Source organism: Marinobacter sp. L-46, from assembly GCF_056859535.1.
On sequence record NZ_JBSXOP010000027.1, the window covers coordinates 1 to 55,348 of the forward strand.

The following is a 55,348-nucleotide window of genomic DNA, read 5'->3' on the forward strand; positions in this document are numbered from 1 at the left end:
AAACGCTGGAAGCGAATCAAGGGGTTTGACCAACTGAAGCTGGTCGTGGACAACGTGCAGTTTCAGGATGGAATACAGGTGGAAGATCAATCTGGCAGGAACGCTGCCTGATGGTCATACACCAGATTTGACAATAACTCGCCCGTGAGTAGCCTGGACGAAAAGCGAACATTAAGGTTCGCCAATAATGCAATTTTTAAGGCCAGAGAAAGGGAAAATTGCTCCAGCTGGCAGGTAACTTCACGAGAAATCCAATAAACAATCTAAATGAACCGTCTGGCGAATCAGAGCAAGCCATTAAGCTGCCAGGTTCACCTTTAAGGGCGGTTTACAGCCTCCATCCAAGGGTCACTTGCAAAAACAACGTTCAGCAGTAGCACTCTAAACTTTACCCTGATTCGATACTCACAGATCTACGGGTGCTACATTGTCCGCCAGCATGAAACCTTTGAAGATGTAGAGCTAGGCCCGATAGAAAGTCCAAACAATAACGAACGCTACCTTGGGATCAACTGAGACGGCCCGCTCGCAGAAACATCAACGGATCAAGAGGTAATAAACCTGCTTCGGTTGCAACTCAACAGCGATAGTTCGTGCCCCGATTCACTTTCTCATAACTGACTTCTACTGAAGACTTTTGAACGATGTGAACCATCGGAGAAAATTTCAGCAACAGCTATGCGATTACCTTGAATAGCGAACTCAACTTTAGGATCCCCGTTTCTAGTTCTCCATGGCCCAGTTTCGGTTGCCCAAACAATGCGGTCACTTTTGAGTTTGCACCGAAAGTCCCAACGTGTATCGTCTGACTTCCGATGATAATAAAGGTGCTCAACTTCGCCAAAACTTCCATCTGAAACGATGATTCCAGGATCCTTCCCCATGAAAGTAGCGATGCCAGCCTTACAAACCTCTGCTACGCTGAATTCACCAAGATCAACCGGCTGACATGCAACCGTCAAAGTAGCTAAGAAAACCAAAAATACTTGCTTGCTTAAAAACCTGAAACCCATAGCCTACTGTCCTTGATTAAACGTTCACTTCACCAAAAGCTATAGCGCTCAATAAGTGATCCACTCATAGCAATGGTCATATCGCAGTCTGGGTACGAATAGCCATATTTTTTGAGATGACTATCCTGCACATTTTCATACATCCCAACTACTACCTCTTCATGCTCATGTTTTTCAAATTTTGCAAAAATTTGCTCTAAGTCATGCTCAAGGGCTTCGTCCAGCCTTTGCCTAAAATCATCATTCCTATGATCCGCACCAATCGACCTCAATTTCTTCGCCAACTGGTCGTGCTTATCACCATCCAACGCCAAAAGAGAAACCTGTCCAACCCGATACTTTACTAGAATCGAGCACATCACATTTGTGTCATACAGAACGGTCGCTTTCTTAAGATCCTCACCTTCGAGGCTCTTTGAACACCCAGTAAGTATGATCAATAAAAAACATGAAACTAGCGATTTCCTTGCAAAGCTCATCATGAGCCTCCTACAGCGATATGAATTGAGCCACTTCCATCAAAAACGAACAGCCACAACAACCGAAGCCCCTTCTACATCAAACAATTACATTTTGTGACAAACGGCAAAGCCAAGACATAGAAAATAAGACACTTGTCTTGATGACTGCAGTTGCCCCCGCTAAACCGGACACCACCTAATCAATTTGATGCCAGTTCTGCCCGGTACTCCCAGGGCGATTTCATTTTCAGCCTCTTGTGCGAGGGGCTGCGGTTATAGTCCTCGATCCATTCCGGCAACCAGGCCATCACCGTGGCGTCATGGGGCATCAGGAATATCGTACAGGTACACATAGTCCCACTTAAACGTCTTCACGAAGGCCTCCTCCATGCCGTTACTCTGAGGGCTTCTACGGGTGTGGTACACACCCAAAAGCCCAGAGGGGACGCGATTCTGCGCGCTGATCCCACGTACGCTTTGTGCAGCATATTTTTGCCCTCTTATTGCCTCCTTACGACCTCCCCGGTTCTAACCATCCTACACTTTCCCACTAGGGGGACGCTTGAACGGATTTGAGATAGGGTCTCAAAGACGATTGAGAGGCCTTCGATGTCACAAACCGGCTTTGCTTCTTCAAGGGCCTCTAGGCGCGCTATCAAGCTCTACACCCTTTGCATTTCGTCGAGCTTGGTCTGAAGCTGAAAAGCCTCTTTTTCGTGTTGCTCAGCATCACGACGGACAAAATCCAGTTTTTCCTCCGTTATCGCGAGGCTGTATCGGGGGCTTGCAAATTTGCTCCGTTAATCATACTGGATGAAATGGCTGTAATTGGCTCGGAGTCTCCGGAGGAGAGCCCTGACTCGAATGTTCGCTTTTGTTTAGATGGGTGCAAGGAAAAGAGTACCGGCCAGAATATGTCCAGCACTACTCACTTGGTTTTCCCCTAAAAACTGTCACGTTTTTACTTTCCAAAATTGCAGAGAGACGACGATTTTCGAGCTCCAAGGTCGCGTTTTTGGAAGCGAGTTCATTGCGCTGCTCGGTCAGTCCCACGATCTTTTCTCGTAGCTGACGATTCTTCAAACGCTCTTCTTTGAGTTTCTCATGCTTCTCATCACGTTGTCTCTGGATCGCCTTGTTGGCATTGCCCCGGATGCGCTCCATCAAGTCTGGGTAGTCTTTGTGGATCAAGGCTCGACTGACTCCGGCCTCTTCGGCAACAGCGGCCACCGAGACTTTCCTGCCCTTCTCAACGACCTTGGGCTGGCCTTTTTCCAATCGAACAATGGCCAGCCGAATACGCTTGTGAGTGTCTGATTCAGATGGCTTCGACATCGATCACTTGCTCCTTGAGGCGATTGATGTCTACACCGAGATCGGTCAACACCCTCTCGCAGCGTTCCATGGTGCGCTCGACCGTCTTTGATCCCGAGTCGTCCAGGTCATCGATCTGCCGAAGCTCAATCTGTTGTAAGTACAGCCCTTCCCAGAACGGCTTGTGGGTATCGTCAATACAGCCGTGCTCACAGCCTTCGCATTGGCCACCCGCACAGTCCACGCCGGTATCATTGGTACACCAGGCAATGCCGGTGGACCGCAGGTAAACCAGTTCGCTGATGGCCTCAATCATCTCTTTCCGATCTTTGTAGGTACGCACTTCTTCCGAGCGGTTTCGCATTTGGCGAATATGACCGGCCATGCCACCTGAAAGCGGCGTATCAGGCTCCAACCAGTGACCGACAATGGCCTGGCGCTTGCCGTCAAAGGCAGCGTAGATTTCGTCGTAGAGCTCCAGATCCTGCGTCTCGTTCATTGCATACAGGATGGTCATATCGAGGCTCCAGTGCTTGAAGTGATCCCTTAAATACCGCAGATCGCCCAGTTTGTGGTGGACAACGTAGTTGGCGAAGGTGCGCCGGAATTGGTGTGATGTGAGGTTCCAGTCCACACCGAGGTTCTTTGCGAACTTTCTGATCCTTTTATAAAGGGCATTACCACTGAGGAGGAAAACACCACTTCCCTTGCTCTTTTGTTTCGTCAGTCCGATACAGTTAGAACACTGTTCAAGACGAGTAACGTTCTTAAAATCTCTGACTGCTTTAGCCTTTTTCAACTCCCGCTCAAGGGCAAGCTGCAAGGGCGCGGACAGCTGCTCCAGTATCTTTACCGCCTGAATGGCGATTTCAGGACACACCCAAGAGGCCTTGCCCTCGTGGGTTTTATCGGAGCGTGAGCCAAGGAAATAGAAGCGTTCACCATCCCTAACTTCGCTGTACCATTCGCCTCGACGGATATTGCCGAGTTCATGGGCTCGTATGCCGGTCGTGGCCAGAATAATGACAAAGCATCCGTCTCTTAGGTCGCGCAGCTTCGTGTTCAGTGCATGTGGCCCCTGATCCCAACCTCGGATCTTCAGAAAGCTAGTCTTTTCCGTCACTTGATCCGTTCGGTTTTCGGAGCAAGGTTGGAACTGAGCCAACGCATCCCGGTGCTGCAATAAGTCGTCAGCTCGGTTGAGTAGATATTCGGCGTGCTGGAACAAGCACCGAAGAATGTCATCAGGAATGATGTCAGTCTTGGCCTTGTTTGATTTGTCATATCCGGACAGCGCGTAGGCCGAGCTTTCGGGCCAGGGGTGATCAAAACCGCAGGGCGTATCTCGCAGGAATTGCCAGCATCGTTCAACAGCCGATAACTTATTCCACTTCGTCTGGCTGGCTAGTAGCTTCCCTGGCTTATTTGGCGTGGTCAGGAGGTGGACGTATTGCACGTAGCGGGCAGCCACCAAAGGCGTGACCCGCGCCTGACTGCTAATGCCCTGATCGTGTAACCAGTTCAGCCAGCACACCAAGCCGTCGAAAGTTTGTCTGGTCGAGCCATTACCCAACGAATCCTCAACCCACATCTTGCGTGCCAGCACGATTTTCGCTTCGGATCGCAGTTGCTCGCACGCGATACGAGTAAAATCCAGTTTCCGTAGAGTGTCCGGTGCGTGGTCTGGGCTCTTAGATTTGGGCAACCACCACACCGAGTCATCGTAGCGAGAGAGCACGTACAGCACCTTGTCGGCTCGATCCGTAGTGATGATGCCGTTGATTCCCTCACCATGGGGCAGAGCCCGTAGCAAACGTTCACGGTCGGCCAGTACCTCTGCGCCGGTAGTCTCGATCATATCGCCATCCTCGCCATGCTCAGGTCCCGCCAGAACGGGTGCGGCTGCTGTTTGGCCCTCTGCCGCTGCTTGTTCACGAGCCCTGCATCAAAGCGGGGCGCAATCTCTTCGTCGATCAGTCGAACGACTTGCTTTAGGTATTTCGTCCAGCGCTTGCCTCCGAATGTGTCGTAATTGCGCAGAGCCGCCCAGTAAAAGCTGAACAGCCGATAGAGGTCATCGCCAGTCACCACGAAGCTCTTGCATCGGAAGCAGCCCAGGTAGTCCTGACAGGGCTCTCCGTTTTTCGGGGCGCGGTGCCCTCGGCGAACATTCTGACAGGACGCGACGGGGGTTCGATCGCTGGCAATGATCGTCGGCGTGCTGAGCAATTCTTCCACTCGGACCTCGCCCAAGAAACGCATGTTGGTTTCCGCTTCCGGTGGTGCTTCCCAATAGTGGGCGTTGCCCGTCTGAACCGTGTGCCGCCCCGTTCTGGCTGTGATTAACGGGTCTTGGCCAGACATCTCCCAAACGCGGTTCAGTAGGGTCTGGCGGAGCCGGCTGACATTCAACGTGAGCGGCTTGCCATCGTCCGTTTGAAGCTGGTGCTGGTCAACGAATGCGTTGATCGTGTAATTCAATACGGAGCTCGTCAGTCGGCATGGTTTGCCCACGTACTTGCCACGAGCTCCCTTGTAGACCAGCAGCCGATTTAGGTTATCGAACTGGGCGCGTGTCGTGGCGTTCCTCGTAACGATCAGATCAATGGCATTAGCCCCATAGAGATGGATACTAGCCATCTCAGACACTTCCTCAGACTTTCTGAGGGCAACCACATGCGTGGCGTTACCTCGGCGCTTAAAGCTCACTAGCAGCCTTAGGTTGGATTTGAGCGGGTGAGGCTGCACGCAGTCTGTGGTCAGCTCCAGAATGGGCGTCAGATTCATTCCGGTAGACAGCGCGATGGACAAGACGCAGACGGTCAAATCATAGCCAGTCAGCGGCTCTGAGTGGGCCACAATCCGCTCCATCTCAATGCGCAGCGCTTTGATCAGAAACCGCTTCTCATTCTTGCTCAGCGCCTTCTGACTTTTCACTCGCTTGTTGGAATTCGGAAACGGATTGGCAGGCCAGACGGTCTTCATATCCGCCTCTGGCCAGAACCCGAATCGATGACAGGCTACGAGCAGAGCTTTGGTACTAGCGAAATGGGCTTTTTGCGCACCGTATTTGAGGGGCTCGTTTCTCAGGTACTGGAGAAATTGGGTGATGCTGTCGGCGCTAAGATCCGCCATAGTAAGGCGTTCGCTACTGGCTGTGTGAAGCAACGACAGGAAGGGCGCAAAGGAGCGAAAACCAGTTCTCCAGTAACCCACAATCGTACTTACACTAAGGATTTTCCCCCTAGTTTTGACGCTCTCAGCGACCAGCTTTTCGATGGTGCATTGGCAGGCCGCCGCAATGTCGTCATATCCCTGACCGTAAAATGGCCCGAAATCAGCGGTTCTTCTGCTAGTGGTATTCTCGGGAAAAGCGACGACGGTGTTTGCCGGTTTTGAGGGTCGCGCTTGATCGATGGTGGTGGTTGTCGCCTCAGTCGCAGTTTCGCCAGCCTCCTGAACACCACTCTCATGTCCCTCTAACGTGAAATCCTTTTTCATGCGCAGGCCGCCTCCTTCGCCGTTTCTTCAATTTCTTCCTGATAACTGGTGCGCAGGTCGTCTTCGATATCGTCGAGAAAATGCAGGTATTTTTCCGTCGTCGTGATGCTGCTGTGGCCGAGGCGATCTCGGACATAGATCAAGGGATTGAAAGTCGTGCTCTTTCGGGACATCAACGATTTCAGGGTGTGCGTCGCGTAGGTATGGCGCAGGATGTGGGGATGACAGGCGAACGACAACGCCAATCGGTTCAGTGAATTGTTGAGCGAGGTTCGAATGCTCCAGGACTTGCCCTTGGCGGTCACAAAGAGGGTTTTCGGGTCTGTACCGTGCTGTCTAATCGCCTCATGACGTTCGTGGATCACGTAATCCCAGAGATCCGCCAGCAAGGAAATCGGCACATGAATCGTCCGTGGCTTGTCCCCCTTGGTGCTCATCTCTTGGGGATCAAGCTCAACCACCACATGACTTCGAGCCGAGATCGATTGGGGTGCGGATATGCAGTGAACTGGAATTGTCAGCAGCTCTTCTTTACGCAACCCCGTCAGCAAGGCCAACCGAACGATCAACCGAAGCGTTTTGTTGTTGATGCGTTTGAGCAGCTCATCCACTTGTTCTTTGTTGAGGACTTTGATCTTGGTTGGCGTGGTTTTCAGCAGCACATCCGGCTTTACGGCATACCCCCCGGACGTGTCTGTGTGTGCCAGGAAACCCTTTGTCTGTCTGACTCTCACCGTTTCAAGGTCATACGGCAACGTTCTTACCCAACCTTGTTTGAGGGCAAACTGATAAAACTTGATCACCAGGTGAAGTCGTCGGTTTACCGTGGAGGCGCTGAGGTTAAATCGATCAAAAGAAACGTCCCGATAAAGGGCTAACAAAGTTTCGTGATTCCGGTGATCAAGCTCTTTCCAATCAAATCCATTGGCTTCAATGAACTCGAAATAATCACACAGATCTCTCCCAAACGTTTCCCAACTGCGTCGGCTTTGCACACTTCCACGTTTTAAGCAGTGATGAACGAGAAATTCCATTCCTTCGACAAACACATCATGATTGGCTTTGAGAAGAATCGGGAACCCTTCATAGGAATGACCCCTGATTTCAAACTCTGGCGTAGCAAGAAGGAATTCCACCCTCGGACCTCCAATACTGTATTTTTATTCAGTATAAAGGAGTGGTTTAAGACTGCAACAGGAGGGTTACATTTTCTGTGGGACAAAACATGGTCTATCTTTCCTGCTGACAGCCCGGCATCATCGTGCCGGCAGTGAATCGGTAAAAAGTTGCCGCAGTATAGCATTCTGACCCCGGTTAAGGAGACACCCCTGAAACCAGACCATGGCATAGGCAAGCAACAGCCTGGCAGCTTTTACGTTCCCGATCTGTGCCGGGTGCGGGCGGTGTTCCTGATGCTGGTCACCAGCGAACTGTTCGTGCTGGTGTTATCCATTGTCCAGGCGGAACAGGGCTGGATTGACTGGAACTACTTCGGGCTGCTGTCGCTGTTTGTGCAATGGACCACCCTCACCAGCGCAGCGCTGATCTGCCTGCTGCGGCCCCGGCTGGCGCTCATGGGCATAGCCGGCGCCACCCTGGCCATCGTCACCATCGTCTTGCTGGATGTACTGGCCTTCAGCCTGTTTGCCGACAAGGTTCTGAACCCGCAGCCCGGCGGCATCCTGTGGCAAAGCATCGCCAAGAAACTGCTACTGGCACTGCTGATCACCCTGATGGTGCTGCGCTACTTCTATCTGCAACACCAGTGGCAACAACAGCAGGAGGCCGAAATGCAGGCCCGGCTCACCTCCCTGCAGGCCCGTATCCAGCCCCACTTCCTGTTCAACAGCATGAACACCATCGCCAGCCTGATCGACAGCCACCCCGAACTGGCCGAGGAAGCCGTACTGGACTTGTCCGAACTGTTCCGGGCCAGCCTGAGAACCACCGAACAGCTGGTCCCCCTGAGCCGCGAACTGGAACTGTGCCAGCGTTACCTTGCCATTGAAGGGCTCAGACTGGGCGAACGGCTGGCACTGGACTGGGCCATCGAGCCCGGGCTGGAGCAACAGGCAATCCCGCCGCTGACCCTGCAACCCCTGGTGGAAAACGCCATTTACCACGGCATACAACCCAGGGCGGAGGGCGGCACCGTGCGGATTGAAGTTTCCGCCAAGGATCGGTTTGTCTATCTGCTGGTACAGAACCCGGCCCCGGAGGCTGGCGAAAGCCGGCACAGCGGCAACCACATCGCCCTGGACAACACCCTGGCCCGGCTCCGGGCCCTGTTCGGGGAGTCCGCCGTGCTCAAGCGCAGCCGCCAAAATGACATTTATACCGTTACACTGAGGCTGCCCAGGCAGACGGTAAGCCAGTACAAACGCCTTGTTTCACGGTGAGACGATGGATTCACAACCGCAGCAAACCATATTGATTGCCGACGACGAGCCCCTGGCCAGGCAACGGATCCGCAGGCTGCTGGAAGACCTCCCCGGTTACCGGGTGTGCGGCGAAGCCACCGACGGCCACGACACCCTGCACAAAATTGCCGCACTGGAACCGGATATCCTGCTGCTGGATATCCGCATGCCCGGCATGGACGGCATGCAGGCGGCCGGCCAGATCAGCCAGCTGGATAGTCCGCCCGCAGTGATTTTCTGCACCGCCTACGACCACTTTGCCATCCAGGCCTTTGACGTACAGGCCTGCGGCTACCTGCTCAAACCCGTACGCAAGGAAGCCCTGGCCCAGACCCTCGCCCGGGCCGGGCGCACCAACCGGGTGCAGCGCCGCAGCCTGGCCGGACAGACCGGCCAGGGCGCCGGGCAACTGGCGGTTCGCACCCACCGGGGTACCGAGCTGGTCGACCTGGACACCATCCTGTACTGCGAAGCCGACCAGAAGTACGCCACCCTGCACCATACCCGGGGTGAAACCCTGTGCGATTACACCCTGAAGGAACTGGAGCAGGCCTATCCGCAGCAATTGCTGCGCATTCACCGCAATACCCTGGTGGGCGTGCGCTTTATCCGTGGGCTGCAGCGCAGCAGCGACGGCCACCACAGCCTTGCGCTGAAAGGGCTGCCTGCGGAACTGCCGGTGAGCCGGCGCCATGCCGGCCATGTGCGCCAGTGGTTACAGGAACACCAGCCCTCCCCCTGACGGGGTATGCCGGGGCAACCACGGGACTTTTTTGCAGCCACAAGGTAACCTTGGGGCACATTTTCCCGAACGACAGTGAGTGCCATGTCCAAACGAACCCTTCGCATTGCAACCCGCAGCAGCGCACTGGCGCTGTGGCAGGCAGAATTCATCAAATCCGAGCTGGAGCGGCTGCACGACAACGTCACCGTGGAGCTGGTCAAGATCAAGACCCAGGGCGACAAGATCCTTGACGTTCCCCTGGCCAAGATCGGCGGCAAGGGCCTGTTTGTGAAGGAACTGGAAGAAGCCATGCTGGACGGCCGCGCCGACCTTGCTGTGCACTCCATGAAAGACGTACCCATGGAGTTCCCGGAAGGCCTGGGGCTGGTCGCCATCTGTGAGCGCGAAGACCCCACCGACGCCTTCGTCAGCAACCACTACGACAACCTGGACCAGCTGCCCCAGGGCGCCGTGGTTGGCACCTCGAGCCTGCGCCGTGAAACCCAGCTCAGGGCCAACCGCCCGGACCTGGAAATCAAGATGCTGCGAGGCAACGTGAACACCCGGCTGGCCAAGCTGGATGCCGGAGAATACGACGCCATCGTGCTGGCCAGCTCCGGCCTGAAGCGGCTGGGTTTCCACGATCGCATCCGCTACTGTATGCCGGATACCGTCTCGCTGCCGGCCGTCGGCCAGGGCGCACTGGGCATCGAGTGCCGCCTGAGCGATGACGAACTGCTGGGCCTGCTGGAGCCACTGAACCATACCGACACCGCAGACCGGGTAAAGGCCGAGCGCGCCCTGAACCGCCGGCTGGAAGGTGGCTGCCAGGTACCCATTGCGGCCTATGCCCTGCTGGAAGACGACAACACCCTTTGGCTGCGAGGCCTGGTGGGTGCAGTAGACGGCACCCGGATTTTCCGGGTGGAAGGCCGTGCGCCCCGCGCTGAAGGTGAACGCCTGGGCCGGGAACTGGCAGAACAGCTGCTGGCCATGGGTGCCGACAAGGTTCTGGCTGAAGTCTATGGTCACACCCCGAGCTGAAGCCCACCAGGCTCAACCGGAACTTGCTGGCCGGCGGATACTGATCTGCCGGCCGGAGCCGGAAGCCGACAGGCTGGCCGAAGCTTTCCGGGCGGCCGGCGCGCGGGTTCGGGTATTGCCCACCGTGGTTCGCGAATCCTTGCCGGAAACCCCGGAACGCCGCAGCCTGCTGCAGGAACTCGATAACTTCCACCATATCATTGCCGTCAGCCCCTATGCCGCACGGCTGCTGCTGGATGAGGTAGATCAGTGGTGGCCGCAGCCACCGGTTGGCGTGCACTGGTATGGCGTAGGCGCCGGCACTGCGGCGGCGTTTGCCGATGCAGGGCTGCCGGCCGAAAAGCCGGATGACGGCTGGACCAGCGAAGCCTTGCTGGCGCACCCGTCGCTGCAGCACCTGGAACACGAAAAGGTTTTGCTGGCCCGGGGCGAGCAGGGTCGGGAGCTGATTCGCCAGACCCTGGAGCAACGGGGAGCCCGGGTAACGGTTCTGCCACTGTACCGACGCCTCCAGCCGTACTATCCTGCAGATAAGCTAAGCGAGATTTTTACCGGGTTCCGGCCCGAAGCGGTGATCGCCCTGTCCGGCGAAACCCTGAACAATCTCAAAGACATGGCCCGGGAATACCCGCATGCCTTCGACACTGCCCTGGTGGTTGTCCCGGCCGACCGGGTGGCCGAGCAGGCCAGGGCGGCCGGATTCGGCAACCCGGTGGTTCCGGATGGCCTGTCCGACCGGGAACTGGTGAATTGCGTGGCTGTGCGGCTCGGGCCGCAGGCCGGTAACAACGGATAACCAAGTAAGGATGCCCGTGACTGAAACAACAGAACAACTACCCGCCACCATCGAGCCCGACAACAACGCCGAAAAACCGCGCCTTTGGCCCATCTGGGTGGTCGCCGGTATTGCCCTGCTCATTAGTGTGATTCTGGCCCTGTGGAGCTGGCAGCAGTGGAACAACCACCAGGCCACCCTGCAGGTGATTACCGACCTGCGCCAGGATACCGCCCAGCTGGAAGACCTCTACGGCAGCCGGGGCAGCGAGCAGAGCCAGCGCATGCAGGCCATGGAGCAGAAGCTGGCCGAACAGCGTGAGCTGATTGCCACCCAGCAGCGCCAGATTGACCACAACGCCCGGGAACTGCTGGAAGCCGGGAACCGCACCCGCACCGACTGGCTGCTGGCCGAGGCCGAATACCTGCTGCGCATTGCCAACCAGCGCCTGCTGATTGAAAAAGACATCAAGGGTGCCCTGGCGGCCCTGGAGTCTGCCGACGAAGTGCTGGCAGAGTCTGACGACATCGGCGTGTTCCCGGTACGCCAGCAGCTGGCCAAGGAAGTGCTGTCCCTGAAGGGTATCGAAGGGGTCGACCGCACCGGCCTGTACCTGAAACTGGAAGCCGCCATTGCCAGCCTCCATGACCTGACCGACCAGGCCCTGATCCACGACCGTGCGCCCGGGTTCAGCATGGTCGGAGACGACCAGGCCCCGGAAGACGGCAGCAATATGCTCACCCGCGGCTGGAACCGGTTCGCCGATACCATGAAACAGGTAGTTGTGGTGCGCCGGCTGGACGAGCCGGTCAAGCCTCTGTTGTCTCCTGACCAGAGCGCCTGGGCCCGGCTGAATCTGCAACTGATGCTGGAAGAAGCCGAAATGGCGGTATTGCGGGGCAACCAGCCGCTGTACGAACGGGCGCTGAACAAAGCTATCAGCACCGTCAACGACTGGTATGACAACACCAACCCGGCTATCCAGGGCATCAGCGGCACGCTGACCGAACTGGCTGACCGGAATGTGGATCCCCGGTTGCCCGATATCAGCAAGTCCCTGGATCTGCTGAAAGAGCGCCTGGCCGGACGCACCGCTGCCGGCAGCAACGGAGGCGATGAATCATGATCCGCCTGCTGCTGATCGTGCTGATTGCCCTGCTGGTGGGCACCGGGCTGTCGCTTGGGCTGGCCTATGATCTCGGCTATATCCGTGTCAGCCTCGGCAACTATCTGATCGAAACCAATTTCTGGGTTGGCCTCGGGCTGATCGTTGTCCTGGTGATGCTGAGCCTGTTCCTGATCGGCCTGCTGAAGCGGTTCCGCCAGGGCACCGGCCTGATGGCCACCTGGGTCAGCCGCGGCAACGAACGCCGTGCCCGCCGGCGCACCACCAAGGGCCTGCTGGCGCTGGCCGAAGGCAACTGGCCACGAGCCAGGAAACTGCTGGTGAGCTCCGCCAACCATGCCGATACACCGCTGATCAACTACCTGGCGGCAGCACAGGCCTCGTTCGAATCCGGTGACCACGACTCGGTCGACCAATTACTGCGCCAGGCCTTTGAAAGCACCCCCGGCTCCAGCCTGGCGGTCGGCCTGACCCAGGCCCAGCTGCAGCTGGCGGGCAACCGGCTGGAACAGGCCCTGGCCACCCTGCTGCGCCTGCGTAAAGAAGCACCGCACCACCCGTTCGTGCTCAAGCTGCTGAAGAACACCTACCTGCGGCTGGAAGACTGGCGGGAATTGTCAAAACTCCTGCCGGACTTGCGCAAGCGCAGCGTGCTGACGGAAAAAGAACTGGATGACCTGGAACGACAGGTATGGCACAACCTGCTGGAACAGGCTGCCGCCGACTGCGAACGCCGGCGCAAGGAAGATCCGGAAGCGACCCTGGAACCGCTGACCCGGCTATGGGACGAACTGCCCCGGTTCGTTCGCCGCGACGAGTACACCATCCGGGACTACGCGGGGTTACTGGCCCGTCTGGGCGATGAGGGGCAGGCCGAAACCCTGCTGAGAAAAGTGCTCCGCAACCACTGGAGCGACGAGCTGATCAACCTCTACGGGCGGCTTGAGGGCCACCAGCCGGATGAGCAGTTAATCATTGCCGAACAGTGGCTGAAAGACCGCCCGAACAAACCGGAACTGCTGCTGGCACTGGGCCGCCTGAGCCTGCGCAATGAACTGTGGGGCAAGGCCCGGGAATATTTCGAAACCAGCCTGCGCCTGAAACGCAGCCGTGAAACCCTGGCGGAACTGAGCCGCCTGAATGCCCATATGGGCCATGAAGAAACCAGCATCAAGCTGCTGATGCAGGGGCTGGAGACCGACAACGGCCTGCCCGAACTGCCGATGCCCCGGGCCTGAGCCTTCAGCGCACAACATGATCCTTCAGCGCACAACATGAGCCCTCAGCGCACAACATGAGCCTTCAGCGCCACAACATAAGCCATCAGCGCCACACTCTAAGAGAGTCAGGCTAAGCAATCAGGCCCTGGGGGCATACTCCAGCACATCCGAGAAAAACGCCTGCTCAGGCAGGCCTTTTTCCAGCAGTGCATCCATCAGGGTATACACCATGGTGGGCGAGCCACTGGCATGAACTTCCACGTTCTGCCAGTCGGCCCCGGACGCCAGTACAGCCCGCACCAACTGGTCATGGTGACCACCCCAGTCATTATCCTCGTCATCCCCGACGACAGGCACAAAGCTGAAATTGCTCCAGTCTTCATGCCACTGCTGCGCCAGCGACCTCAGGTACATGTCCTCGTGCTTGCGCACGCCCCAGAACAGGGTCACGGGGTGGCTGTACCGGGTTTCCTGGAGGAATTCCACCAGGCTTTTCATCTGGGCAAAGCCGGTTCCGGCCGCCACCAGCAGCAACGGCTTGTCCGGCGCCGCAGCCAGGCAGGCCTTGCCATTGGGCAGTTCCACCGTTACATCCTGGCCGGAGGTGAGCGCATCAATCACCTTGCGGGCTGAAGCCCAGTCCGGGGAAGCCTGGATGTGCAACTCGATATGCTCGGCGGCGGGGCTGCTGGCGATGGAGAAATAACAGGGATCTTCCCCCGGCAGGATGACCGAAAGATACTGACCGGCATGGAAGGCCACATCGCGGCGCCTCGGCAGCTTCAGCTCAACCCGGAACACATCGTGACTGATCGAGCGTACATCAACTACTTTGGCTGCATACTGACGGGGCAGATGGTTCGCAGTTGCCATAATGGCAGGTATCTCCAGTTTCAGGTCGGTCAGGGCAAGCGTCCGGCACATCATCAGCCGATCACCCACCGATAAGGTTTGTTGGTTCCGGGTATTCAGGGCCTGCCCCGTTATCAGGGTTGCCTCACAGATCTCGCAGACACCGTTGCGGCAGGCTGCCGGCGCCTGGATACCCGCAGCCGCGGCAGCGGACAGCAAATCCTCATTGCCCGCTACGCCGTAGCCCAACCCGGCCGGCTGCAACTCAACCCGGTATGCAGCCTGTGCCTTGTCAGTCGGGGCGGGTGTCACGATTTTCAATACCGAGACTGTCCCAGATCTCATCCACCCGCTGCTTGACCTCATCGGTCATGGTAATGGCAGTACCCCACTCCCGGTCGGTCTCGCCGGGCCATTTATTGGTGGCATCCATCCCCATTTTCGAGCCAAGGCCAGACACCGGCGACGCGAAGTCCAGGTAATCGATGGGGGTGTTCTCTACCAGCGTGGTGTCCCGGGCCGGGTCCATACGGGTGGTGATAGCCCAGATGACATCTTCCCAGCTGCGGGCGTTCACATCGTCGTCGGTGACAATCACGAACTTGGTGTACATGAACTGACGCAGGAACGACCACACGCCCATCATCACCCGCTTGGCGTGGCCCGGGTACTGTTTCTTCATGGTGACCACCGCCAGCCGGTAAGAGCAACCTTCCGGGGGCAGGTAGAAATCCACAATCTCCGGGAACTGCTTCTGCAGGATGGGAATGAACACTTCGTTCAGCGCCACCCCCAGCACCGCCGGCTCATCGGGCGGGCGGCCGGTGTAGGTGCTGTGGTAGATCGGGTCTTTGCGGTGGGTAATACGCTCCACGGTAAACACCGGGAACTGGTCCACCTCGTTGTAATAACCGGTATGGTCGCCAAACGGGCCTTCAGGCGCCATATCATCCGGATAGATAAAACCTTCCAGCACAATCTCGGCACTGGCTGGAACCTGCAGGTCGCTCAGGCCGGCTTTCACCAGCTCGGTACGGCTGCCCCGCAGTAACCCGGCAAAGGCGTATTCAGACAGGGTATCCGGCACCGGCGTAACAGCGCCCAGAATGGTGGCCGGATCAGCCCCCAGGGCAACCGCAACCGGATAAGGCTTGTCCGGATTGGCCCGGCGAAACTCCTGGTAATCCAGCGCGCCACCGCGATGGCTGAGCCAGCGCATGATCAACCGGTTACGGCCGATCAGCTGCTGCCGGTAAATACCCAGGTTCTGCCGCTCCTTGTTCGGGCCGCGGGTAATCACCAGCGGCCAGGTCACCAGTGGGCCAGCATCCCCGGGCCAGCAGTGCTGCACCGGAATCTGGTACAGGTCGACCTTGTCTTTCTCGATCACCACGTCCTGGCAGGGCGCGGAACGGAGCACCTTCGGGCTCATGCGCATCACCTGCTTGAACAGCGGCAACTTCTCAATCGCATCCTTGAAGCCCTTGGGGGGATCCGGCTCCTTCAGAAACGCCAGCAGCTTGCCGATCTCCCGCAATGCCGACACATCCTGCTGGCCCATGCCCATAGCCACCCGCTTCGGCGTGCCGAACAGGTTGGCCAGCACCGGCATGTCGTAGCCCTTGGGATTTTCAAACAACAACGCCGGCCCACCGGCCCGCAGCGTGCGGTCGCAGATTTCGGTCATTTCCAGGTGGGGGTCGACTTCTGCGCTGATGCGCTTGAGCTCGCCCTGCTTTTCCAGCTGGGCAATGAAGTCTCTCAGGTCGTTGTATTTCATGCTGTGCTCCGCTTCTGATCTACGGTACTACGGAGTTCGGGCTTCTCCGGACTGCCCTTATAGTTGGCCTTGATACTTTTCTGTTCGGTGTTGGAACAAGGCCGGGAGGGGGTGTCAAAACGGAAAACAGTGGTTTTCCTGATTGTTTTGACACCCCCTCCCGGCCTTGTTCTTTGAACTTTCGGAGTGAACCTCCGACAGTTCAGCCGAGTACAGGAACTCGCATCAACGACGCTTCATAGACTGGAAGAACTCGTCATTGGTCTTGGTATCCCGCAGCTTGTCGAGCAGGAATTCCAGAGACGCAGTGTCATCGTCCATGGAGTGCAGCAGCTTGCGCAGGATCCACACACGCTGGATTTCCGCTTCGCTCATCAGCAGGTCTTCGCGGCGGGTGCCGGAACGACGGATGTTGATGGCCGGGTAAACCCGCTTCTCGGCAATCTTGCGGTCCAGGTGCACTTCCATGTTACCGGTACCCTTGAACTCCTCGTAGATAACCTCGTCCATCTTGGAACCGGTATCCACCAGCGCTGTGGCCAGGATAGTCAGGCTGCCGCCCTCTTCTACATTCCGGGCTGCACCGAAGAAGCGCTTGGGTTTTTCCAGGGCGTGGGCATCCACACCACCGGTCAGCACCTTGCCGGAAGACGGAATCACGGTGTTGTAGGCACGGGCCAGACGGGTGATGGAGTCCAGCAGGATGATCACATCCTTCTTGTGCTCCACAAGGCGCTTGGCCTTTTCAATCACCATCTCGGCTACCTGAACGTGGCGGGCCGGCGGTTCGTCGAAGGTAGAGGCCACAACCTCGCCGCGCACGGTGCGCTGCATTTCCGTCACTTCTTCCGGGCGCTCGTCGATCAGCAGCACCATCAGGTGGCATTCCGGGTTGTTGCGGGTAATGGACTGGGCAATGCCCTGCATCAGCAGCGTTTTACCGGCCTTGGGCGGAGATACGATCAGGCCACGCTGGCCTTTACCGATCGGAGCTACCAGGTCCAGAACCCGGGAAGAGAGATCCTCGGTACTGCCGTTACCAAGTTCCAGGGTCAGACGCTCCTGGGGGAACAGCGGGGTGAGGTTCTCGAACAGAATCTTGTTACGGGCGTTGTCCGGCTTGTCGAAGTTAATCTCGTTAACTTTCAGCAGGGCAAAATAACGTTCTCCGTCTTTCGGCGGGCGGATCTTGCCGGAAACGGTATCGCCGGTACGCAGGTTGAAACGGCGGATCTGACTGGGAGAGACGTAGATATCGTCCGGACCGGCCAGGTAAGAGGCATCGCCGGAACGAAGGAAGCCGAAACCGTCCTGCAGAATTTCCAGTACACCATCACCGTAAATGTCTTCGCCGCTTTTGGCGTGTTTCTTCAGGATGGTGAAGATCACATCTTGCTTGCGCGAGCGAGCCAGGTTATCCAGACCCATTTCTTGCGCAATATCGAGCAATTCGGGCACGGATTTCTGCTTGAGTTCAGTAAGATTCATAGTTTGTTGGATTTTCAGGAATGGAAGTAAACGACAGTTGGAATGACAGGGGTGCCCCTGAACGCATTGATCTGATTAAGCTGAAACAAGGTGCTGGCTCGATGGAGCTACCGGTGCAGATGAAATCCGGATTAAGTATGCTGAAGCCAGAGAGTGGGAACAATCGTTCGCCGGGCAAGCGGCATAATCGACCACCTTGAAGGCGTATGTCAAGACCTGTGTCCAAAATTAAACCAGCGCCCTGGCATTCATAAGACTAATGGCGGTGCCGCCGGCTCCCTCTGATGGGTTACTCCCTTCCATTTGATAACGCCTATCCGGATACTGACTATATTGTTGATTCAAGCCTTTCGGAGCCATTACATGAGCAGTGAGCTGACACCCGAACTCAAACCCCTCAACGTTGCCCTGTTGACCGTCTCAGACACCCGTGGCCCGGCCGAAGATACGTCCGGGCAATACCTGGAAGACCAGATTGTCGAAGCCGGCCATAACCTGCTGGCCCGTCGCATATTGCCGGACGACGTTTACCTGATCCGGGCGCTGATGTCCCAGTGGATTGCCGATCCGGAGATTCATACCGTTGTCATCACTGGCGGCACCGGGTTCTTTGAGCGGGACAGCACGCCCGAAGCCGTTGGCCCGTTGCTGGACAAGGAGATTATTGGTTTCGGCGAAGAATTCCGCCGCTTGTCTGCCACGGAAATCGGCAGCTCCACCATCCAGTCCCGGGCGTTTGGTGGCATGGCCAACAACACAGTGATTTTCTGCCTGCCGGGCTCCACGGGCGCTTGCCGCACAGGCTGGGAAGGCATCCTGAAAAGCCAGCTGGACAGCCGCCACGGCCCCTGCAACTTTTCCTCACTGGCCCTGCGCAAGCCGAACCGCGCCTGCCATCGGTTACAGGAAGTGATTGGCACCCGGGCCAAGCGATAAGGAGGCACCATGGCTGGCCAAACCCTGATCAGTATTGACGACGCGCTGAACCATATTCTTGACCGGGCCATTCCGGTAACCCGCTCCGAGGCCGTTAACCTCACCGACTGCCTGGGCCGGGTTCTGGCAGAGAACCACTATGTGCCAGCCGATGTGCCACCGGCCGACAACAGTGCCGTGGACGGCTACGCGGTTTACCAAGGCGACGTACACGATGGCGCACCATTGACGGTTTCAGACCGAGTACCGGCCGGAACCGCCCCTGCCCCCCTGAAGCCGGGCACGGCGGTACGCATCTTTACCGGTTCGGAAATTCCCGAAGGCGCCGATGCGGTCGTAATGCAGGAGCGGGTAGAACGCAACGGCGACGAGATTGTTATTCAGGCCGCTGTCAGTGAGGGCCAGAACATACGTCGTCGAGGGCAGGACCTGAAACAGGGCGACCTGGCCCTGGCCCGGGGAACGCGCATCCGCCCCCAGGAAATGGGCGTACTGGCGTCCACCGGCATCAACCGCGTGCCCGTACTGGCCAGGCTGAAAGTCGCCATCCTGACCACCGGTGATGAGCTGGTGGATCCGGGCCAGCCGCTGGCACCCGGGCAGATTTACAACACCAACCGGTATACCCTGCTGGGCATGCTGGCCGAGGCAGGCTGCGAAGTAAGTCTGTGCGAAACCCTCGAAGACACTCGCGACGCCACCCGCCAGACCCTGGAGCGGGCAGCGGCGCAGGCTGACCTGATCATTACCAGTGGCGGGGTATCCGTAGGCGAAGAGGACCATGTCCGCGCCGTTCTTGAGGAGTCAGGCCAGCTGTCACTCTGGCGCCTGGCGATCAAACCGGGCAAGCCGCTGGCCTTTGGCGAGGTAGCCGGCACGCCGGTAATCGGGCTGCCCGGCAATCCGGCATCGGTACTGGTGACCTTCATGGTGGTCGCCATGCCCTATATCCGGAAACGCCAGGGGCGTTACGATATTCTGCCGTCTGGTGAACTTTTGCCTGCGGCGTTCGATCTTACCGACACATCGGTACGCCGCGAATTTGTCCGGGCGCGAAAAGAAGGAACCGGCCCGGACATGCAGGTAGCCGCCTTCCCCAACCAGAGCTCCGGAGTGCTGAGCTCGGCCTGTTGGGCCACTGGCCTCGCGGTTGTGCCTGAGAACACCCAGGTGGCCAGGGACGACCTGATCACGTTTTACCCGTTTACGGACTTGCTGAGCTGATGATGACCGAGCCAACCCTGACTGTTCGTTTTTTTGCCCGACTGAGGGAAGAGCTGGAGACCGAATCACTGACCCTGCCCGCCAGTGACGGGCAGACGGTAGACGACCTTCTGACTAGCCTGGCCAGCCGTGGCGGCCGGTGGGCCCAGCTTAAGGGCGACCAGCCGGTCATGGTGGCGGTCAACCAGGCCATGGCAAAACCCGCTACAGTGGTGAAAGCGGGTGATGAGGTCGCGTTTTTCCCGCCGGTAACCGGAGGTTGAGATGATTTCTGTGCAGACCGGGGATTTTGATACAGGCGCAGAATATGCCGCGCTTAGAGCAAGCGGTTCAGGCACCGGTGCCATTGCCACCTTCACCGGACTGGTCCGGGATTCCGGAGACCTGTCCGGCGTAACGGGGCTGTTCCTGGAACATTATCCGGGGATGACGGAGGCGGTTATTCAGGGGCTGATTGACGAGGCTTCCCGCCGCTGGGATGTCCGTGATGCCCGGGTGATTCACCGGGTCGGGCGACTAGCGCTTTCCGACCAGATCGTATTTGTTGGCGTGTGCAGCGCCCACCGGGGTGATGCCTTTGCCGCCTGCTCGTTCATCATGGACGCCCTGAAAACTTCCGCCCCGTTCTGGAAGAAAGAGATGACCTCTGACGGCGAGCACTGGGTGGAACAGAAGGTGTCTGATCGTGAACGGTCCCAGGCCTGGTCTTCAGACTGACAGGCTCAAGGCACAAAAAAACCGCCCGTGAAGCGTTGTTCAGGGGCGGTTTTTTTCAACAGCAGATCAGAGGTTGCTGTCGAGGAAGGCGGCCAGCTGTGACTTGGACAGGGCACCTACCTTGGTGGCGTCGACATTGCCGTTCTTGAACAGCATGAGGGTCGGAATGCCACGAATGTTGAACTTGGGCGGAGTCTGCTCATTTTCGTCGATGTTCAGCTTGCAGACTTTGAGCTTGCCTTCGTATTCGTCGGCGATCTCTTCCAGAACCGGTGCGATCATCTTGCACGGGCCACACCACTCGGCCCAGTAATCTACCAGTACCGGAATGTCGGATTTCAGTACGTCCTGTTCAAAGGAAGCGTCGGTGACATTAACGATATTTCCGCTCATTACCTTTTCCTGATTCAGGCGCTCCCGGGCCGTTCTGACCGGCCCCGGCGGAGTCGCTGTTGACTGTAGCAAACGGACTTTTCCGAAAGGGAAAATCCCGCCTGCCCGGATTTCGTTAGACAGATACTTTACGCGATTGGCCGCCTGAATGTGAAGCGGGAAGTATCCCGCGCAGGGTTGATTCGTGTCAGTAATGACCGCAGTCCGTTACTGACACACCCCTGTTTCTTCACTTATAGTACGACCAAGTTCACACCACACAGGATTCCTACCAACGTGACGGCCACCCCCAACGCCGAGAACGCAACACCCGCACCGGACATGCTGGCAGCCATTGACATGGGCTCCAACAGTTTTCACATGGTCGTGGCCCGCCTGGTGCACGGCGAGATCCGCACGGTGGAAAAAATGGGCGAGAAGGTTCAGCTCGGCGCTGGCCTGGACCAGTACAACCGCCTGACCGAGGCCGCCCAGCAACGGGCGCTGGAGTGCCTGAGCCGGTTTGCCCAGCGGCTTCAGGGCATGCCTGCGGCGGGGGTGCAGATTGTCGGCACCAACGCCTTGCGGGTGGCACGCAACGCCCACGAGTTTATTGCCCGGGCGGAGGACGTCCTGGGTTATCCGGTGGAAGTAATTGCCGGCAGGGAAGAAGCCCGCCTGATCTATCTGGGGGTATCCCACACCCTGGCGGACGATTCCGGTAAACGGCTGGTGATTGATATCGGCGGCGGCAGCACCGAGTTTATTATCGGCCAGCGCTTCGAGCCCCAGGAACTGGAAAGCCTGCACATGGGCTGCGTATCGTTCCGCAACCGCTATTTCCCGGACGGCAAGATCAGCCGCCGGCAAATGGACAAGGCCATCATCCACGCCGAGCAGGAACTGCAGAATATCCGCCAGCACTACCGGCAGGTGGGCTGGCAAAGTTCCGTGGGCTCTTCCGGCTCGATCAAGGCCATCGCCAATGTGCTGGCCGCCCTGAAGATCACCGATGGCACCATTACCCGCACCGCCATGGAAGAGCTGCGCAAGCGGCTGGTGGATATGGGCAAGGTGGAAAAACTGGCCGAACTGGGTGTCCGGCAGGATCGCCAGAGCATTTTCCCGGCCGGCTTTGCCATTCTGCTGGCCGCCTTCCGGTCACTGGACATCGACGCCATGACCTTCGCAGACGGCGCCCTGCGTGAAGGCCTGCTGTACGACATCGTCGGGCGTATCCAGCATGAAGATGTGCGGGAGCGGACCATTTCCGCACTGCAGGAACGTTACCATGTCGACCAGGCCCACGGTGCCGCCGTTGAGCAGACCGCCATGGCCGCCTGGGAGCAGGTAGCCGACCAGTGGGGCCTGCGCACCGATGCCGACGAAGATGTACTGCGTTGGGCCTGCCGGCTGCACGAAATCGGCCTGACCATTTCCCACAGCCAGTACCACAAACACGGCGCCTACCTGCTGCGCTACTCTGACCTACCGGGCTTTACCCAGCAGTTCCAGAAAGACCTGGCCACCCTGGTGCGCGGCCACCGGCGTAAATTTTCAGCGGCGGTATTTGAAGGCATCGAGCCGGAAGACAAGCCCCGGCTGCATTACCTGTGTGTGCTGGTCCGGCTTGCGGTGCTGATCCAGCATCCCCGCAACCTGGAACAACCGCCGGAATTTTCCCTGCACGGCCACGAGAACAAGCTGGTGGTGGAACTGCCCCAGGGCTGGCTGGACAACCGGCCGCTGACCCTGGCCGACCTGAAAAACGAGCGGGATTACCTGGCCCGGCAGGATTTCGTCCTTGAGATCAGCGCCCGCTGAGGCCGGCACTCAGCCGGCCAGTTCCGCCTCCAGGTTTTCCACGGTTTCACTGACCTCCAGCCACTCGGCTTCCACATCGTCCAGTTCCCGCTTCAGGCCGGTCTGCTGTGCCAGCAGCTCCTTCAGCTTCACCTTGGCGCTGTCGTCGTAGATGGCCGGATCGGACAACTGCTGTTCGACCCCGGCCAGCTCCTGCTGAAGCTGCTCCATCCGGGCTTCCAGGTTTCCCTGCTTCTTGCGCCAGGGGCTCAGTTTCTGGCGCAGCTCAGCTTCCTGACGCTTGCGGGCCTTGCGCTCATCGGCGGTCAGGGCGGTGGCCCCGGCGGCAACCTTGTTGTCGGTCGCCTGTTCGATTACCTCACGTTTCGGAGGCTCGTCGTCATCCTTGCGGCGCTCCGCCAGCCAACGCTCGTAGTCTTCCAGGTCGCCGTCGTATTCCTGCACCGCGCCGTCTGACACCAGCCAGAACTGGTCAACGGTGTTGCGCAGCAGATGCCGGTCGTGGGACACCACCACAATGGCACCGTCGAAGTTCTGCAGGGCCATGGTCAGGGCCTGGCGCATTTCCAGGTCCAGGTGGTTGGTGGGCTCATCCAGCAGCAACAGGTTGGGTTTCTGCCAGGCAATGATCGCCAGCGCCACCCGGGCCTTCTCGCCACCGGAGAAAGATCGGATCGGGCTCAGGGCCTCGTCACCATGGAAATCAAAGCCGCCCAGGAAATTTCTTACCTGCTGCTCGGAGGCCCTTGGGGCCAGACGCTGCAGGTGCAGGAACGGGCTGGCGTCCAGGTCCAGCGATTCCAGCTGGTGCTGGGCGAAGTAACCGATGGCCAGGTGTTCGCCACAGGTTCGCTCACCGGCAAGCAGCGTACCAGTGCCACGCAGTGCATCCATAAAGGTGGACTTGCCGGCGCCGTTCGGGCCCAGCAGGCCGATCCGGGACCCCGGCAACAGGGTGACGTTAATGTTCCGCAGAATGGCGGTATCGCCATGGCCCGCTACGCCGTATCGAATCGACAGCAAGGGGTTCGATACCTTGTCGGCCATGGGGAATTCGAAGCTGAACGGCGAATCTACATGAGCCGGGGCAATCCGCTCCATGCGCTCCAGTGCCTTGACCCGGCTCTGGGCCTGCTTGGCCTTGGTGGCCTTAGCCTTGAACCGGTCAATAAAGCGCTGGATTTCGGCAATCCGGGCCTGCTGGCGCTCGAAGCCCGCCTGCTGCTGGGCCAGCCGCTCGCTGCGCTGAACCTCAAAGGCGGAATAGTTGCCGGTGTAGAGCACCAGTTTTTTCTGGTCGAAATGCACCAGGTGGGTGGCCACCCGATCCATGAAATCCCGGTCGTGGGAGATAAACAGCAGGGTGCCGGAGTAGCGGCGCAGCCAGTTCTCCAGCCACAGGCAGGCGTCCAGGTCCAGGTGGTTGGTGGGCTCATCCAGCAGCAACAGGTCTGACGGGCGCATCAGCGCCTGGGCCAGGTTCAGCCGGATGCGCCAGCCCCCGGAAAACGCCGATACCGGCCGCTCCGCATCGCTGTCGGCAAAGCCCAGGCCCCGCAACAGGGCTTCTGCCCTCCGTGGAGCAGACCAGGCTTCGTGCAGGTCCAGCTCGCCGTGAGCGTGGGCGATGGCGTGGTCATCGCCCCGGGCTTCTGCCTCGGCCAGTTCCCGTTCCAGCCGGCGCAGTTCGAAATCACCATCCAGGATAAAATCCCGGGCCGAGCGTGCCGAGGCTTCGACTTCCTGCGCCATATGGGCAATCCGGCAACCGCCGGGCAAGGATACGCCACCCTGCTCCGCCGTCAGCTGCCCCAGTAACAGCTTGAATAAGCTGGATTTACCAGCGCCGTTGGCGCCCACAATGGCCACCCGCTGGCCGGGTTGAACTGTCAGGTTGACGTTTTCTAGCAACCAGACGCCGCCTCGTTGTAAACTGAGATCGGTTATCGTTAACATAGATTTACTTTATCCATGGAATTCTGCCGGAACGCGCCCTGCCATGACCGCTTGCCAGCCTGAACCGCTGAATCTGCCGGTAACAATGGAACCGGATAACCCACTCTGGCGTTATGCACTGGCCTGTTGGCGAAACCCCGGGCTGGCCCAGGGCTGCCTGGAGCTTCAGAAGCAGGGCTGGAGTGTTACCCGAATTTTATGCGCCGCGTGGCTGGGCGTGAACGGGCGCGTGTTCACCGGTATCGAGGACGCTAAGGTAACAGAGTGGCGCGACCGTGTAACCGGTAGCATCCGGTCGGCGCGAAAATCCATTCCCCGGCACCATGAAGACTGCCGGCAACTGCGGGAAGCCCTGGCCAGCGCGGAATTACAGGCGGAACAAACAGAACTGGCCCTGGCCTGGCAATCCATCATGACCTTGAATCCGGAGACCGGCACCATGCAAGACACCACCGCTGCCATCCTGCGAAACCTGGATGTTGCAGCCCCGGCCCGGACACCGGAGCCCGATCAGATGAATCAATTACACACACTGGCTGCACAGCTGGCCGATACTGCCCGGGGAGACAGCCAGCCATGTTCATGAAATGGCTGATTCGCCTGGCCTTTCCGGCACTGGGCCTGCTGTTGCTGCTGATGTTTTTCGGCCTGGGCGACCCGGAGACGGTATCCAAACCCACGGCAGAGAAAAAACCTGAAGAGGTGCCCCGCTTCGAGGGCCTGCTGCCCTCGCCCATTCCGGTAGAGGGCCCCGACATTGTATTCAAGTGGCAGGATACCGAAGGCAACTGGCACTACGCCGACCAGCCTCCGGAGCAGGGCTCCTGGAACGCCCTGGCCATCGACCGGCCGAGCCAGACACCCCAGGCCACAGGCGCCGATTCCGCCAACGACTGGCAGGCACCCTACCGCGCACCGTTCAGCCTCAACGGCTCCACCGGCAGCAACGGTTCCTGACCTCCCCGGACAACTCCCTTACCACATGTTCAGTGGCATACTGGCGACGAACCCGTTACCTTGTCTTTCTTAACAAATCCAATAGGGCCCGGCGCCCTGATACACGTGTAAAGGACGGAAATATGAAGAAAACCCTGTTAGCTGTTGCCATGACCGGCCTGGTTGCCGGTTGCTCCAATTCCCAGGAACCGGCCAAGGACCCTGCCCTGGAGTCCACTCCGGAAAAGGTCAGCTACGGCATGGGCCTGGTACTGGGCGAGCGCATGGGCAACGACCTGCCAGACCTGCAGATGGAGCAGTTTCTTCAGGGCATCCAGCACGGCCACGCCGGCGATGAAGACGCCAAGCGCCTGAGCCGCGAGGAAATCCAGGAAGCTCTGATGGCGTATCAGCAGGATATGCAGGCCCAGCAGGAGCAGCAGGTCGAGGAACTGGCCCAGAAGAACCAGGCAGCCGGTGAGGCGTTCCTGGCTGAAAACAGCGAGCGTGACGGCGTAGAGACCACCGAGTCCGGCCTGCAGTACGAAGTCATTGAAGAAGGCAATGGCACTCAGCCGACCGCCGAAGACCAGGTGCAGGTGCATTACACCGGCGAGCTGATCAATGGTGAGGTTTTCGACAGCTCCCGTGAGCGCGGCCAGCCTGTCACCTTCGGCCTGAACCAGGTTATTCCGGGCTGGACCGAAGGCCTGCAGCTGATGAGCGAAGGCGCCCGTTACAAGCTGTACATCCCGTCAGACCTGGCCTACGGCCCGGGCGGCAACCAGGCGATCGGCCCCAACGAAGTGCTGGTGTTTGATGTGGAACTGCTGGCAGTGAATCCGGGCGAAGAATAAACAAAGGCCCTGAACAGCAAAAAACCGGCCTGATTGCCCAGGCCGGTTTTTTTAATGATTCGGTTGTTGACCCTGCCCGGATCAGGCGGATGCCATTTTGCCGGCGTGGGCGTTGTGCAGGTGTTCGATCAGGAAATCTTCCAGCTCGAACCGGCTCTCAAGTACTTCGCCAAGCTTCGAGACTTCTTCAAACAGGAAGCTCACATCCTGTTCGGTCAGGATGCGGCCATCCACGTTGTCATTGAAGTTCAGCGCCACTTCCGTGGTTTCCTGGATGCGGGGATACACCTTGGCCGCCAGTTCTTCGCCACCGTCGTTGAATTCCCGGGCTTCGCGGATCAGCTGCTCGTAGATTTCAAAATGGCCGGTCGATACATAGTCCACCAGCACTTCGCACAGGCGAATAAACTTTTCCCGGAGCATGTCGGTTTGCGAGTAATCCGTCAGCGCTGACAGCTCACAGTAATGAACCAGCAGTTCCTGGCGCTCTTTCAGCCAACGGTCGATCAGCTCGCTGACGCCACCCCAACGCTCCCTGGCATTCCGGCAATTCTCCAACATGACGCCTGTCTCCCCTCAGTCTTTACGTCAGGCAACCAAGTTACCCCATGGCTGCAGCCTGCCGCAACTGTTTCAGCTATTCACCCAGTTTTTGGGTTGGTAGCTCCGGAACATGACAAACAAGCCAACCAGAATGACCAGACTGAAGAACACAGCGGTCCAGCCCGGAATACTCAGACCCAGAAAACGCCAGACCACGGCTGCACAGTCTCCGGTGCCTTTGAGGGCGGTCTGCAGCACTTCAAACCAGGGCAGGACTTCGAGCATGTAATCCACTGAGGGGCCGCAGGCTGGCACCTGGTCTTCCGGCAGGCTTTGCAGCCATAACTGCCGTCCGGCTACGCCAAGCCCGGCACCGGCACTGAGCACCATCAGGAAGCCGTAAACCCGGTTACCGAAACCTTTGGGACCATGCAGGAATGCCAGCAAGCTGACCAGCCCGGCACCCATAAAGCCGAAGCGCTGCAACCAGCACAAGGGACAAGGTTCAAGCCCCATCACGTGCTCCATGTAGAAGGCCACCGCAAGCAGCCCGGCGCACACCAGAAATACAAGACCGAAAATCCATCTGCTCGTCAAAACACTACCCCGCATCACAGTTAGGGACTGCACGAAAACTCAGTGAGCAATCCTACCCCATGACGCGGGCAGAGCATAAGCGGTTAAAGCAAAAGGGGAAGAAAAATCGGGGATCAGGCGATGCGGGCAAACAGATCGTCGTCGCCCTGCTGGCCACCGGTCTGCACGGCTTCACCGGCGTCGTCCCAGCCGGCCTCCCAGGCCGCAATCACAACATCACCGCGATAGGGGCAGCGGGTTTTGTCCATACCCATGGAACCGGCCATGTGACCCTGCCGATACGCCTTGTTCAAGGCTTCCACGTCCCATCCGAGTTTGATGTCTCTTGCCACGGTACAGCCTCCCTTACCTGATGTTAATAAACGTAACAACAGGTAAGGGAGGCGGCAAGCGGCAAAAGCACTTTCTGTGAGTCAGGTCGCTTTCAGGCTTTCAGATAGTCTTCCAGGAATTCGGAGAACGGCTGGGTATCGGCCGCTTCCATCGCCTGCTGCTCCGCCAGCGATTCCCGGGTCATGGCCTGGTAGGCCGACAGCACATCCGGCGCCAGAGTCTCATTACGGAGGGTTTGCTGATGCTGGCGGGACATTTCCAGGGTCCAGTCCCGGTGGCCAAGGCCGGACGCACTCATAGCATCGAGCACCCGGGCAGAAGGTACCGCCCAGTCTGAGCCCTGCAACTTGTCGCGCTGTGCAGCCAGGGCGTTGCGGTAGGTCTCACCCTGCTCCCAGCCGTCCAGTTGTTCCGCCAGCGGCTGCAGCCGGTCCAGCAGTTCCCGGGCGGCGTTGCCGACAGGCACCCGTTCGCCGTTTGCCCGGCACAGGGCCAGTTCCTGCCAGCGGCCGGAAGCCACGACATCCTTGTAGTTGTCATCCAGCCGCTCGCATTCTTCGTCGCCAATACGCGGCGAGTCGGTCAGCAGGCAATCGAGCAGGAACAGGTCCAGGAAATCAACCTGCGCCTGGTTCACGCCGACCGGCGAGAAAGGATCGAGGTCCAGGCAACGCACTTCGATGTACTCCACGCCCCGGGCATCCAGCGCCTGTATCGGCTTTTCGCCCCGTTCGGTGGTGCGTTTCGGGCGCACCGCGCTGTAATACTCGTTCTCAATCTGCAGCACGCTGGTGTTGATCTGGATGAACTCGCCATCGCGCTGGGTGCCGATGGCCTCATAGGCCGGCCAGTTGGTGTGGATGGCGCGGTCCAGGGTGCGGGTGTAGGTGGCCAGTTCGTTGAAACAGATATTCAGGGAGGCCTGGGCATTGTTGTGGTAGCCCAGATCGCCCATGCGCAGGGAGGTCGCATACTGGCCGTGCCAGGTGCGGTCGTCGAAGCGGCTGAGATCGTGCTTCATGTTGGCAACGAAGCTGGAATCCAGCGCCGGAGACGCCCCGAACAGCAACATCAGCAGCCAGCTGCGGCGGCGGAAGTTGCGGATCAGCCAGAAGTACTGGTCGGATTTGAAATCCTGCAGGGAATCGCTGTTGCCCGTGACTTCCTGCCACTTCTGCCAGAAGCTGTCGGGCAGCGACAGGTTGTAGTGGGCACCGGCAATGCTCTGCATCACCCGGCCATAGCGCACCGCCAGCCCCTGACGATAAACATGCTTGAGCTGGCCGACGTTGGAACGGCCATACTCGGCGATGGGAATGCTCTGGTCGCCATCGATTTCGCAGGGCATGCTGGCGGCCCAGAACACTTCGTCACCCAGGTTCTGCTGCACATAACGGTGAGTGTCCCGCAGGGATTCCAGCATGGCACCGGTGCTGTTGAACACCGGGGTAATCAGCTCCAGCAGGGCTTCGGAGTAGTCGGTGGTAATCCGCCCGTGGGTCAGGGCAGAGCCCAGAGCCTCCGGATGGGGCGTCTGGGCGATGAAGCCGTTGGCATCCACCCTCAGACCTTCTTTCTCGACACCTTTCAGAAAACCGCTCCAGTCACTGGCGGCAAACTGCTGAAGCAGGGAGTGGCGGGAATCTGCCATGATTGGCTCCTGTTGAAGCGGCTACCCTTTTATGGGATAGCCGCCATTGATTCAAGGAAGTGGTTTAACGGCCGCCTTTACGGGCAGAGGCCAGTGCCTGTGCCAGCGCGCCAGCCATGGCACCCTGCGCGGGCTGGGAACCCTGGCTGCCACGGGGCTTGCGGTCGTTACCGCGGCCACCACTGCGATCGGCGCCACGGGCCGGCTTGGACGACGCCTCGGCACCGGGCTGGTCATCCATACGCATGGACAGGGCAATCCGTTTACGGGGAATGTCCACTTCCATCACTTTAACCTTAACGATATCACCCGCCTTCACCACTTCGCGCGGATCTTTGACGAAAGTATGGGACAGGGCGGAGATATGTACCAGACCGTCCTGGTGTACGCCGATATCGACAAAGGCACCAAAGTTGGTCACGTTGGTGACGGAGCCTTCCAGCACCATGCCCGGCTTCAGGTCGTTCAGGGTTTCCACCCCTTCCTCGAAGTGGGCGAAACGGAATTCCGGACGCGGGTCCCGGCCCGGCTTTTCCAGCTCGGAGATGATATCTTTCACTGTGGGCAGGCCGAACTGCTCGGTCACGTAATCCTGCGGGTTGAGGCTGCGCAGGAACGCAGAGTCGCCAATAATGTCGTCCACTTTCTTGCCGTTGCGCTGGGCAATGGCTTCCACCACGCCATAGGCTTCCGGGTGCACAGACGAGCGGTCCAGCGGGTTATCGCCACCGGCAATGCGCAGGAAGCCGGCAGCCTGTTCGAAGGTGCGCTCACCCAGCCGGGAGACTTTCATCAGCTGCTTGCGGCTGACGAACTTGCCGTTCTGGTTGCGGAAATCGACGATGTTCTGGGCGATACTCTGGTTCAGGCCGGACACCCGGGTGAGCAACGGTACAGACGCGGTGTTCAGGTCTACCCCTACCCCGTTTACACAGTCTTCCACCACGGCATCCAGGCTGCGGGATAACTGGACCTGGGACACATCGTGCTGGTACTGGCCGACACCGATGGACTTGGGCTCAATTTTCACCAGCTCTGCCAGAGGGTCCTGCAAACGGCGGGCGATGGAGACAGCACCCCGGATAGTCACATCCAGGTCCGGTAACTCCTTTGAGGCAAATTCGGAGGCCGAGTAAATCGACGCCCCGGATTCATTCACCACAATGCGGGCCAGCTTCAGTTCCGGATAACGCTTGCACAGGTCGCCCACCAGCTTCTCGGTTTCCCGGGACGCGGTGCCGTTACCGATGGCTACCAGCTCAATCCTGTACTTCTGGCACCAGGCCGCCAGCTGCACGATGGAGGGCTCCCACTGATTTTTGGGCGCATGGGGGTAAATCGCGCCGTGGTCGACCACCTGGCCGGTGCCGTCAATCACCGCCACCTTCACACCGGTACGCAGGCCGGGGTCCAGGCCCAGGGTCGCGCGCGGGCCGGCGGGAGCCAGCAACAGCAGGTCTTTCAGATTGGCGGCAAACACGTTGATGGCTTCGGCTTCAGCGGCTTCGCGTACCTGGGACATCAGGTCAGTTTCAATCTGGGTAGAGAGCTTCACCCGCCAGGTCCAGCGCACCACCTCGCTCAGCCATTTGTCGGCAGCACGGCCGTTGTCGCGAATGCGCCAGTGGGCCGCAATGCGCTGCTCCGCCGGATGGGGCTGGCGGCGGTCGTCTTCGGCATCACCCATCACAAGGCTGTAGGCCAGGATACCTTCATTGCGGCCACGTAGAATAGCCAGGGCCCGGTGCGAGGGAACCTTCTTCAACGGCTCGATGTGGTCGAAGTAATCGCGGAATTTCGCGCCTTCGTTTTCCTTGCCTTCCACCACGCTGACTTTCAGCTGGCCTTCCTGCCACACGAAATCCCGCAGCGCGCCCAGCAGCTCGGCATCTTCGGCAAAGCGCTCCATCAGGATGTAGCGGGCGCCATCAAGCGCGGCCTTGGTGTCGTCAATGCCGGCTTCGGCATTCAGGTAACCGGCTGCGGTGGTTTCCGGGTCCAGGGTGGGGTCATCAAACAAGGCATCAGCCAGCGGCTCCAGCCCCGCCTCCTTGGCAATCTGGGCCTTGGTGCGGCGCTTGGGCTTGTAGGGCAGGTACAGGTCTTCCAGGCGGTTCTTGGTGTCTGCCGCTTCGATGGCCGTGCGCAGCTCGTCGGTCAGCTTGCCCTGCTCCTCGATGCTGTTGAGGATAGTGCCCCGGCGGTCTTCCAGCTCCCGCAGGTAACGCAGCCGCTCTTCCAAGGTACGCAGCTGGCTGTCGTCCAGGGAGCCGGTGATTTCTTTCCGGTAACGGGCAATAAACGGAACGGTGGCACCTTCATCCAGCAGGGCGACGGTGGCGTTTACCTGCTGCTCACGTACGCCGAGTTCATCAGCAATGCGCCGGGAGATACTGTTCATGCGACCTCTGTTATCTTGCTTACAAAATTAATGGGCAAAGGTACAGCGGCTTGGTGTTGCAGGCAAGCTGGATGCGGCGTGGTGGTGTAGAATAGCCGGACGCAACACTCACCCCGGTTTATTCTCTGGCGTCTTTATCGTGAACAAGCTCAACCCCAGACAGCGCGAAGCGGTTCGCTACGCCGACGGCCCCCTGCTGGTGCTGGCGGGCGCCGGCAGTGGCAAGACCAGCGTGATCACCCGCAAGATCGCCTATCTGATTGAAGAACTGGGCATCCCGGGCCGGCACATTGCCGCCGTCACCTTTACCAACAAGGCCGCCCGGGAGATGAAAGAGCGGGTCGGGCGCATTGTTGACCGGGGCAAGACCCGGGGGCTGATTGTCTCCACTTTCCACAACCTGGGCCTGAACATGATCCGGGAGGAACATGCCCACCTGGGTTATCACCCCGGCTTTTCCATCTTCGATGCCGAAGATGCCAAGGCCCTGCTGCAAGACCTGATGCTGCGCGAAGCCAGCGCCGAAGCCGGTGACGAGCTGAACGACGTGCAGATGACCATCTCGTCCTGGAAGAATGCCATGCGCAGCCCCTCCGAGGCCTACAGCAAGGCGGCAGACGAGCGTGAGCAGCGCATTGCCATCGTCTACAGGCACTACAACGAATACCTGAAAGCCTACAACGCGGTAGATTTTGACGACCTGATCCTGCTGCCGGTGCAGCTGTTCCGGGACAACCCGGACGTGCTGGCCAAGTGGCGCAGGAAAATCCGCTACATGCTGGTGGATGAGTACCAGGACACCAACGTGTGCCAGTACGAGCTGGTGAAACAGCTGGTGGCCGAGCGGGCCGCGTTTACGGTGGTGGGCGATGATGACCAGTCCATCTACGCCTGGCGAGGCGCCCGGCCGGAAAACCTGGCCCAGCTGAAGGAAGACTTCCCGAGCCTGAAAATCGTCAAGCTGGAGCAAAACTACCGCTCCACCAGCCGGATCCTGCGCTGCGCCAACACGGTGATTGCCAACAACCCCCACGTGTTCGAGAAAGCCCTCTGGAGTGACCACACCGTGGGTGACGAAATCCGCATCATTCGTTGCCGCAACGAAGACGCCGAAACCGAGCGGGTGGCTACCGAGATTCTCGACCAGAAGCTGAAGAACGGCCTGGATTTCAAGGATTTCGCAGTGCTTTACCGGGGCAACCACCAGGCCCGGCTGCTGGAGATGAAGCTGCAGGCCTACCAGATTCCCTACCGCATCTCCGGCGGCCAGTCGTTCTTCTCCAAGAACGAGATCAAGGATGCGATGTCGTACCTGCGGCTGATGATTAACCCGGACGACGATGCCGCCTTCCTGCGGGTGGTGAACGTGCCGCGCCGGGAAATCGGCCCGCGCACTCTGGAGCAACTCAGCCACTATGCCCGCTCCCGCAACGTCAGCCTGTTCAAGGCGCTGGGTGATATGGGCGCGGAAACCCATGTCACCGAGAAAGGCCTGGACCGGCTGCGACGCTTCGCCCACTGGGTCGACAAAACCTGCGAGCGCCTGTTCTCGGAAGATCCAATCCCGGTCATCAAACAGTTGTTCACCGACATCGAATACGAAGAATGGCTGCACCAGCATTCCGGCAGTCCGAAGCAGGCCGAACGGCGGATGGAGAACATCTGGTACCTGGTGGAGTCGATCCAGCGCATGCTGGATGACGGCAAGGGCACGGCCGACGAGATCGGCATCGAGGATGCTATCGCCAAGCTGGTGCTGAGGGACATGATGGAGCAGCGGGAAGAGGAAGATGACAGCGACAAGGTTCAGTTGCTGACCCTGCATGCTTCGAAGGGCCTGGAATTTCCCCATGTGTTTATTATGGGCCTGGAGGAAGAGATCCTGCCGCACCGGAGCAGCATCGAGGAAGGCAATGTGGAGGAAGAACGGCGCCTGATGTATGTAGGCATCACCCGGGCCCGGGAAACCCTGGCGCTGACCTATGCCGCGTCACGCAAGCAATACGGGGAAAAACTGGAGACCATTCCCAGCCGGTTCCTGGATGAATTGCCGGAAGAGGACGTGAAATGGGAGGGGCTGGGCGAATCGGACCAGCAGGCCAACCAGAAAAAGGGCAAGGCCACTCTCAGCGCCCTGATTGGCGACCTGGGCCTGTAAAACGACAAAACCCCGCACGGGGCGGGGTTTTGCGTAACAAGCCGGGTATTACTGGCTTGCTTCCACCATGTGTTCAACGGCGGCAACGATCTCTTCATCAGAACAGCTACCACAGGCACCTTTCGGCGGCATGGCGTTGAAGCCGTTGATGGCGTGATCGATCAACGTATCCATGCCCTGCTCGATGCGGGGCGCCCACTGGTCGGCGTTGCCGACAATCGGAGCACCGGCTGCACCGGTGGCGTGGCACGCAGTACAGGCTGCGTTATACACGTCGCTGCCGGAACGGGCAGCAGCACCGGCGCTGGCTTCCTGGGCAGGCGCAGCTGCGGCTTCGCCACACTCTTCACCCTGCAGGCACACTTCGCCGATCGGCTTGATGCGGTCGCGGATTTCGTCTTCAACACTTGCTACTGCGGCGCCGGCGGCCAGGCCAAAACCAAGCAGAACTACAGCCAGGACTCTCTTCATCTTCACAATGCACCTCGCATTTGAGCGTTATAATCTTTCGGTCGCCGCATTATAGCGACTGTGCCCCGGCAAAAAAACCAAATGGCAGAATCAGAAATTGATTTCAACCATTTTAGTGACAGTTTCGTAGGGTGTATCTGAACTGTTACCGTTTCCGGTTACCATAGCCATCCGACATTCCTCCACCAGGTACCTTGAGCCCGACCATGCCACAGACGCCCGCCCCACGCCCGGATAAACGACGCAAATCCCTGCTGATCCTGGAGTTCTCCAGCCTGGCTGTCCTGTTGGTGTCCATGGGCTGGTTCAGCAACCTGTCCAGCGCCGGCAACCCGGTGCATCCGGCCTGGCTGCTGGTTCCTGCGGTGGCCAGTCTGGGTGTTTTTCTCAGCTTTATCGGCCTGATGTACCTGCGCTGGGTAGCCTCGGTCAGCGATAACCGCCGCACCCGGCACCGGATTATTTTTGCACTTCTGACCTTAACCCTGCTGGGCGTCTGGGTGTATGGCATTGCCAACACCTGGCTCAGCCTGACCGCCAGCCAGTAAGGACACGCCATGCACCTGCCAGCCCGTTTTCCCCTTGCCTTGGTTGTATTTGCGCTGACGGCAAGCCCGGCGAGTTTCGCCCAGGATACCGGCGAGAGCTCCGTAAACTGCGCCCTGATCCGGGACGGCGTGCAGCGCCTGGCCTGCTACGACGCCCGGAATGATCCCCAGACAGCCCGGGATAACGCCAGCGAAGAGGCACTGGAAACCTCTGAAGCACAGGCGGAGCAACTGGCTGCCGACAAGGAGACCCGCGCGGAGATTGTCGGCAACGCCATGGAGGATGACCCGGACGAAGGGGTCATGAAGTCACTGGTGAATAATTACCTGGCGGCCGAGCAGGCGGTGTTTTCCTTTGCCGGCAGCCTGGTGACCCACAAGCCCAACTACATTCTTCCGCTGACCTGGGTAGACCACCCCAACCCGAACCCGGTCAGCCCGCGGCTGGGCACCACTGGCTACGACTACTTCCTGGAGAATGAGGAAGCCAAATACCAGATCAGTTTCAAGGTACCGTTGCTGACCGGCTTCTTTGATAAGCGCACCACGTTCTGGTTCGGCTATACCCAGAAGTCGTTCTGGCAGGTGTACAACCAGGACGAATCAGCGCCTTTCCGGGAGACCAACTACGAGCCCGAGCTGTTTTTCCGGCACCAGCTGGACTGGGATATCGGGCCGGGCACCCTGAACGGGGTCACCATTGGCTTCAACCACCAGTCCAACGGCCAGGCGGATCCCCGGTCCCGGAGCTGGAACCGGATCAAGGCGTCCGCCGCGTATAGCTATGGCCGATGGTTGTTCCAGGTGGAACCGTGGTACCGGCTGCCGGAGAGTGCCAGCGATAATGATAATGCGGATATCGAGCGGTATCTTGGGCACGCAAGTTATAACGCGGTGTACAAGCTAACGGAGGATCGGACGTTTTCGCTGAAGTTGCTGAATAATTTGCGGTCGGATAACCGGACGTCAGTGGAGTTTGGGTACAGTTTTCCTGTTGGGGATACGTTGAAGGGTTTTTTCCAGTATTACAACGGGTATGGGGAGAGTTTGATTGACTACAATGAGCGGATTGAGCGGTTTGGTATCGGCATTATGCTGAATGACTGGCTTTGAGCCGGGCACTCAATCTCCTTTGACACCGGAGCACTGCCCGTCTGGGGGTGATCCCTTCTGAAACACGCTCCTTGCGGCACATCCATGTGGCGCTTGGGCTCCGCCATCCATGGCTCCGCACAGTTTCAGAAGGGATCACCCCCAGCCGGTCACCCGACATTGGCCGGGGATTCCGCCAGCGTCAGCCTCTGTTTAATCGCTCCATTTCCACCAGCAGTTCTTCCGTTTTCTTTTCCATCAGGGCCTTATCAGCCCGTGCTTCCACGTTCAGGCGAACCACCGGTTCGGTGTTGGACATGCGCAGGTTGAAGCGCCAGTTGTCGAACTCTACGCTCAGGCCATCTACGTAGCTGACGTTTTTGGCGCCGGGGCTGTAGAGGGCTTCTATGGCGGCGAGGACTTTGGCGGGGTCGGCTATGGTGCGGTTGATTTCGCCGCTGGCCGGGTAGGCTTCTATTCTGGCGTCGATGAGGGACGACAGGGTTTGGCCGCTCTGGCACAGGCGTTCGGCGATGAGTAGCCAGGGGATCATGCCGCTGTCGCAGTAGGCGAAGTCGCGGAAGTAGTGGTGGGCGCTCATTTCGCCACCGTATACGGCGTCTTCGTCGCGCATTCTTTGTTTGATGAAGGCGTGGCCGGTTTTGCTTTCGATGGCTTCGCCGCCGGCGGCTTCTATCAGGTCCTGGGTGTTCCAGGTGAGGCGGGGGTCGTGGATGACTTTTCCGCCGCCGGTTTTTCTGAGGAACTGGTCCGCCAGCAGGCCGACGATGTAGTAGCCTTCGATGAAGCGGCCGGTTTCGTCGAAGAAGAAGCAGCGGTCGTAGTCGCCGTCCCAGGCGATACCCATGGCGGCGCCGTGTTCGATGACGGCATCTGCCGTGGCGGTGCGGTTTTCCGGCAGGATGGGGTTGGGTACGCCGTTGGGGAAGTGTCCGTCCGGCTGGTGGTGCACTTTGATAAATTCGAACGGCAGGTGTTGTTCCAGTTCATCAATCACCAGACCAGCGCCGCCGTTGCCGGCGTTGCAGACGATGGTCATGGGCTTGAGGGAGCTGGCGTCGATGTAGCCCAACAGGTGGTCAGTGTAGGCGGCCATCACTTCCAGGGTTTCGTACCTGCCCTGCCCCGGCGCATCAAAGAAGGGTTCGCGCACGCGGTCCCGGATGTCGTTCAGGCCGTTATCGGAGCTGATGGGCCGGGACTGGGGGCCGACCATTTTCATGCCGTTGTGGTCTTTCGGGTTGTGGCTGGCGGTGACCATGATGCCGCCGTCCATGCCGTAGTGGCTGGTGGCAAAGTACACCTGTTCGGTGCCACACAGGCCGATGTCGTAAACGTCGGCACCGGCCGCCATCAGGCCGGAGCTGAGCGCCTCGGCGATTTCCGGGCTGGACAGGCGGATGTCATAGCCGACGATGACTTTTTTTGCACCGGTGATTTCCACATAGGCCCGGCCGATTTTTTCTGCCAGGGGCGGGTTCAGCTGGTCCGGAACCCGGCCCCGGAGGTCATAGGCTTTGAAGCAGGACAGATCCATTGTCGGTGGTTACTCCGCTGCCGAGGACTGCAGCTGGACGTAGTTCTGGATACCCATCTGGGAAATCATCTCCAGCTGGGTTTCGAGCCAGTCGATATGCTCTTCTTCGCTGTCGAGGATGCTCCGGAACAGTTCGCGGCTGGTAAAGTCCTGAACCTGTTCGCAGTAGATGATAGCTTCTTTCAGGTCGGTGTGTGCGGTGTGCTCAAGCTTTAGGTCGCACTCGATCATTTCCTGAACATTTTCGCCAATCAGCAATTTGTTCAGATCCTGCAGGTTGGGCAGTCCCTCCAGGAACAGAATGCGCTCGATCAGCTGATCGGCGTGCTTCATTTCGTCAATGGATTCTTCGTATTCCTTGGCTGCCAGCTTGGTAATGCCCCAGTCCTTGTACATTCTGGAATGCAAAAAATACTGGTTGATTGCGGTCAGCTCGTTGGCAAGAACCTTGTTCAGATACTGGATGACTTTCTTATCGCCTTTCATAACCAAATTCCTTATGTCGCAGTTGCTTTAATTCACAAGGATAGTCGGTTTACCGGCAATAAAAAATCACGGATGTGAAAGAGGTGCAATTGCAGTATCGGGACAGGTCAGCCCGTCAGGCGGGCTGGGCCAGCATGTTGGCAAGCGCCAGATAATCCGGTGACCGGGCTTCCTTAAGGATCTCCCGCGCGGTGCAGGCGCAGCGACCACACTGGCGGCCGACACCCAGCTCCTTACCCAGCTGGCGCATGGAGCTGACACCATTTTCGGCGGCTTCGCGGATTTCTCTGTCTGTTACCCCGTAACACAGGCAAACGTACATAGGGCGCTCTCACTAACAGCACTAAAGTTAGTGATAATTATTGTCATTAACAAGCAGGAATGCAACCCTTTTAACCGCGGAATTTGTTGAGAAAGGTTACCGTTCTGTTTCCCGGGTCAGGTTGCGGGCACCGGAGGCTGTTACCGCTACGTTGTCCTCAATACGAATACCCCCACAGCCTTGCAGCTCATCAAGCAGGCTCCGATTCAGGTACTTTGCCTGCGGCCCGTTCAGCACAGGCTCCAGCAGTGACGGAATAAAGTAGAGGCCGGGTTCGATGGTGACCACCATGCCCTCTTCCAGGGTGCGGGTCAGGCGCAGGAACGGCGCATCTTCGGGTGGCGGCGTCGGCTTGCCGGCGACATCGTGCACCTGGATGCCCAGAAAATGGCCGATGCCGTGGGGGAAGAAGGCCCTGCTGATGCCCAGCTCTACGATCGCCTCGTCACTCAACCCGGAAACAAGCCCGGACGCCGACAGCAAGGCCGTGATGCCCTGATGGGCCTTGCGGTGGATGTCCACATAATCCACGCCAGGAGCCGCCATCTCGCACAGCCGCAGCTGCAGTTTTTCCAGGCCGTGCACCAGTGCCGAAAACCTCGGCTCCCCGGGGCCGGCCGTGGTGCGGGTAATGTCAGAGCAGTAGCCCCGATAGCGCACACCGGCGTCGATCAGAAGGCTGCGGGGCCGGCGCGGCGGCTGAACGTCGTAATACTGGTAATGCAGGGTGCCCGCGTGTTCGTTCAGGCCGATGATGCTGTGGTAAGGCGCTTCGGCTTCACGCTGGCCGGTGGCCTGATGGTAGGCGAGGTTGATCCCGAATTCGCTGTCGCCGGCCAGGAAGGCATCCCGGGCGGCATTATGGCCAGCCAGGGCAATCCGGTTGGCATGGGCCAGGCATTCGATTTCATAGGGTGTTTTGCGCACCCGGGTTTCTTCCACAGCCGCCACCAGCGCCGCCGGGTTATGCTCTCCCGGCACGCCGTCCAGCACCAGGGGATCGCCGATCACCGCCAGCCGGCCCGGGTTGTCCAGCTCCGGGGTGCCGGACTGCTGCCGGCTGCGCACTTCAACAACCTCTTGCCAGGGTTCTTCAGGCATCGCCGGGTTGGCATGCCAGAAATCCACCGGCTGGTACAGCCAAAGCACCGGTTTGTGGCCGGGGCGAATCAGCAGCCAGCTGTGCTCCTGGCCGGCCAGGCCGGTCCAGTGCAGAAACGGCCCGAAGCCCTGAAACACGTAGGTTTGATCATCCCGGTACCGGTAGGGGGCAGCGCCGGAGGCAATCAGCAGGCTGTCGTATCCGTGCTCAGCCAGTGCCTGTTCGTACCGGTTCTGCAGCTCCTGGATGTGGGTGGGCTGCAGGTCGAGGATGTCTTGGTTTGGCATAGATGAAGCAGAACTCCTAGAACGGAAAGGTAAACGGCAGGAACAAGGCGGTAAACACCCCGGTCAACCCCATCCCCAAAGACGAAAAAGCGCCGGCTGTCGGGCTGATTTCAAACGCCCGGGCGGTGCCAATAGCATGGCCATTCAGGCCCAGTGCGAAACCGATAATCCGGTCGTCCTTGATATTGAGCCAGCGGACACACCAGTCTACAAACACCGAGGCCAGTACGCCGGTAATCAGCAAGCCGCCCAGGGTGAGCGACACAGAGCCACCCAGCTGCTCGGCAATGCCCATAGCAATGGGTGCTGTCACCGACTTCGGCGCAAGGGAAGACAACACCAGGGGCGACGCCCCCATCAACCAGGCAATCCCCAGGGCATAGACTGCAGCCAGCGTGGCCGCCAGGGGCAAGGTCACCAGGATGGGCTTCCAGAGCGCACGAATGTGGTGCATTTGCTGATACAGGGGCACCCCAAGCGCCACGGTGGCCGGGCCCAGCAACACCGTGAGCCAGCGGGCGCCCTGCTCGTACTCTTCAAAGCCGATGCCACTGAGGGCCACCACGGCGGCCAGCAACAGCGCAGCAATCAGCACCGGCGGCATCCACAGCGGCCGACGGAAGCGGGCAAACAACCAATTCGCCACCAGGAACGCCGCCAGCGTAAGCGCGATGGAAAGCATCGGGCCCGCCGTCCAGACCGAGAGCAGTTCGGCAAAGGCATTATTCATGGCTCTTCTCCCCCGCACTGCTCTCCGACACCTTCTTCATCAGCCATAAGGTGGTCAGTACACTCAGCAGCGTACCGGCAATCAGGGCGACAATGACCGTTGTCCAGTGGCCGTAGAACTGGTCGACAATAAAAAATACGCCCACCACCCCCGGTGTAATGAGCAGTACCAGCACCGAAATCAGACCCCGACTGGCCTCTGCCAGCTCATCACTGACCTGGCCACGCAGCATCAGGGTAAAGGTGGCCATCACCATCCCCAGCACCCCGCCACTGACCGGCAAACCCGCCAGCACCCGCAGCGCCTCACCCAGCAGGAAGAACACCACCAGAACCAGAAAACCCCGCAACAACACCATACCGCTATGCACCGCCTCGCTGAAATTGCTTTACACTAATGCCCTGCCCACCAAAACCACAGGACGCTCAATGGCACTGAAAGCCACCATCTTCAAAGCCACGCTCCATATTGCCGATATGGACAGGCACTATTATGCCGACCACCACCTGACCGTGGCACGCCACCCGTCAGAGACCGATGAACGCATGATGATACGCCTGCTGGCCTTCGCCCTGAATGCCAGCGACACCCTGGAGTTTACCAAAGGCCTGAGCACCGACGACGAACCAGAGCTGTGGCAGAAATCCCTGAGCGATGAAATCGAGCTCTGGATAGACCTGGGCCTGGCGGAAGAAGACCGCATTCGCAAAGCCTGCAACCGCTCACAAAGGGTGATCCTGTACACCTACGGCGGGCGCGGCGTGCCTGTGTGGTGGGACAAGCACCATAACAAGCTGGAGCGATTTGGCAACCTGACCATTGTCGACCTGGCCGCCGAACAAACCAGCCAGCTGGCCGCCCTGGCAGAGCGCTCCATGACCTTTCAGGTATCCGTACAGGACGGAGAAGTGACCTTCAGCAACGACAGCAACCTGGTGAGTATTACTCCCGAACAGAAAATGCCGAAAATCTGAGGGATGAGTTGAGCTCGGGGGCTGGACAGACGCCCCCTGCGCACGTAAGATTGCGCACTCGAAATTGACGAGCAACTCGCGGTTTCGAATGCGCCCGTAGCTCAGCTGGATAGAGCGCTGCCCTCCGGAGGCAGAGGTCAGAGGTTCGAATCCTCTCGGGCGCGCCATATTTTTCAAGGGCTTACGTGAAAGCGTAGGGCCTTTTTATTTTCCTGTGTCCAAATTGTGTCCATGGTGTGTCCACGGTTTCTAGGACATTTTTTCCGGCTATGGAATTTTGACCTTTGCACTGAAACCGAAAACTCCGTCAACCTCCGGCAAAACCACCACGACCCGCCCATCGACATTCAAAGCCTGACCCTCACCGAGTGAAATAAGCCAGGGCCAGCCCCACCGAGTATGGCCGAACACGGTGAGCCCTTGAAAGCCGGTTTCAAGTGACAATGCGACACCGGGATCACCCCGACGATCCGCCCGTTCCGGGTCGGTTGGGCCTTGATGGAGTAGCAGGATATCCGGGGCTTGATCGGTCACCGACTCCAGTGCGGCCAGAAAATCGTCCTCGGTTCGCCGTTGATTGCGATTCGGATTGCCCACGATACCGCTGACGCCACCGACGTTCAGGTTGCCCAAAACCCTAACCACCCCGCCATCCAGAAGGGTGGTGTTATCTGGAAGCGCTTCGGGATGATCCATCTGGTCGTGGTTCCCCAGGACGCCGACAACTTCGGGCGTGACCTCAGAAAACGCCTGGAACACCTCATCTACCGTTCCAGTACCGCCCCTTTTGTGGCAGTCGGGATAGTCGTACAGGTCGCCGCAAAGAAACACCGCGTCGGGAGCCGGAATGACACCTTCCCGAGACAATGCCGAAAGTGCCTCAGCCACAGGTACGCCGAGCAGCCGATTCTGACTGCCGGCTTCTCGCCCCTGGAGATCAGAGGTCAGCACAAGACTCTTCACATAACTCGGAAGGCCGGTGGCATAGGCTCGATAAAACGGCAGGCGATTATGCAGAGGCACACCGGCAGAGCCGCTGGTGCGGTGCGGCAAGGTGAAAAAGGGGTTCAGGTCGATCCGGGTGATCCTTAGCATGGAAAGCCTCTCGAACTGGCTCCGTATTTCCTACCACTCAAACAAAAAAGTGACCAAACTGACCGCCCAAAATCTTGGTCGACGGGGGCTGGTTACCCCGCCCGCTTTGCATCAAAGTAGCGTCGAGTTTCCATGAGGTGCTTCATGGAGCCTTGCGCCATAAAGTCTAGGGCTGACGCTCCAAGGAAGGGAGGCTCACTGGTTTCCAGTCGGACCCGACGATTGGCGCGTTCGGCCGTTGGATACATGATCCTCAGGGATTCGTAGATGCCCAGGATGTAGCTGATGCGCTCCAGGGTATCCTGCGAGAGCGTTACGTGTGGCAACGTCTCATACTTGGCCAGCGTGCTCCGGGACACACCGCCGAGCAACTGCATCATCTCTTTCTGGGTGCAGTCCCATTCGCGACAGATACCAAAAAAGCCTTTGAGAGCCACATGCCCTCTAGTTTTTTCGTCATCGAGGGCCATTATGTTCGTCCATCCTTGGGCTGCTCTCGATCTTCCACAAAGTCGTCACTGACGCCTTCAGAGTCGAACCACTCGTCCCAAACCGGATCGGTTGGTCGCTCGTAGCCTTTGACTGTCCCCTTTAGGCGTTCCAGAGGTGTAAGCTCCTGAGGGAGCGGCTCGGCCAGCTCGTCAGCATGGGCGGTGTGGGCATCTAGGCCGTCCAGGAGTTCTTTTTCGGTTGGGCGTTTGTCTTCATGGCACACTCTCCGCAATCACAAGCAGGCCAACTCCGGGGCAGTAGGCTGCAGATAGTATGACTTTACCACCCGAACGAAGCGAGCTACATAGCCGCACTCGCCCAATGGGGGCTGCCATTCGTCGGGACCTTCGGCTCCCTTGCTCAGGCTCGCCTCGACAGGCAAAAGACTAACCGAGTCATTGGCGATGGACCGGCGCTTCTGGCCAAGCCATTCTCTGGCTCCGCGATCCCAAACCCAGGCCAGCGGCACAACATGTTTTGTGCCCTCAAGGAACAAGCTTTTGGTACACGGTATGGTCGCAAAGCGAACGTTCAGATTTTTGGAATCTGCACGCAACATATGAGGCCGTCCAGCAATAGATCCGGGCCGAACGATACCACTGAAACGACCGGCTGAAATGTTTCTGGCCGGTCGGCTTCAGTTTACGGGAGCAACCACCCGACAGATACGAAGAGCAAGATCCTCACAGGTAATCCCGGGTGGACTGGACACTCGCATAGGCAAACCCAAGAGCCGCCATAGCCGTGGCATGAACCTGTGCCGCCGGCACCTTCACGCCGTTGAACTCCAGGTCCATCGTGGCGCAAGCATCTTCCAGCACAGTGACCTTGTAGCCAAAATCTGAAGCGGCTCGGCTGGTGGCTTCGATGCACATGTGACTCATGGCACCGATCACAACCACTTCCTCAATGTCGCTGGCATCCAGCAGCTCTTTCAGGTTGGTTTTCAGGAATGAGTTGGGATAATTCTTCAGAATCACCGGCTCATCACCTTTTGGTGCCACGGATTCGTGGATGTTGATGCCGTTTGTACCCGGGGTGAATACAGGCGCATTCAGGTCCGGAAACTCATGGTGAACATGCACCAGCAGGTCTTTGTTCTGACGCGCTGTATCTATCACCTGGGCAGCCTTGGCGGCTGCCTGTTCAATGTTCACCAGAGGCAGTTTGCCGGAGGCAAAGTACTCATTCTGGATATCGACAACAATAACGGCTCGCTTGCTCATTTGACTGTTCCTCATTGGATCATTTGTTTCAGGGGTGTTCTGGTCAGAAAGAAAGAATCTCACCATCCGCCGGGATCAATACCCGCTCATCAATCCCCTCGTTCTCCACGAACTCTGCCAGCTCTTCACGGCTCAGGGTCATATGGTTCACCGCATCCATGTGCACGGCGACAATGTCCGCATCTGGTAAAGCTCGGTGCACTCGCAGGGTATCTTCTTTGCCCATGATGATCGAGTCGCCCTCAAAGCCTGTCAGTTCCGCCGCCCCGGCATTCAACACAACAACGTCCGGCTGAAAGCGCTCCAATGACTGAACCACTTCATCACGCCACACGGTATCGCCTACCACGTAAGTGGTTTCCTGCCCCTCGGCTTCAAAAACCACACCCATGATTTCACCGAGCGCCTTGGCCAGCTCGGGAATGGCATAAAGGGTATTGGAGCCGTGTTGGCCGCCGGTTTTATGGAGTATCACGCCGCCGAATTCAGCCTCGCCATCCAGAATACGCACATCCTTGAAGCCTTGTGAGCGGATCAGCTCGGCATCCGCCCCGTTCTGCACAAACAGGGGAATGTTCTTCGGCAACAGCTTCTGGGCGGCATCGTCCCAGTGGTCCAGGTGGGTATGGGTAACGATCACCGCATCGGTACCCTCAATCACATCCTCAGCGGCCATGGGCTAGCCCACCAAAGGATTACGCAGCTCACTGCGGTAAGTGTCCGGAAAGCCCGGGTAAGCTCCTTGTTCGGCCAGCATAGGATCAATCAGAAAGGTGGTCTCTCCGTATGTAACCTTGATGGTGGCATTGCGGATTTGCTGTATCTGGTAGCTGGGTTCCCGGGTATACGATTCGGCGAAAGCAGCGCCAGTAAAAACAGTCGAAGCAAGCATCAGGGCGCCAGCGAAAGTTTTGATCAACATAGTATTTATCCTCCAACAGGGTGTTCGTTGATGGAGTAAGTCTACGGAGATGTGATCACCACCAATATTGACCTGAAAGACAATGATCGAAAGAATCGGGCCAAGCAGTTATCATCGGGTTAAATGAACCACAGGAGTGACACCGTGGCGCTACCGAAAGTCGGGCTTATCCTTCACCCACAATTCAGCCCCTCACATCCGAACGGGCCATGACCGTTCAGCCAGATGGCGGGCTGGAATTATTGGATGCGGTTGATATTGCGGTAGTACCCGGCTGGCACGATCTGAGCGAAGCCCCACCGCCGCAATTGGCGGAGGCTCTCACCCGCTGCCATGAACGGGGCGCACATGTGGTAGGCCTTTGCTACGGCACCTATGCGCTGGCCTATGCGGGTTTGCTGGATAACAAGAGAGCCTCGACCCACTGGCTGGCAGAACAGGACTTCCTCAATAGGTTTCCACAGGTGAATCTGGATACCAACGCCCTCTATGTGAAGGATGACCGGCTGGTCACGTCCGCTGGCACAGCGGCGGGGCTGGATTGCTGCCTGTTTCTGGTGCGGGAGTATTACGGTGCCAGGACCGCCAATACCCTTGCCCGCCTGATGGTTGTTCCGCCGCACCGGGAAGGTGGCCAGGCTCAGTTCATTGAGCAGCCGGTCGCGATTTCCACTCAGGATGCGCATATCAACCGACTACTTGACTATCTGCGGGAACATCTGGCCGAAACACACACAATCGATGAACTGGCCGCCCGCACCGCCATGAGCCGGCGCACCTTCACCCGCCATTTCCAGAGAGCCACCGGCATGACGGTAGTGGAGTGGTTGGTGAGTGAACGACTTCGGCGAGGACGGGAACTGCTGGAGACCACATCGCTGTCTGTGGAAGCCATCTCGGAAAGAATCGGCTTCCACACAGCAACGTCATTCCGGCAGCATTTCAAGCAACGTCACCACGTAAGCCCTCGTGACTGGCGCAGGACCTTTGGAGATGTGGCCTGATAATCCAGCCACCAGTTCAGCGGGCAGGTAACAGGAGTACTGCGGGAAAGCCCGAAATACCGGTTCGGCTAGTCGAAGTGGGTGCCACAATCTCTGGAATGGCTGACGGATAATGGCAACTGCCACATTGCCAAAGAAACGCGAGTCTTCGCATCCGCTCTGGGTTTTGTGGTGTATATCACACCCGCGCGAAGCCCTCATAGTAACGGCATAGCGGAGGCTTTTGTGAAGACGTTTAAGCGGGGCGATGTATACCTGTACGACCTTCCTGATCCAGCCACTGTGATGGCCAGATTGCCGAAATGGATCTGAGACTATAATCGCAGCCACCCGCACAAGAGTCTGAAATGCCACCGGGGAATACCGGGCTGAACTGGCAAGATGGTGCTCAGTTTAGTTGGGGCAACTACAGGCATCAGTATTATCGACCTTGTTAAAATCAGAAGGCTGGCTGCCAAGAGAATTGTCGTCAACTGGTCATCCTAATTGTCGCCGAACATCCCCCCGGCAATCGAGGGGGGCTGCGTAGGGCCGTGTGGCCCTACGCAGCGTGACCTGATTGAGTCAAGGCCGGGTTGTCATGCAGGCAGTTTGGCTGCAAGCAGTTCGACCTTCTCGATATTGGGCGGAGAACTGAGCAAGGTCGCGGCGTTGGCCATCAAGGCCGCGGCGATCTGGCCGTTCAGATGTGCCTGGCGACCTGCCTCATCGGCAAAGGCATCGAACACACCGAACGTCGAAGGGCCAAACTTCAATGCAAACCAGGCAGTGGTGCCGGATTCGGCGTTGGCGAGCGGCAGTGCGCTGGCCAGGAAGTCGGCAAGCGCAGCCTCCTGGCCGGGTTTGGCTTCGAGGCGAACAAACAGGGCGAGCTTGGTCATATTGTAATCCTTTGGGTAAATGGTTTAGGTGAGAGCACCGACGAGCCTGCAGTCTAAGTCTTCATGACAACCATTTATATAGACAAAAATGACAACTTTGATATCATTATTGCCATGAAACTTCATATCCTTGTTTGTGATGGCGTGTTTGATCTGGGGCTTGCGGCGCTCACTGACACAGTGGGCTTGGCCAATGCGATGTCGAGCTCGCTGCCACAGGCTCCCGCGCACATAGAGCTCACGCTGGTGGGCGTGCGGCGTCGCATCCTAACGGCGCAGGGCTTGACGGTCCCCGTGGTCACTGCGCGTGGTGTGCCGGAACCAGACGTCGTGCTCGTGCCCGCGTTTGGTGAGAAGATGCCTGACACGCTCTCGGCTCGGCTCACACGCCCCGACGTGCCCGATGCGGTCGCCGCGCTACAGCTGTGGTCCACCGCTGGCGCGCACCTTGGTGCCGCCTGCTCCGGTAGTTTCTTACTTGCAGAGAGTGGCCTGCTTGATGGGCATCGTGCGACGACGTCATGGTGGCTGGGGCCGATGTTTCGGCAGCGCTATCCGAACGTCACGCTGGACGAGTCACGCATGATCGTGAACTCGACACGCTTCACTACCGCGGGTGCCGCTTTGGCCCACGTCGACCTGGCCTTACGCATCATCCGGGGGCGCAGTCCGGCGCTGGCGGCCCTAGTAGCACGCTATCTGCTAGTCGAGGCACGCAGTTCGCAAGCCGAGTTCGTGATTCCCGACCACCTTGCGCATGCCGACCCGATGGTGGAGCGCTTCGAGTGCTGGGCCAGAAGTCAGCTCGCGAAGGGGTTCTCGCTGGCCGAGGCGGCCAGCGCCGCGGGCACAAGCGAGCGCACCTTGGCGCGGCGGCTGCAAAGCGTTTTGGGCAAGACACCCTTGTCGTATTTCCAGGACCTGCGCGTGGAGCATGCCGTCCATCTCTTGCGCACCGGAAACGCGAGCGTCGACCAAGTCGCCGCACAGGTCGGGTACTCGGATGGGGTGACCCTGCGGGCCCTGTTGCGCCGCAAGCTGGGCCGGGGTGTCAGGGAGTTGCGACGCGGCGGATGACCAGAGGCGTTTGGTATATGTACGGCTGGAGACCGCCGCGAAACTGACGCAGGCCAAACGGCGCATTTGGACAAACTGACAAAACTACTGCCCCACAGAATTTAACTTAACGATTCGTCCAGGAAATCCAGCAGCATCCGCACTTTTGGGGATAAATGCCGGTTATGTGGATAAATCGCCCAGATTCCATCGTCGGCTTCTTGATAATGTTCCAGCAAGTTCATAAGTTTTCCACAGGCCAATGACGGCTGAACGTAATAATCGGGAAGTTGCACGATCCCGATGCCTTTCAGGGCCGCGTCCAGCAACGCCCAACCGCTGTCGCACTTCATGTTGCCTTTAACGCGAACGTTGTAGGGCTTACCTCGGTCCTGAAAGCGCCAGTAATCCAGATTGCCTTGCAAACAATTGTGCCGGTCCAGTTCCGAAAGCGAATGCGGCACACCATAGGTGGATAAGTATTCCGGCGAGGCGCACACGTATAAGGTTCGTGACGACAACCGCTTGGCCATCATGGATGAATCTTCCAGTTTTCCCAGCCGAATCGCCAAATCGTAACCGCCACCGACCAGATCCAGCTTCTGGTTGGTCAGATTCAGCTGCACCTCCAACTCCGGGTAGCGCAGGATGAAATCGTTCACCAAGGGGGCGATCACCTTCTCGCCATAGGTCACCGGTGCGGTCAGCCGTAATTTTCCCTTGGGGATAAGTTGCAGGTTGGTCATGGCCTGCTCGGCCTCTTCCAGACCATCGAGTACCTGGCGGCAATACTGGTAGTAGGTTTGGCCGGCTTCCGTCACCGAAACCTTGCGGGTGGTGCGATACAGCAGTTTGGTCGAAAGCCGGGATTCCAGTGCGCTGACCTGCCGGCTCACCTGAGCTGTGGAAATGCCCAATCGTTTCGCCGCAGCGGTAAAACTTTCGGCTTCCGCGACCGCCACAAACTCACTGACCCCTTCCCAAATAAACATGTTCAGTTCCTTGCGTTACGACTTGGGTGAGCTTAGATACAAAATGCCGCCAGCAAACAAAATACGGTTCATTGTTACTATACAGTAAAGGTGATTTGCTTAATCGGCCGATTATCTATCATAAGAATAATAATACAATGATCCCATCAACATGGCAGAAGAACCTGCCGAAGCCCGACAAAATCTGGAGCACACAACATGACTCAGACCATCAAATCTAAAGCCGCTATCGCCTGGGGCCCGAAACAACCTCTGTCCATTGAAGAAGTGGATGTGATGCCGCCTCAAGCTGGCGAAGTACGTATCCGGGTGATCGCTAGCGGTGTGTGTCATACCGATGCGTTTACCTTGTCTGGCGAAGATCCCGAAGGCATTTTCCCGACCATTCTCGGCCACGAAGGCGGCGGTATTGTTGAGTCGGTAGGCGAAGGCGTTACAAGCCTGAAAGTGGGTGACCACGTTATTCCGCTGTACACCCCTGAGTGCGGCGAATGTAAATTCTGCACCTCTGGTAAAACCAACCTGTGCGGGAAGATTCGTGAAACCCAGGGCAAGGGCCTGATGCCAGACGGCACCACTCGTTTCTCGTTAAACGGCGAGCCGATCTATCACTACATGGGTTGCTCAACCTTCTCCGAGTACACCGTACTGCCCGAGATTTCTCTGGCAAAAGTGAACAAAGAAGCGCCATTGGAAGAAGTGTGCTTGCTCGGTTGTGGCGTAACCACCGGCATGGGTGCGGTGATGAACACCGCCAAAGTAGAAGAGGGCGCTACCGTGGCCATCTTCGGTATGGGCGGCATCGGCCTGTCGGCGGTGATTGGTGCCACCATGGCTAAAGCCAGCCGCATCATTGCTATCGACATCAACGAGAGCAAATTTGAGCTGGCCCGCCAGTTGGGCGCGACCGACTGCATCAACCCGAAAGATTACGACAAGCCGATTCAGGAAGTGATCGTAGAACTGACCGACGGCGGTGTGGATTATTCCTTCGAGTGCATCGGCAACGTAGATGTAATGCGTTCAGCACTGGAATGCTGCCACAAAGGCTGGGGTGAGTCGGTGGTTATCGGTGTTGCGGGCGCCGGCCAGGAAATTTCCACGCGTCCGTTCCAGCTGGTGACCGGTCGGGTCTGGAAAGGCTCTGCCTTTGGTGGCGTGAAGGGCCGTTCCGAGCTGCCGGGCATCGTTGAGCGGTACATGCAAGGTGAATTCAAGTTGAACGATTTCATCACCCACACCATGGGGCTGGAAGATATCAACAAGGCGTTTGATCTGATGCACGAAGGCAAGAGCATCCGTACCGTTATTCACTACGACAAGTAATGAAATCTGGTCGCCTGCCAGTCAGACGGGCGACCGTTTTGTTGAGAGGTTGCAATGACTATTGAAAATCTGAGCAGTAATAAAAGTTTTGGTGGTTGGCACAAGCAGTACAGTCATCACTCCGAGACGCTGAACTGTTCGATGCGGTTTGCTATCTACCTGCCGCCGCAGGCCTCCAATGGCAAAAAGGTGCCAGCGCTGTATTGGTTGTCCGGGCTGACCTGTACCGATGAAAACTTCATGCAAAAAGCCGGTGCGCATCGCATGGCTGCCGAACTGGGTGTCGCCATTATTGCCCCGGACACCAGCCCGCGCGGGGACGATGTCGCCGATGATGAAGGCTACGACTTGGGTAAGGGCGCCGGGTTCTATGTAAATGCGACTCAGGAACCCTGGAGCAAGCATTACCGGATGTACGATTACGTGCTCAACGAATTACCGGCACTGATTGAAGATATGTTCCCGGTGAGCGATCAGCGTTCCATCTTTGGCCACTCGATGGGCGGGCATGGTGCGTTGGTGCTGGCACTGCGCAACCCGGAGCGTTTCCAGTCCGTCTCGGCGTTCAGCCCGATCAGTAACCCGGTCAATTGCCCGTGGGGTAAGAAGGCCTTTGGCGCTTACCTCGGTAAAGACACCGCCAGCTGGGCTGAGTACGACGCCAGCTTGCTGATGCAAAAGGCGAGCAAGTTTGTGCCGGCGTTGGTGGACCAAGGCGAAGCGGACAACTTCCTGACCGAGCAGTTGAAGCCGGAAATGCTGGAAGCCGCTGCCAAACAAAGTGGCTATCCGCTGGAGCTGAACCGGCATGAAGGGTACGACCACAGCTACTACTTCATCGCCAGTTTTATTGAGGAGCACCTTCGCTTCCATGCGAAGTATCTAATCGGCTGATAAATTTACCCTCCCCCTAAAGTTTTTTGGGGGAGGGTATAAAAAATGCTTTTATATATTTTTAAATTAAATACGAATTAAAAAAATAAATTTATTGTTCGCTGTAATAAGCAGAAATATCAGCAATATCCTCATCAGACAAATTCACCGCCTGGGGTGTCATTACTGCTGACATCCCACCCGGCGCGCAAGCTCCAGTTTGACCCTGGACAAAGTTTTGCTGGCAATGCCGTAATAGCGCCCCTCCAACCGGCCAGGCGCGCGTGCTCACGCCCGAACAGTTCGCCCACCTCTTGGGTGAGATTAAAGAGCATCGTTACCCGGAAAAGAATACGGCGCTGATTTAGATCAGCTTCAAGCTCGGACTTCGAGTTCAGGAGATCGCGCTACTCCAGATCAGCGTGAAACCTGAACCAGTAAATCCCTAATCCAAATATTCAGAGGGTCCTGCGATGAGCGCTGGTGCCACACGGCGATCACGTCGAATCCGGGGATCTCGGCATTCAGCTCAATCGGCCGCAACGAGTCGTCGGGCAGCAATCGCGACGGGATGAAGCCGACAAGGTCAGTCTCAGAAATCGTTGCTTTGGCCGCCGTGAAAGTTGGTACCGAGAGCATGGCTTGCCGTGGGTGCCCCTGGTCTTCAAACCAGCGATGGACGGCACCGGTAAAGTCTCCCCGCGAAGGCGACACCACTACCTGGGGCATGTCAGCGATCTCGGCAACCGACATAGTGCTGCGAACTGCCTCATTGGCCTTCCCTGCCACACAGACATAGCGCTCCGAATACAGGGTTAACGACGGATAACTCGGTGGCGCAAACTTCGGATTGGTCAACACCAGATCCACGGTGCCATCAAGCAGGTCATTTGCCATCTCATCCAGCTCAAGTTTTTTCACCGCCAGCCTCAGACCCGGCGCTTCCCTTCTCAGGCGCTGCATCAGAAAAGGCAGGATGGTTTTCTGCTCCAGATCGGTGGAGCTGATGGTAATGGTCCGCGTCGTTGTTGCGGGATTGAACTCATCCTGCTCCAGCAACTCGCCAACGGCATTCAGGATGAGATCCAGCTTCGGCCCCAACGTTCGGGCATACGCCGTCGGAGTAACGCCATTGCCGCTGCGGATAAACAGGCGATCATTGAAGGTGGCGCGGAGCTTTTTCAGCTGGTCACTGACCGCCTGCTGGGTCACCCCGAGTTGATCCGCCACACGGGACAGGTTGCCTTCGCGAAGCAGGCACTGAAGCGTTCGTAACTGTTTAAGGTCTACCCGGTTTAAAGCGTTCACTTGTACCTCTTACATCAAATCCTTGTTTCAAATCCTATCGGCTACTCCCTAAGCTGGCAAACCAAGAATCCAGCAACCCTACCCGCGAGGAGGAGCCATGTTCAGCATCAACTACGTCCAGCCCGTTGGCGACCTGGAGTACGACCAGCGATACAAGGGTCCAGGTGCCTCCGAGCTCACTCAATCCGTCGACACCCGACACATTGACGTCACAGACATTCGCAACCAAGCCAACGACTTCAACCTGGACGACCAGGGCTTCGAGGCGGTCCGGGTCGCCTTTGATTTTGACGACTACCAGAATGACGACGCCATTCGCGAACATTTGTATCCGCAGGTGATCGAGTACCTCCGTGACCGACTCAAGGCCAGCGAAGTGCTGATCTTTGATCACACTTATCGGTCAACCAGTCGTCAGGACCAAACCATCCATAACCGGGCGCCAGTGAAGACTGTTCACAACGACTACACCGAGAAGTCTGCGCTCCACCGCATGCTGGAAGAGACCGAACAACGACCAGAGCTTCGCGACCGCCCCTACCGGTTGGTGAACCTGTGGATGCCTGTCGGCCACCGTGTCGAGGAATCCCCATTGGCTGTTCTGGACATCAACACCGTGGCTGCGGATGACTTTCATCGCATCAAACTGGTGTACCCCGATCGCATCGGTGAGATAGCCGGGATCTCCTACAACCCGGATCATCGCTGATACTACCTGTCAGACATGGAACCCGGCGAGGCCCTGCTGCTGAAAGTCTTCGATTCACGTTACCCCGAGGGCATATTTGGCACCCCACACACCGCGGCCGACCCCGTGAACACACCGGACAACGCCCGCAACAGAAACAGCCTGGAAGTGCGAGTCATCGCCTTTAGTTGAGGAAGCCATGAGCGAATTTCTTGTGTCATTGAATCCGTTGAATCAGGAGCCGGTCGGACAGGTGCCAATCACCTCCCGGTCCGAGCTGACAGAAATTGTGGGCCGCAGTCGGATCGCGCAGGCGAACTGGGGCCGGTTTTCGCTAGAAGAGCGTGCAACCCGCCTGAGGGATGCTTACCATGCGCTGGCGTCTGCCCAGAATCAACTCGCCCGACTGATCAGCCTGGAAATGGGTAAGGACGCACGCCGGGCGACCTATGAGGTCGCCGGTACTGTAACGAATGCCCCCTATTTCATTGAGGAGGCCGCCGCTGCCCTGCAAACCGAACAAGGCGAAGGCCGCAGCCGTATCCAGTATCGGCCGCTTGGGGTTGTTGCCGTCATTTCACCCTGGAACTATCCACTGGCCATGGCCAACAACTTGCTGCTCCCTGCCCTGATGGCGGGCAACAGCGTCATTCTGAAACCCTCAGAACACACGCCGCTGGTTGCAGATCTGTTCGTTCGCGCACTACAGCACCATCTGCCCGAGCATCTGATTCAAATTGCCCACGGCCACGGAGACGTCGGTCAGGCGCTGGTGAAATCTGACATCAATATGATCGCCTTTACCGGGTCGATGGCCACCGGTCGCAGCATCATGGCGGACGCTGCCGAAGGCGTTAAACGCCTGGTCATGGAACTCGGTGGTAATGATCCCCTGATTGTCATGAAAGACGCCAATCTGTCGGCTGCTGCGCGATTTGCCGTTGCCAGCTCGTTCGAGAATGCCGGGCAAATGTGCACGTCAACCGAGCGAGTGTATGTCGACCGTACCGTTGCCGAGGAATTCAAACGCCAGGTGGTAGCGGCTGCATCGGCTTACCAGGTCGGCCCATGGGATCAACAGGGCGTCAACATAGGCCCGATCGCCAACACTACCCAGCATCAGCTTGTGCTGGGACATCTCAAGGATGCGGAGACAAAAGGCGCACGCTTTCTGCTCGGCAAGGCCGACTACCCAGCGCCATTTATTCAACCCACGGTTGTCGATGGCATGACCCCCGACATGCTCCTTGAGCGCGAAGAGACCTTTGGACCGGTCGTTGCCATGGCTGAATTTGATGCCATCGAAGACGCCATCGCCCGTGCCAACGACTCCATCTACGGCCTGGGAGCGGTGGTCTTTGGCGGCCGGGGCGCCGCAGCCGTAGCTGACCAGCTGGAGGCCGGCATGGTGTCAGTCAATGGCGGGGCCGGCGGCAGCCCCTGGGTTGGCGCCAAACAGAGTGGCTTTGGCTTTCATGGCTCGGCCGCAGGCCATCGCCAATTCGCTCAAGTACGGGTCATGAACTTTTAAGAGGTGACTATGAAACAGCATCAGGAATCATTTTTCGTCGTTGCCCGCGAGCCGGGCGCAGAAAACCCGTCGCTACCGACTTGGGCAAATAGCGTGCCGAACCCAGCGGAACTGGACGAGAGCCGTGAGACCTCGGCGGTGTCACGGCGGGAAATTCCGGA

58 protein-coding genes, 1 tRNA gene and 2 pseudogenes (1 of these 61 cut by a window edge) are annotated in these 55,348 nt (G+C 58.3%); 28 read left to right on the plus strand and 33 right to left on the minus strand.

Annotation, left to right across the window (positions count from 1 at the left end):
* Positions 1-611 precede the first annotated feature (611 nt).
* From AC13DJ_RS02215 to AC13DJ_RS02245, 7 genes and pseudogenes are all read right to left on the minus strand, one after another.
* Positions 612-1,013, minus strand: a complete 402-nt coding sequence (locus AC13DJ_RS02215; RefSeq protein ID WP_482933073.1) for a hypothetical protein — start codon at positions 1,011-1,013, stop codon at positions 612-614.
* Positions 1,014-1,042: 29 nt separating this feature from the next.
* The gene (locus AC13DJ_RS02220; protein WP_482933074.1) at positions 1,043-1,495 is read right to left on the minus strand and encodes a hypothetical protein; all 453 of its coding nucleotides are present in this window, start codon (positions 1,493-1,495) and stop codon (positions 1,043-1,045) included.
* A gap of 179 nt (positions 1,496-1,674) precedes the next feature.
* A pseudogene (locus AC13DJ_RS02225) lies at positions 1,675-1,932 on the minus strand (integrase core domain-containing protein); the annotation flags it as partial.
* A gap of 466 nt (positions 1,933-2,398) precedes the next feature.
* Positions 2,399-2,809 (minus strand): DUF6262 family protein, encoded by a 411-nt coding sequence (locus AC13DJ_RS02230; RefSeq protein ID WP_482933075.1) that lies wholly within the window; start codon positions 2,807-2,809, stop codon positions 2,399-2,401.
* A complete protein-coding gene (locus AC13DJ_RS02235) occupies positions 2,793-4,646 on the minus strand; it encodes a site-specific integrase (protein ID WP_482933076.1) in 1,854 nt (617 codons plus the stop codon). The genes AC13DJ_RS02230 and AC13DJ_RS02235 overlap by 17 nt, the downstream gene beginning before the upstream one ends.
* Positions 4,643-6,289 carry a hypothetical protein gene (locus AC13DJ_RS02240; protein ID WP_482933077.1) on the minus strand — a complete coding sequence of 549 codons (1,647 nt, stop codon included), beginning with the start codon at positions 6,287-6,289 and terminating at the stop codon, positions 4,643-4,645. Before AC13DJ_RS02240 ends, AC13DJ_RS02235 begins: the two co-directional genes overlap by 4 nt.
* The gene (locus AC13DJ_RS02245) at positions 6,286-7,425 is read right to left on the minus strand and encodes a tyrosine-type recombinase/integrase (RefSeq protein WP_482933078.1); all 1,140 of its coding nucleotides are present in this window, start codon (positions 7,423-7,425) and stop codon (positions 6,286-6,288) included. Before AC13DJ_RS02245 ends, AC13DJ_RS02240 begins: the two co-directional genes overlap by 4 nt.
* Before the next feature lie 150 nt (positions 7,426-7,575).
* Here AC13DJ_RS02245 and AC13DJ_RS02250 point away from each other — a divergent pair, with 150 nt between their 5' ends.
* The 6 genes from AC13DJ_RS02250 to AC13DJ_RS02275 all read left to right on the plus strand — a co-directional run bounded on the left by AC13DJ_RS02250 (position 7,576) and on the right by AC13DJ_RS02275 (position 13,616).
* Positions 7,576-8,688 carry a sensor histidine kinase gene (locus AC13DJ_RS02250; protein ID WP_482933079.1) on the plus strand — a complete coding sequence of 371 codons (1,113 nt, stop codon included), beginning with the start codon at positions 7,576-7,578 and terminating at the stop codon, positions 8,686-8,688.
* A gap of 4 nt (positions 8,689-8,692) precedes the next feature.
* A complete protein-coding gene (locus tag AC13DJ_RS02255) occupies positions 8,693-9,451 on the plus strand; it encodes a LytR/AlgR family response regulator transcription factor (RefSeq protein WP_482933080.1) in 759 nt (252 codons plus the stop codon).
* 84 nt (positions 9,452-9,535) lie between these two features.
* Positions 9,536-10,477 (plus strand): hydroxymethylbilane synthase, encoded by a 942-nt coding sequence (gene hemC, locus AC13DJ_RS02260; RefSeq protein ID WP_022987544.1) that lies wholly within the window; start codon positions 9,536-9,538, stop codon positions 10,475-10,477.
* Positions 10,458-11,273 (plus strand): uroporphyrinogen-III synthase, encoded by an 816-nt coding sequence (locus AC13DJ_RS02265; protein ID WP_482933081.1) that lies wholly within the window; start codon positions 10,458-10,460, stop codon positions 11,271-11,273. Before hemC ends, AC13DJ_RS02265 begins: the two co-directional genes overlap by 20 nt.
* 10 nt (positions 11,274-11,283) lie before the next feature.
* Positions 11,284-12,378: a uroporphyrinogen-III C-methyltransferase gene (locus AC13DJ_RS02270; protein WP_482933082.1), complete on the plus strand. Its 1,095-nt coding sequence runs from the start codon at positions 11,284-11,286 to the stop codon at positions 12,376-12,378.
* Complete coding sequence (locus tag AC13DJ_RS02275) at positions 12,375-13,616, plus strand: heme biosynthesis HemY N-terminal domain-containing protein (protein ID WP_482933083.1); 1,242 nt, start codon at positions 12,375-12,377, stop codon at positions 13,614-13,616. Before AC13DJ_RS02270 ends, AC13DJ_RS02275 begins: the two co-directional genes overlap by 4 nt.
* A gap of 120 nt (positions 13,617-13,736) precedes the next feature.
* On the opposite strand, the gene AC13DJ_RS02280 is transcribed toward AC13DJ_RS02275, so the two are convergent.
* The 3 genes from AC13DJ_RS02280 to rho form a co-directional block, all read right to left on the minus strand.
* Positions 13,737-14,771: a 2Fe-2S iron-sulfur cluster-binding protein gene (locus AC13DJ_RS02280; RefSeq protein WP_482933084.1), complete on the minus strand. Its 1,035-nt coding sequence runs from the start codon at positions 14,769-14,771 to the stop codon at positions 13,737-13,739.
* Positions 14,743-16,230, minus strand: coding sequence for a 4-hydroxy-3-polyprenylbenzoate decarboxylase (gene ubiD / locus AC13DJ_RS02285; protein ID WP_058339961.1), 1,488 nt, complete (start codon positions 16,228-16,230; stop codon positions 14,743-14,745). The genes AC13DJ_RS02280 and ubiD overlap by 29 nt, the downstream gene beginning before the upstream one ends.
* Positions 16,231-16,455: 225 nt before the next feature.
* Positions 16,456-17,718, minus strand: a complete 1,263-nt coding sequence (rho, locus tag AC13DJ_RS02290) for a transcription termination factor Rho (RefSeq protein ID WP_022987538.1) — start codon at positions 17,716-17,718, stop codon at positions 16,456-16,458.
* Between the two features lie 20 nt (positions 17,719-17,738).
* Between rho and AC13DJ_RS02295 the strand changes: the two genes are divergently transcribed.
* The 5 genes from AC13DJ_RS02295 to AC13DJ_RS02315 all read left to right on the plus strand — a co-directional run bounded on the left by AC13DJ_RS02295 (position 17,739) and on the right by AC13DJ_RS02315 (position 20,595).
* Positions 17,739-17,918, plus strand: coding sequence for a hypothetical protein (locus AC13DJ_RS02295; RefSeq protein ID WP_152521743.1), 180 nt, complete (start codon positions 17,739-17,741; stop codon positions 17,916-17,918).
* A gap of 163 nt (positions 17,919-18,081) precedes the next feature.
* Positions 18,082-18,654 carry a molybdenum cofactor biosynthesis protein B gene (gene moaB, locus AC13DJ_RS02300; RefSeq protein ID WP_288372148.1) on the plus strand — a complete coding sequence of 191 codons (573 nt, stop codon included), beginning with the start codon at positions 18,082-18,084 and terminating at the stop codon, positions 18,652-18,654.
* A gap of 9 nt (positions 18,655-18,663) precedes the next feature.
* Entirely contained in the window at positions 18,664-19,878 is a 1,215-nt protein-coding gene (locus tag AC13DJ_RS02305; RefSeq protein WP_474540582.1) for a molybdopterin molybdotransferase MoeA, read from the plus strand.
* A 2-nt stretch (positions 19,879-19,880) separates the two neighbouring features.
* Positions 19,881-20,141: a molybdopterin converting factor subunit 1 gene (gene moaD, locus AC13DJ_RS02310; RefSeq protein WP_474540587.1), complete on the plus strand. Its 261-nt coding sequence runs from the start codon at positions 19,881-19,883 to the stop codon at positions 20,139-20,141.
* Position 20,142: 1 nt separating this feature from the next.
* Positions 20,143-20,595 (plus strand): molybdenum cofactor biosynthesis protein MoaE, encoded by a 453-nt coding sequence (locus AC13DJ_RS02315; RefSeq protein WP_288372152.1) that lies wholly within the window; start codon positions 20,143-20,145, stop codon positions 20,593-20,595.
* 66 nt (positions 20,596-20,661) lie between these two features.
* Here the strand turns inward: AC13DJ_RS02315 and trxA are convergent, their stop codons facing one another.
* Positions 20,662-20,988: a thioredoxin TrxA gene (gene trxA / locus AC13DJ_RS02320; RefSeq protein WP_022987533.1), complete on the minus strand. Its 327-nt coding sequence runs from the start codon at positions 20,986-20,988 to the stop codon at positions 20,662-20,664.
* Positions 20,989-21,309: 321 nt separating this feature from the next.
* Here trxA and ppx point away from each other — a divergent pair, with 321 nt between their 5' ends.
* The gene (gene ppx, locus AC13DJ_RS02325; protein WP_474540586.1) at positions 21,310-22,791 is read left to right on the plus strand and encodes an exopolyphosphatase; all 1,482 of its coding nucleotides are present in this window, start codon (positions 21,310-21,312) and stop codon (positions 22,789-22,791) included.
* Positions 22,792-22,800: 9 nt separating this feature from the next.
* On the opposite strand, the gene AC13DJ_RS02330 is transcribed toward ppx, so the two are convergent.
* A complete protein-coding gene (locus AC13DJ_RS02330; protein ID WP_482933085.1) occupies positions 22,801-24,747 on the minus strand; it encodes an ATP-binding cassette domain-containing protein in 1,947 nt (648 codons plus the stop codon).
* 43 nt (positions 24,748-24,790) lie between these two features.
* Between AC13DJ_RS02330 and AC13DJ_RS02335 the strand changes: the two genes are divergently transcribed.
* The 3 genes from AC13DJ_RS02335 (at position 24,791) to bamJ (ending at position 26,540) form a co-directional block, all read left to right on the plus strand.
* Positions 24,791-25,333, plus strand: coding sequence for a TIGR02444 family protein (locus AC13DJ_RS02335; RefSeq protein ID WP_199456864.1), 543 nt, complete (start codon positions 24,791-24,793; stop codon positions 25,331-25,333).
* Complete coding sequence (locus AC13DJ_RS02340; RefSeq protein ID WP_058339967.1) at positions 25,324-25,704, plus strand: hypothetical protein; 381 nt, start codon at positions 25,324-25,326, stop codon at positions 25,702-25,704. The genes AC13DJ_RS02335 and AC13DJ_RS02340 overlap by 10 nt, the downstream gene beginning before the upstream one ends.
* Positions 25,705-25,826: 122 nt before the next feature.
* The gene (gene bamJ, locus AC13DJ_RS02345; protein ID WP_232902751.1) at positions 25,827-26,540 is read left to right on the plus strand and encodes a BamJ family beta-barrel-assembly machinery protein; all 714 of its coding nucleotides are present in this window, start codon (positions 25,827-25,829) and stop codon (positions 26,538-26,540) included.
* Between the two features lie 81 nt (positions 26,541-26,621).
* Here the strand turns inward: bamJ and AC13DJ_RS02350 are convergent, their stop codons facing one another.
* The 5 genes from AC13DJ_RS02350 to AC13DJ_RS02370 all read right to left on the minus strand — a co-directional run bounded on the left by AC13DJ_RS02350 (position 26,622) and on the right by AC13DJ_RS02370 (position 32,065).
* Entirely contained in the window at positions 26,622-27,101 is a 480-nt protein-coding gene (locus AC13DJ_RS02350; RefSeq protein ID WP_058339969.1) for an Rsd/AlgQ family anti-sigma factor, read from the minus strand.
* A gap of 72 nt (positions 27,102-27,173) precedes the next feature.
* Entirely contained in the window at positions 27,174-27,680 is a 507-nt protein-coding gene (locus AC13DJ_RS02355; protein ID WP_199456867.1) for a disulfide bond formation protein B, read from the minus strand.
* Between the two features lie 113 nt (positions 27,681-27,793).
* A complete protein-coding gene (gene rmf, locus AC13DJ_RS02360; protein WP_482933086.1) occupies positions 27,794-28,012 on the minus strand; it encodes a ribosome modulation factor in 219 nt (72 codons plus the stop codon).
* Positions 28,013-28,104: 92 nt separating this feature from the next.
* Positions 28,105-29,664, minus strand: coding sequence for a glutamate--cysteine ligase (gshA, locus tag AC13DJ_RS02365; protein ID WP_482933087.1), 1,560 nt, complete (start codon positions 29,662-29,664; stop codon positions 28,105-28,107).
* A 64-nt stretch (positions 29,665-29,728) separates the two neighbouring features.
* The gene (locus AC13DJ_RS02370) at positions 29,729-32,065 is read right to left on the minus strand and encodes a Tex family protein (protein ID WP_482933088.1); all 2,337 of its coding nucleotides are present in this window, start codon (positions 32,063-32,065) and stop codon (positions 29,729-29,731) included.
* 139 nt (positions 32,066-32,204) lie between these two features.
* Between AC13DJ_RS02370 and rep the strand changes: the two genes are divergently transcribed.
* A complete protein-coding gene (gene rep / locus AC13DJ_RS02375; RefSeq protein ID WP_482933089.1) occupies positions 32,205-34,223 on the plus strand; it encodes a DNA helicase Rep in 2,019 nt (672 codons plus the stop codon).
* Positions 34,224-34,271: 48 nt separating this feature from the next.
* On the opposite strand, the gene AC13DJ_RS02380 is transcribed toward rep, so the two are convergent.
* Complete coding sequence (locus AC13DJ_RS02380; protein ID WP_482933090.1) at positions 34,272-34,694, minus strand: c-type cytochrome; 423 nt, start codon at positions 34,692-34,694, stop codon at positions 34,272-34,274.
* 206 nt (positions 34,695-34,900) lie between these two features.
* Between AC13DJ_RS02380 and AC13DJ_RS02385 the strand changes: the two genes are divergently transcribed.
* Positions 34,901-35,242: a hypothetical protein gene (locus AC13DJ_RS02385; RefSeq protein ID WP_482933091.1), complete on the plus strand. Its 342-nt coding sequence runs from the start codon at positions 34,901-34,903 to the stop codon at positions 35,240-35,242.
* Between the two features lie 9 nt (positions 35,243-35,251).
* Positions 35,252-36,355 (plus strand): phospholipase A, encoded by a 1,104-nt coding sequence (locus tag AC13DJ_RS02390; RefSeq protein WP_482933092.1) that lies wholly within the window; start codon positions 35,252-35,254, stop codon positions 36,353-36,355.
* Between the two features lie 181 nt (positions 36,356-36,536).
* Here the strand turns inward: AC13DJ_RS02390 and AC13DJ_RS02395 are convergent, their stop codons facing one another.
* The 6 genes from AC13DJ_RS02395 to AC13DJ_RS02420 form a co-directional block, all read right to left on the minus strand.
* Positions 36,537-37,892, minus strand: coding sequence for a phosphohexomutase domain-containing protein (locus AC13DJ_RS02395; RefSeq protein WP_482933093.1), 1,356 nt, complete (start codon positions 37,890-37,892; stop codon positions 36,537-36,539).
* 9 nt (positions 37,893-37,901) lie between these two features.
* On the minus strand, positions 37,902-38,378 hold the full coding sequence (gene bfr / locus AC13DJ_RS02400; protein WP_289102507.1) for a bacterioferritin: 477 nt from the start codon (positions 38,376-38,378) through the stop codon (positions 37,902-37,904).
* Between the two features lie 115 nt (positions 38,379-38,493).
* Positions 38,494-38,700 (minus strand): bacterioferritin-associated ferredoxin, encoded by a 207-nt coding sequence (locus AC13DJ_RS02405; protein ID WP_058339978.1) that lies wholly within the window; start codon positions 38,698-38,700, stop codon positions 38,494-38,496.
* A 96-nt stretch (positions 38,701-38,796) separates the two neighbouring features.
* Entirely contained in the window at positions 38,797-40,089 is a 1,293-nt protein-coding gene (gene pepQ / locus AC13DJ_RS02410; RefSeq protein ID WP_482933094.1) for a Xaa-Pro dipeptidase, read from the minus strand.
* 16 nt (positions 40,090-40,105) lie between these two features.
* The gene (locus AC13DJ_RS02415) at positions 40,106-40,819 is read right to left on the minus strand and encodes an LrgB family protein (protein WP_273133156.1); all 714 of its coding nucleotides are present in this window, start codon (positions 40,817-40,819) and stop codon (positions 40,106-40,108) included.
* The gene (locus AC13DJ_RS02420) at positions 40,812-41,177 is read right to left on the minus strand and encodes a CidA/LrgA family protein (protein ID WP_022989536.1); all 366 of its coding nucleotides are present in this window, start codon (positions 41,175-41,177) and stop codon (positions 40,812-40,814) included. Before AC13DJ_RS02420 ends, AC13DJ_RS02415 begins: the two co-directional genes overlap by 8 nt.
* A 70-nt stretch (positions 41,178-41,247) precedes the next feature.
* Between AC13DJ_RS02420 and AC13DJ_RS02425 the strand changes: the two genes are divergently transcribed.
* Positions 41,248-41,793, plus strand: a complete 546-nt coding sequence (locus AC13DJ_RS02425; protein WP_482933095.1) for a YaeQ family protein — start codon at positions 41,248-41,250, stop codon at positions 41,791-41,793.
* Between the two features lie 90 nt (positions 41,794-41,883).
* A tRNA-Arg gene (locus AC13DJ_RS02430) sits at positions 41,884-41,960 on the plus strand.
* 100 nt (positions 41,961-42,060) lie between these two features.
* On the opposite strand, the gene AC13DJ_RS02435 is transcribed toward AC13DJ_RS02430, so the two are convergent.
* From AC13DJ_RS02435 to AC13DJ_RS02460, 6 genes are all read right to left on the minus strand, one after another.
* Positions 42,061-42,888, minus strand: a complete 828-nt coding sequence (locus AC13DJ_RS02435) for a metallophosphoesterase family protein (RefSeq protein ID WP_482933096.1) — start codon at positions 42,886-42,888, stop codon at positions 42,061-42,063.
* 92 nt (positions 42,889-42,980) lie between these two features.
* Entirely contained in the window at positions 42,981-43,358 is a 378-nt protein-coding gene (locus tag AC13DJ_RS02440; protein ID WP_482933097.1) for an antitoxin Xre-like helix-turn-helix domain-containing protein, read from the minus strand.
* Positions 43,358-43,603, minus strand: coding sequence for an AbrB/MazE/SpoVT family DNA-binding domain-containing protein (locus AC13DJ_RS02445; RefSeq protein WP_482933106.1), 246 nt, complete (start codon positions 43,601-43,603; stop codon positions 43,358-43,360). Before AC13DJ_RS02445 ends, AC13DJ_RS02440 begins: the two co-directional genes overlap by 1 nt.
* A gap of 460 nt (positions 43,604-44,063) precedes the next feature.
* On the minus strand, positions 44,064-44,606 hold the full coding sequence (locus AC13DJ_RS02450; RefSeq protein ID WP_482933098.1) for a cysteine hydrolase family protein: 543 nt from the start codon (positions 44,604-44,606) through the stop codon (positions 44,064-44,066).
* A gap of 43 nt (positions 44,607-44,649) precedes the next feature.
* The gene (locus AC13DJ_RS02455) at positions 44,650-45,282 is read right to left on the minus strand and encodes an MBL fold metallo-hydrolase (protein WP_482933099.1); all 633 of its coding nucleotides are present in this window, start codon (positions 45,280-45,282) and stop codon (positions 44,650-44,652) included.
* 3 nt (positions 45,283-45,285) lie between these two features.
* Positions 45,286-45,528 carry a hypothetical protein gene (locus tag AC13DJ_RS02460; RefSeq protein WP_482933100.1) on the minus strand — a complete coding sequence of 81 codons (243 nt, stop codon included), beginning with the start codon at positions 45,526-45,528 and terminating at the stop codon, positions 45,286-45,288.
* 209 nt (positions 45,529-45,737) lie between these two features.
* Between AC13DJ_RS02460 and AC13DJ_RS02465 the strand changes: the two genes are divergently transcribed.
* Entirely contained in the window at positions 45,738-46,532 is a 795-nt protein-coding gene (locus AC13DJ_RS02465) for a GlxA family transcriptional regulator (protein ID WP_482933101.1), read from the plus strand.
* A gap of 39 nt (positions 46,533-46,571) precedes the next feature.
* Positions 46,572-46,841, plus strand: a pseudogene (locus AC13DJ_RS02470) (IS3 family transposase); the annotation flags it as partial.
* Between the two features lie 269 nt (positions 46,842-47,110).
* On the opposite strand, the gene AC13DJ_RS02475 reads toward AC13DJ_RS02470, so the two are convergent.
* Positions 47,111-47,413 (minus strand): putative quinol monooxygenase, encoded by a 303-nt coding sequence (locus AC13DJ_RS02475; protein ID WP_007182542.1) that lies wholly within the window; start codon positions 47,411-47,413, stop codon positions 47,111-47,113.
* 768 nt (positions 47,414-48,181) lie between these two features.
* On the opposite strand from AC13DJ_RS02475, the gene AC13DJ_RS02480 reads away from it, so the two are divergent.
* Positions 48,182-48,490 carry a helix-turn-helix domain-containing protein gene (locus AC13DJ_RS02480; RefSeq protein ID WP_369806812.1) on the plus strand — a complete coding sequence of 103 codons (309 nt, stop codon included), beginning with the start codon at positions 48,182-48,184 and terminating at the stop codon, positions 48,488-48,490.
* Positions 48,491-48,591: 101 nt separating this feature from the next.
* Here the strand turns inward: AC13DJ_RS02480 and AC13DJ_RS02485 are convergent, their stop codons facing one another.
* Positions 48,592-49,461: a LysR family transcriptional regulator gene (locus tag AC13DJ_RS02485; protein WP_482933102.1), complete on the minus strand. Its 870-nt coding sequence runs from the start codon at positions 49,459-49,461 to the stop codon at positions 48,592-48,594.
* Between the two features lie 198 nt (positions 49,462-49,659).
* Between AC13DJ_RS02485 and AC13DJ_RS02490 the strand changes: the two genes are divergently transcribed.
* Complete coding sequence (locus AC13DJ_RS02490) at positions 49,660-50,787, plus strand: S-(hydroxymethyl)glutathione dehydrogenase/class III alcohol dehydrogenase (protein WP_008175541.1); 1,128 nt, start codon at positions 49,660-49,662, stop codon at positions 50,785-50,787.
* A gap of 54 nt (positions 50,788-50,841) precedes the next feature.
* Positions 50,842-51,681: an S-formylglutathione hydrolase gene (gene fghA / locus AC13DJ_RS02495; RefSeq protein WP_153740084.1), complete on the plus strand. Its 840-nt coding sequence runs from the start codon at positions 50,842-50,844 to the stop codon at positions 51,679-51,681.
* Between the two features lie 396 nt (positions 51,682-52,077).
* Here the strand turns inward: fghA and AC13DJ_RS02500 are convergent, their stop codons facing one another.
* The gene (locus tag AC13DJ_RS02500; RefSeq protein WP_126811256.1) at positions 52,078-52,968 is read right to left on the minus strand and encodes a LysR family transcriptional regulator; all 891 of its coding nucleotides are present in this window, start codon (positions 52,966-52,968) and stop codon (positions 52,078-52,080) included.
* A 97-nt stretch (positions 52,969-53,065) separates the two neighbouring features.
* Between AC13DJ_RS02500 and AC13DJ_RS02505 the strand changes: the two genes are divergently transcribed.
* From AC13DJ_RS02505 to AC13DJ_RS02515, 3 genes are all read left to right on the plus strand, one after another.
* Positions 53,066-53,677 (plus strand): CmcJ/NvfI family oxidoreductase, encoded by a 612-nt coding sequence (locus AC13DJ_RS02505; RefSeq protein ID WP_482933103.1) that lies wholly within the window; start codon positions 53,066-53,068, stop codon positions 53,675-53,677.
* 178 nt (positions 53,678-53,855) lie between these two features.
* Positions 53,856-55,187: an aldehyde dehydrogenase family protein gene (locus tag AC13DJ_RS02510; RefSeq protein ID WP_482933104.1), complete on the plus strand. Its 1,332-nt coding sequence runs from the start codon at positions 53,856-53,858 to the stop codon at positions 55,185-55,187.
* Between the two features lie 9 nt (positions 55,188-55,196).
* A protein-coding gene (locus AC13DJ_RS02515) for a prolyl hydroxylase family protein (protein WP_482933105.1) crosses the window boundary here: on the plus strand, positions 55,197-55,348 show its 5' end (the start). 625 nt of this gene lie beyond the right edge of the window; 152 of the gene's 777 nt are visible here — the first part of the coding sequence; its start codon is at positions 55,197-55,199; its stop codon lies beyond the right edge, outside the window.

Coding starts and splice junctions, on each gene's coding strand:
- AC13DJ_RS02215 (WP_482933073.1), bottom strand. CDS start 1,013: ATGGGTTTCAGGTTTTTAAGCAAGCAAGTATTTTTGGTTTTCTTAGCT.
- AC13DJ_RS02220 (WP_482933074.1), bottom strand. CDS start 1,495: ATGATGAGCTTTGCAAGGAAATCGCTAGTTTCATGTTTTTTATTGATC.
- AC13DJ_RS02230 (WP_482933075.1), bottom strand. CDS start 2,809: ATGTCGAAGCCATCTGAATCAGACACTCACAAGCGTATTCGGCTGGCC.
- AC13DJ_RS02235 (WP_482933076.1), bottom strand. CDS start 4,646: ATGATCGAGACTACCGGCGCAGAGGTACTGGCCGACCGTGAACGTTTG.
- AC13DJ_RS02240 (WP_482933077.1), bottom strand. CDS start 6,289: ATGAAAAAGGATTTCACGTTAGAGGGACATGAGAGTGGTGTTCAGGAG.
- AC13DJ_RS02255 (WP_482933080.1), top strand. CDS start 8,693: ATGGATTCACAACCGCAGCAAACCATATTGATTGCCGACGACGAGCCC.
- hemC (WP_022987544.1), top strand. CDS start 9,536: ATGTCCAAACGAACCCTTCGCATTGCAACCCGCAGCAGCGCACTGGCG.
- AC13DJ_RS02265 (WP_482933081.1), top strand. CDS start 10,458: ATGGTCACACCCCGAGCTGAAGCCCACCAGGCTCAACCGGAACTTGCT.
- AC13DJ_RS02270 (WP_482933082.1), top strand. CDS start 11,284: ATGCCCGTGACTGAAACAACAGAACAACTACCCGCCACCATCGAGCCC.
- AC13DJ_RS02275 (WP_482933083.1), top strand. CDS start 12,375: ATGATCCGCCTGCTGCTGATCGTGCTGATTGCCCTGCTGGTGGGCACC.
- ubiD (WP_058339961.1), bottom strand. CDS start 16,230: ATGAAATACAACGACCTGAGAGACTTCATTGCCCAGCTGGAAAAGCAG.
- rho (WP_022987538.1), bottom strand. CDS start 17,718: ATGAATCTTACTGAACTCAAGCAGAAATCCGTGCCCGAATTGCTCGAT.
- AC13DJ_RS02295 (WP_152521743.1), top strand. CDS start 17,739: ATGGAAGTAAACGACAGTTGGAATGACAGGGGTGCCCCTGAACGCATT.
- moaB (WP_288372148.1), top strand. CDS start 18,082: ATGAGCAGTGAGCTGACACCCGAACTCAAACCCCTCAACGTTGCCCTG.
- AC13DJ_RS02305 (WP_474540582.1), top strand. CDS start 18,664: ATGGCTGGCCAAACCCTGATCAGTATTGACGACGCGCTGAACCATATT.
- moaD (WP_474540587.1), top strand. CDS start 19,881: ATGACCGAGCCAACCCTGACTGTTCGTTTTTTTGCCCGACTGAGGGAA.
- AC13DJ_RS02315 (WP_288372152.1), top strand. CDS start 20,143: ATGATTTCTGTGCAGACCGGGGATTTTGATACAGGCGCAGAATATGCC.
- trxA (WP_022987533.1), bottom strand. CDS start 20,988: ATGAGCGGAAATATCGTTAATGTCACCGACGCTTCCTTTGAACAGGAC.
- ppx (WP_474540586.1), top strand. CDS start 21,310: ATGCTGGCAGCCATTGACATGGGCTCCAACAGTTTTCACATGGTCGTG.
- AC13DJ_RS02330 (WP_482933085.1), bottom strand. CDS start 24,747: ATGTTAACGATAACCGATCTCAGTTTACAACGAGGCGGCGTCTGGTTG.
- AC13DJ_RS02335 (WP_199456864.1), top strand. CDS start 24,791: ATGACCGCTTGCCAGCCTGAACCGCTGAATCTGCCGGTAACAATGGAA.
- AC13DJ_RS02340 (WP_058339967.1), top strand. CDS start 25,324: ATGTTCATGAAATGGCTGATTCGCCTGGCCTTTCCGGCACTGGGCCTG.
- bamJ (WP_232902751.1), top strand. CDS start 25,827: ATGAAGAAAACCCTGTTAGCTGTTGCCATGACCGGCCTGGTTGCCGGT.
- AC13DJ_RS02350 (WP_058339969.1), bottom strand. CDS start 27,101: ATGTTGGAGAATTGCCGGAATGCCAGGGAGCGTTGGGGTGGCGTCAGC.
- gshA (WP_482933087.1), bottom strand. CDS start 29,664: ATGGCAGATTCCCGCCACTCCCTGCTTCAGCAGTTTGCCGCCAGTGAC.
- AC13DJ_RS02370 (WP_482933088.1), bottom strand. CDS start 32,065: ATGAACAGTATCTCCCGGCGCATTGCTGATGAACTCGGCGTACGTGAG.
- AC13DJ_RS02380 (WP_482933090.1), bottom strand. CDS start 34,694: ATGAAGAGAGTCCTGGCTGTAGTTCTGCTTGGTTTTGGCCTGGCCGCC.
- AC13DJ_RS02385 (WP_482933091.1), top strand. CDS start 34,901: ATGCCACAGACGCCCGCCCCACGCCCGGATAAACGACGCAAATCCCTG.
- AC13DJ_RS02390 (WP_482933092.1), top strand. CDS start 35,252: ATGCACCTGCCAGCCCGTTTTCCCCTTGCCTTGGTTGTATTTGCGCTG.
- AC13DJ_RS02395 (WP_482933093.1), bottom strand. CDS start 37,892: ATGGATCTGTCCTGCTTCAAAGCCTATGACCTCCGGGGCCGGGTTCCG.
- bfr (WP_289102507.1), bottom strand. CDS start 38,378: ATGAAAGGCGATAAGAAAGTCATCCAGTATCTGAACAAGGTTCTTGCC.
- AC13DJ_RS02405 (WP_058339978.1), bottom strand. CDS start 38,700: ATGTACGTTTGCCTGTGTTACGGGGTAACAGACAGAGAAATCCGCGAA.
- pepQ (WP_482933094.1), bottom strand. CDS start 40,089: ATGCCAAACCAAGACATCCTCGACCTGCAGCCCACCCACATCCAGGAG.
- AC13DJ_RS02415 (WP_273133156.1), bottom strand. CDS start 40,819: ATGAATAATGCCTTTGCCGAACTGCTCTCGGTCTGGACGGCGGGCCCG.
- AC13DJ_RS02420 (WP_022989536.1), bottom strand. CDS start 41,177: ATGGTGTTGTTGCGGGGTTTTCTGGTTCTGGTGGTGTTCTTCCTGCTG.
- AC13DJ_RS02425 (WP_482933095.1), top strand. CDS start 41,248: ATGGCACTGAAAGCCACCATCTTCAAAGCCACGCTCCATATTGCCGAT.
- AC13DJ_RS02435 (WP_482933096.1), bottom strand. CDS start 42,888: ATGCTAAGGATCACCCGGATCGACCTGAACCCCTTTTTCACCTTGCCG.
- AC13DJ_RS02440 (WP_482933097.1), bottom strand. CDS start 43,358: ATGGCCCTCGATGACGAAAAAACTAGAGGGCATGTGGCTCTCAAAGGC.
- AC13DJ_RS02450 (WP_482933098.1), bottom strand. CDS start 44,606: ATGAGCAAGCGAGCCGTTATTGTTGTCGATATCCAGAATGAGTACTTT.
- AC13DJ_RS02455 (WP_482933099.1), bottom strand. CDS start 45,282: ATGGCCGCTGAGGATGTGATTGAGGGTACCGATGCGGTGATCGTTACC.
- AC13DJ_RS02460 (WP_482933100.1), bottom strand. CDS start 45,528: ATGTTGATCAAAACTTTCGCTGGCGCCCTGATGCTTGCTTCGACTGTT.
- AC13DJ_RS02465 (WP_482933101.1), top strand. CDS start 45,738: ATGACCGTTCAGCCAGATGGCGGGCTGGAATTATTGGATGCGGTTGAT.
- AC13DJ_RS02475 (WP_007182542.1), bottom strand. CDS start 47,413: ATGACCAAGCTCGCCCTGTTTGTTCGCCTCGAAGCCAAACCCGGCCAG.
- AC13DJ_RS02480 (WP_369806812.1), top strand. CDS start 48,182: ATGGTGGAGCGCTTCGAGTGCTGGGCCAGAAGTCAGCTCGCGAAGGGG.
- AC13DJ_RS02485 (WP_482933102.1), bottom strand. CDS start 49,461: ATGTTTATTTGGGAAGGGGTCAGTGAGTTTGTGGCGGTCGCGGAAGCC.
- AC13DJ_RS02490 (WP_008175541.1), top strand. CDS start 49,660: ATGACTCAGACCATCAAATCTAAAGCCGCTATCGCCTGGGGCCCGAAA.
- fghA (WP_153740084.1), top strand. CDS start 50,842: ATGACTATTGAAAATCTGAGCAGTAATAAAAGTTTTGGTGGTTGGCAC.
- AC13DJ_RS02505 (WP_482933103.1), top strand. CDS start 53,066: ATGTTCAGCATCAACTACGTCCAGCCCGTTGGCGACCTGGAGTACGAC.
- AC13DJ_RS02510 (WP_482933104.1), top strand. CDS start 53,856: ATGAGCGAATTTCTTGTGTCATTGAATCCGTTGAATCAGGAGCCGGTC.